Origin of the sequence: Microbacterium sp. Gd 4-13 (genome assembly GCF_003095395.1) — a bacterium.
Classification (GTDB): domain Bacteria; phylum Actinomycetota; class Actinomycetes; order Actinomycetales; family Microbacteriaceae; genus Microbacterium.
The window spans coordinates 681705-737637 of the sequence record NZ_QEIJ01000001.1 but is presented as its reverse complement, the minus strand read 5'-3'; the positions used below and the strand labels follow the sequence as shown (position 1 = coordinate 737637).

The 55933-nt window shown below is 67.6% G+C and carries 55 protein-coding genes, 3 tRNA genes and 1 other RNA gene (1 of these 59 running past the window's edge); 24 read left to right on the top strand and 35 right to left on the bottom strand.

Going from position 1 to position 55933, the window contains the following annotated elements:
* Positions 1 to 273 precede the first annotated feature (273 nt).
* A complete protein-coding gene (locus DEA06_RS03520; protein WP_116646529.1) occupies positions 274 to 1050 on the bottom strand; it encodes an ABC transporter permease in 777 nt (258 codons plus the stop codon).
* Complete coding sequence (locus DEA06_RS03515; protein ID WP_116646821.1) at positions 1047 to 1943, bottom strand: ATP-binding cassette domain-containing protein; 897 nt, start codon at positions 1941 to 1943, stop codon at positions 1047 to 1049. Before DEA06_RS03515 ends, DEA06_RS03520 begins: the two co-directional genes overlap by 4 nt.
* Before the next feature lie 129 nt (positions 1944 to 2072).
* Here DEA06_RS03515 and DEA06_RS03510 point away from each other — a divergent pair, with 129 nt between their 5' ends.
* From DEA06_RS03510 to DEA06_RS03500, 3 genes are all read left to right on the top strand, one after another.
* Entirely contained in the window at positions 2073 to 3380 is a 1308-nt protein-coding gene (locus tag DEA06_RS03510; RefSeq protein WP_240606789.1) for a histidine kinase, read from the top strand.
* The gene (locus tag DEA06_RS03505; RefSeq protein ID WP_240606788.1) at positions 3377 to 4042 is read left to right on the top strand and encodes a response regulator transcription factor; all 666 of its coding nucleotides are present in this window, start codon (positions 3377 to 3379) and stop codon (positions 4040 to 4042) included. Before DEA06_RS03510 ends, DEA06_RS03505 begins: the two co-directional genes overlap by 4 nt.
* 295 nt (positions 4043 to 4337) lie before the next feature.
* On the top strand, positions 4338 to 5102 hold the full coding sequence (locus DEA06_RS03500; RefSeq protein WP_116646527.1) for an SDR family oxidoreductase: 765 nt from the start codon (positions 4338 to 4340) through the stop codon (positions 5100 to 5102).
* A gap of 177 nt (positions 5103 to 5279) precedes the next feature.
* On the opposite strand, the gene DEA06_RS03495 is transcribed toward DEA06_RS03500, so the two are convergent.
* Positions 5280 to 5789 carry a hypothetical protein gene (locus tag DEA06_RS03495; RefSeq protein ID WP_133241696.1) on the bottom strand — a complete coding sequence of 170 codons (510 nt, stop codon included), beginning with the start codon at positions 5787 to 5789 and terminating at the stop codon, positions 5280 to 5282.
* A gap of 2 nt (positions 5790 to 5791) precedes the next feature.
* Here DEA06_RS03495 and DEA06_RS03490 point away from each other — a divergent pair, with 2 nt between their 5' ends.
* Positions 5792 to 6139 carry a hypothetical protein gene (locus DEA06_RS03490; RefSeq protein ID WP_116646525.1) on the top strand — a complete coding sequence of 116 codons (348 nt, stop codon included), beginning with the start codon at positions 5792 to 5794 and terminating at the stop codon, positions 6137 to 6139.
* A gap of 63 nt (positions 6140 to 6202) precedes the next feature.
* Here DEA06_RS03490 and gdhA read toward each other — a convergent pair whose 3' ends face one another.
* The 5 genes from gdhA to DEA06_RS03470 form a co-directional block, all read right to left on the bottom strand.
* A complete protein-coding gene (gene gdhA, locus DEA06_RS03485; RefSeq protein WP_116646524.1) occupies positions 6203 to 7561 on the bottom strand; it encodes an NADP-specific glutamate dehydrogenase in 1359 nt (452 codons plus the stop codon).
* A gap of 143 nt (positions 7562 to 7704) precedes the next feature.
* Positions 7705 to 7836: a hypothetical protein gene (locus tag DEA06_RS16885; RefSeq protein WP_276308329.1), complete on the bottom strand. Its 132-nt coding sequence runs from the start codon at positions 7834 to 7836 to the stop codon at positions 7705 to 7707.
* A 93-nt stretch (positions 7837 to 7929) separates the two neighbouring features.
* Positions 7930 to 10926, bottom strand: coding sequence for a bifunctional [glutamine synthetase] adenylyltransferase/[glutamine synthetase]-adenylyl-L-tyrosine phosphorylase (locus tag DEA06_RS03480; protein ID WP_116646523.1), 2997 nt, complete (start codon positions 10924 to 10926; stop codon positions 7930 to 7932).
* Between the two features lie 31 nt (positions 10927 to 10957).
* Positions 10958 to 12298 (bottom strand): type I glutamate--ammonia ligase, encoded by a 1341-nt coding sequence (gene glnA / locus DEA06_RS03475; RefSeq protein ID WP_116646522.1) that lies wholly within the window; start codon positions 12296 to 12298, stop codon positions 10958 to 10960.
* A gap of 25 nt (positions 12299 to 12323) precedes the next feature.
* Positions 12324 to 12533, bottom strand: a complete 210-nt coding sequence (locus tag DEA06_RS03470; protein ID WP_116646521.1) for an SPOR domain-containing protein — start codon at positions 12531 to 12533, stop codon at positions 12324 to 12326.
* Positions 12534 to 12635: 102 nt separating this feature from the next.
* On the opposite strand from DEA06_RS03470, the gene DEA06_RS03465 reads away from it, so the two are divergent.
* Complete coding sequence (locus DEA06_RS03465) at positions 12636 to 13427, top strand: polyphosphate--glucose phosphotransferase (RefSeq protein WP_116646520.1); 792 nt, start codon at positions 12636 to 12638, stop codon at positions 13425 to 13427.
* A gap of 698 nt (positions 13428 to 14125) precedes the next feature.
* On the opposite strand, the gene DEA06_RS03455 is transcribed toward DEA06_RS03465, so the two are convergent.
* The gene (locus DEA06_RS03455) at positions 14126 to 14482 is read right to left on the bottom strand and encodes a hypothetical protein (protein ID WP_133241695.1); all 357 of its coding nucleotides are present in this window, start codon (positions 14480 to 14482) and stop codon (positions 14126 to 14128) included.
* 614 nt (positions 14483 to 15096) lie between these two features.
* A complete protein-coding gene (locus tag DEA06_RS03450; RefSeq protein ID WP_133241694.1) occupies positions 15097 to 16257 on the bottom strand; it encodes a hypothetical protein in 1161 nt (386 codons plus the stop codon).
* Between the two features lie 379 nt (positions 16258 to 16636).
* Between DEA06_RS03450 and DEA06_RS03445 the strand changes: the two genes are divergently transcribed.
* A complete protein-coding gene (locus DEA06_RS03445) occupies positions 16637 to 17233 on the top strand; it encodes a hypothetical protein (protein WP_133241693.1) in 597 nt (198 codons plus the stop codon).
* 15 nt (positions 17234 to 17248) lie between these two features.
* Here the strand turns inward: DEA06_RS03445 and DEA06_RS03440 are convergent, their stop codons facing one another.
* The 4 genes from DEA06_RS03440 to DEA06_RS03425 form a co-directional block, all read right to left on the bottom strand.
* Positions 17249 to 17440 (bottom strand): hypothetical protein, encoded by a 192-nt coding sequence (locus tag DEA06_RS03440; protein ID WP_116646515.1) that lies wholly within the window; start codon positions 17438 to 17440, stop codon positions 17249 to 17251.
* A 289-nt stretch (positions 17441 to 17729) separates the two neighbouring features.
* Positions 17730 to 18112, bottom strand: an RNA gene (rnpB, locus tag DEA06_RS03435) — RNase P RNA component class A.
* 26 nt (positions 18113 to 18138) lie between these two features.
* Positions 18139 to 19863 (bottom strand): bifunctional 3'-5' exonuclease/DNA polymerase, encoded by a 1725-nt coding sequence (locus DEA06_RS03430; RefSeq protein ID WP_116646514.1) that lies wholly within the window; start codon positions 19861 to 19863, stop codon positions 18139 to 18141.
* Between the two features lie 12 nt (positions 19864 to 19875).
* Positions 19876 to 20607, bottom strand: a complete 732-nt coding sequence (locus DEA06_RS03425) for a C4-type zinc ribbon domain-containing protein (protein ID WP_116646513.1) — start codon at positions 20605 to 20607, stop codon at positions 19876 to 19878.
* Positions 20608 to 20682: 75 nt separating this feature from the next.
* Here DEA06_RS03425 and DEA06_RS03420 point away from each other — a divergent pair.
* Positions 20683 to 20758: transfer RNA gene (locus DEA06_RS03420), tRNA-Val, on the top strand.
* Positions 20759 to 21535: 777 nt separating this feature from the next.
* Positions 21536 to 22381, top strand: a complete 846-nt coding sequence (locus DEA06_RS03410) for an SDR family oxidoreductase (RefSeq protein ID WP_116646511.1) — start codon at positions 21536 to 21538, stop codon at positions 22379 to 22381.
* A 31-nt stretch (positions 22382 to 22412) separates the two neighbouring features.
* On the opposite strand, the gene DEA06_RS03405 is transcribed toward DEA06_RS03410, so the two are convergent.
* Together DEA06_RS03405 and DEA06_RS03400 are read right to left on the bottom strand one after the other, a co-directional pair.
* Positions 22413 to 23039 (bottom strand): response regulator transcription factor, encoded by a 627-nt coding sequence (locus DEA06_RS03405; protein WP_116646510.1) that lies wholly within the window; start codon positions 23037 to 23039, stop codon positions 22413 to 22415.
* Positions 23036 to 24220 carry a sensor histidine kinase gene (locus DEA06_RS03400; RefSeq protein ID WP_116646509.1) on the bottom strand — a complete coding sequence of 395 codons (1185 nt, stop codon included), beginning with the start codon at positions 24218 to 24220 and terminating at the stop codon, positions 23036 to 23038. The genes DEA06_RS03405 and DEA06_RS03400 overlap by 4 nt, the downstream gene beginning before the upstream one ends.
* Before the next feature lie 173 nt (positions 24221 to 24393).
* On the opposite strand from DEA06_RS03400, the gene DEA06_RS03395 reads away from it, so the two are divergent.
* The 8 genes from DEA06_RS03395 to DEA06_RS03360 all read left to right on the top strand — a co-directional run bounded on the left by DEA06_RS03395 (position 24394) and on the right by DEA06_RS03360 (position 33866).
* Complete coding sequence (locus DEA06_RS03395) at positions 24394 to 25461, top strand: ABC transporter permease (protein ID WP_116646508.1); 1068 nt, start codon at positions 24394 to 24396, stop codon at positions 25459 to 25461.
* The gene (locus tag DEA06_RS03390; protein WP_116646507.1) at positions 25458 to 26150 is read left to right on the top strand and encodes an ABC transporter ATP-binding protein; all 693 of its coding nucleotides are present in this window, start codon (positions 25458 to 25460) and stop codon (positions 26148 to 26150) included. Before DEA06_RS03395 ends, DEA06_RS03390 begins: the two co-directional genes overlap by 4 nt.
* Before the next feature lie 118 nt (positions 26151 to 26268).
* The gene (aceE, locus tag DEA06_RS03385) at positions 26269 to 28995 is read left to right on the top strand and encodes a pyruvate dehydrogenase (acetyl-transferring), homodimeric type (protein WP_116646506.1); all 2727 of its coding nucleotides are present in this window, start codon (positions 26269 to 26271) and stop codon (positions 28993 to 28995) included.
* A gap of 31 nt (positions 28996 to 29026) precedes the next feature.
* On the top strand, positions 29027 to 30226 hold the full coding sequence (locus DEA06_RS03380) for a helix-turn-helix domain-containing protein (protein WP_116646505.1): 1200 nt from the start codon (positions 29027 to 29029) through the stop codon (positions 30224 to 30226).
* A gap of 111 nt (positions 30227 to 30337) precedes the next feature.
* Entirely contained in the window at positions 30338 to 31258 is a 921-nt protein-coding gene (locus tag DEA06_RS03375) for an ACP S-malonyltransferase (protein ID WP_116646819.1), read from the top strand.
* Positions 31255 to 32256, top strand: a complete 1002-nt coding sequence (locus DEA06_RS03370; RefSeq protein WP_116646504.1) for a beta-ketoacyl-ACP synthase III — start codon at positions 31255 to 31257, stop codon at positions 32254 to 32256. The genes DEA06_RS03375 and DEA06_RS03370 overlap by 4 nt, the downstream gene beginning before the upstream one ends.
* 67 nt (positions 32257 to 32323) lie before the next feature.
* Complete coding sequence (locus tag DEA06_RS03365) at positions 32324 to 32572, top strand: acyl carrier protein (RefSeq protein ID WP_116646503.1); 249 nt, start codon at positions 32324 to 32326, stop codon at positions 32570 to 32572.
* Between the two features lie 55 nt (positions 32573 to 32627).
* Positions 32628 to 33866: a beta-ketoacyl-[acyl-carrier-protein] synthase family protein gene (locus DEA06_RS03360; RefSeq protein ID WP_116646502.1), complete on the top strand. Its 1239-nt coding sequence runs from the start codon at positions 32628 to 32630 to the stop codon at positions 33864 to 33866.
* A 139-nt stretch (positions 33867 to 34005) separates the two neighbouring features.
* Here the strand turns inward: DEA06_RS03360 and DEA06_RS03355 are convergent, their stop codons facing one another.
* Together DEA06_RS03355 and DEA06_RS03350 are read right to left on the bottom strand one after the other, a co-directional pair.
* The gene (locus DEA06_RS03355; protein ID WP_116646501.1) at positions 34006 to 34509 is read right to left on the bottom strand and encodes a DUF3145 domain-containing protein; all 504 of its coding nucleotides are present in this window, start codon (positions 34507 to 34509) and stop codon (positions 34006 to 34008) included.
* Between the two features lie 168 nt (positions 34510 to 34677).
* Positions 34678 to 35451 (bottom strand): hypothetical protein, encoded by a 774-nt coding sequence (locus tag DEA06_RS03350; protein ID WP_116646818.1) that lies wholly within the window; start codon positions 35449 to 35451, stop codon positions 34678 to 34680.
* A gap of 168 nt (positions 35452 to 35619) precedes the next feature.
* Between DEA06_RS03350 and DEA06_RS03345 the strand changes: the two genes are divergently transcribed.
* Positions 35620 to 37626 (top strand): DUF262 domain-containing protein, encoded by a 2007-nt coding sequence (locus DEA06_RS03345; RefSeq protein ID WP_116646500.1) that lies wholly within the window; start codon positions 35620 to 35622, stop codon positions 37624 to 37626.
* A gap of 35 nt (positions 37627 to 37661) precedes the next feature.
* On the opposite strand, the gene DEA06_RS16465 is transcribed toward DEA06_RS03345, so the two are convergent.
* Positions 37662 to 38033, bottom strand: a complete 372-nt coding sequence (locus DEA06_RS16465; RefSeq protein ID WP_165817910.1) for a hypothetical protein — start codon at positions 38031 to 38033, stop codon at positions 37662 to 37664.
* 48 nt (positions 38034 to 38081) lie between these two features.
* On the opposite strand from DEA06_RS16465, the gene DEA06_RS16460 reads away from it, so the two are divergent.
* A complete protein-coding gene (locus tag DEA06_RS16460) occupies positions 38082 to 39023 on the top strand; it encodes a linear amide C-N hydrolase (RefSeq protein WP_165817909.1) in 942 nt (313 codons plus the stop codon).
* A 316-nt stretch (positions 39024 to 39339) separates the two neighbouring features.
* On the opposite strand, the gene DEA06_RS16455 is transcribed toward DEA06_RS16460, so the two are convergent.
* From DEA06_RS16455 to DEA06_RS03325, 4 genes are all read right to left on the bottom strand, one after another.
* Positions 39340 to 39495: a hypothetical protein gene (locus DEA06_RS16455; RefSeq protein ID WP_165817908.1), complete on the bottom strand. Its 156-nt coding sequence runs from the start codon at positions 39493 to 39495 to the stop codon at positions 39340 to 39342.
* Between the two features lie 140 nt (positions 39496 to 39635).
* A complete protein-coding gene (locus DEA06_RS03335; RefSeq protein ID WP_240606787.1) occupies positions 39636 to 40130 on the bottom strand; it encodes a Fic family protein in 495 nt (164 codons plus the stop codon).
* 162 nt (positions 40131 to 40292) lie between these two features.
* A complete protein-coding gene (locus DEA06_RS03330; protein ID WP_240606786.1) occupies positions 40293 to 40451 on the bottom strand; it encodes a hypothetical protein in 159 nt (52 codons plus the stop codon).
* Positions 40452 to 41040: 589 nt separating this feature from the next.
* On the bottom strand, positions 41041 to 41805 hold the full coding sequence (locus tag DEA06_RS03325) for a hypothetical protein (protein ID WP_116646496.1): 765 nt from the start codon (positions 41803 to 41805) through the stop codon (positions 41041 to 41043).
* Between the two features lie 107 nt (positions 41806 to 41912).
* On the opposite strand from DEA06_RS03325, the gene DEA06_RS03320 reads away from it, so the two are divergent.
* Entirely contained in the window at positions 41913 to 42401 is a 489-nt protein-coding gene (locus DEA06_RS03320; protein ID WP_116646495.1) for a DUF4279 domain-containing protein, read from the top strand.
* A 207-nt stretch (positions 42402 to 42608) separates the two neighbouring features.
* Here the strand turns inward: DEA06_RS03320 and DEA06_RS03315 are convergent.
* Positions 42609 to 42682: transfer RNA gene (locus DEA06_RS03315), tRNA-Ile, on the bottom strand.
* Positions 42683 to 42710: 28 nt separating this feature from the next.
* Positions 42711 to 43700: a DMT family transporter gene (locus tag DEA06_RS03310; protein WP_116646494.1), complete on the bottom strand. Its 990-nt coding sequence runs from the start codon at positions 43698 to 43700 to the stop codon at positions 42711 to 42713.
* A gap of 42 nt (positions 43701 to 43742) precedes the next feature.
* Between DEA06_RS03310 and def the strand changes: the two genes are divergently transcribed.
* Together def and DEA06_RS03300 are read left to right on the top strand one after the other, a co-directional pair.
* On the top strand, positions 43743 to 44309 hold the full coding sequence (gene def / locus DEA06_RS03305; protein ID WP_116646493.1) for a peptide deformylase: 567 nt from the start codon (positions 43743 to 43745) through the stop codon (positions 44307 to 44309).
* A 63-nt stretch (positions 44310 to 44372) separates the two neighbouring features.
* Positions 44373 to 44448 (top strand) — tRNA-Asn (locus DEA06_RS03300).
* An 81-nt stretch (positions 44449 to 44529) separates the two neighbouring features.
* Here the strand turns inward: DEA06_RS03300 and DEA06_RS03295 are convergent.
* The 6 genes from DEA06_RS03295 to dusB are packed head-to-tail and all read right to left on the bottom strand — an operon-like array spanning position 44530 to position 50993.
* Positions 44530 to 45417, bottom strand: a complete 888-nt coding sequence (locus DEA06_RS03295) for an LLM class flavin-dependent oxidoreductase (RefSeq protein WP_116646492.1) — start codon at positions 45415 to 45417, stop codon at positions 44530 to 44532.
* 51 nt (positions 45418 to 45468) lie between these two features.
* Positions 45469 to 45819 (bottom strand): DUF6804 family protein, encoded by a 351-nt coding sequence (locus tag DEA06_RS03290; RefSeq protein ID WP_116646491.1) that lies wholly within the window; start codon positions 45817 to 45819, stop codon positions 45469 to 45471.
* A complete protein-coding gene (locus DEA06_RS03285) occupies positions 45819 to 46592 on the bottom strand; it encodes an ATP-binding cassette domain-containing protein (RefSeq protein ID WP_116646490.1) in 774 nt (257 codons plus the stop codon). The genes DEA06_RS03290 and DEA06_RS03285 overlap by 1 nt, the downstream gene beginning before the upstream one ends.
* Before the next feature lie 33 nt (positions 46593 to 46625).
* The gene (dnaG, locus tag DEA06_RS03280; RefSeq protein WP_116646817.1) at positions 46626 to 48497 is read right to left on the bottom strand and encodes a DNA primase; all 1872 of its coding nucleotides are present in this window, start codon (positions 48495 to 48497) and stop codon (positions 46626 to 46628) included.
* Positions 48497 to 49837, bottom strand: coding sequence for a deoxyguanosinetriphosphate triphosphohydrolase (locus DEA06_RS03275; RefSeq protein WP_116646489.1), 1341 nt, complete (start codon positions 49835 to 49837; stop codon positions 48497 to 48499). The genes dnaG and DEA06_RS03275 overlap by 1 nt, the downstream gene beginning before the upstream one ends.
* The gene (gene dusB / locus DEA06_RS03270) at positions 49827 to 50993 is read right to left on the bottom strand and encodes a tRNA dihydrouridine synthase DusB (protein WP_116646488.1); all 1167 of its coding nucleotides are present in this window, start codon (positions 50991 to 50993) and stop codon (positions 49827 to 49829) included. The genes DEA06_RS03275 and dusB overlap by 11 nt, the downstream gene beginning before the upstream one ends.
* A 59-nt stretch (positions 50994 to 51052) precedes the next feature.
* Here dusB and DEA06_RS03265 point away from each other — a divergent pair, with 59 nt between their 5' ends.
* Positions 51053 to 51553 carry a glutathione peroxidase gene (locus DEA06_RS03265; protein WP_116646487.1) on the top strand — a complete coding sequence of 167 codons (501 nt, stop codon included), beginning with the start codon at positions 51053 to 51055 and terminating at the stop codon, positions 51551 to 51553.
* Here the strand turns inward: DEA06_RS03265 and DEA06_RS03260 are convergent.
* Positions 51542 to 52237 carry a DsbA family oxidoreductase gene (locus tag DEA06_RS03260; protein ID WP_116646486.1) on the bottom strand — a complete coding sequence of 232 codons (696 nt, stop codon included), beginning with the start codon at positions 52235 to 52237 and terminating at the stop codon, positions 51542 to 51544. The genes DEA06_RS03265 and DEA06_RS03260 overlap by 12 nt on opposite strands.
* Positions 52238 to 52355: 118 nt before the next feature.
* Here DEA06_RS03260 and DEA06_RS03255 point away from each other — a divergent pair, with 118 nt between their 5' ends.
* On the top strand, positions 52356 to 53432 hold the full coding sequence (locus tag DEA06_RS03255; protein WP_116646485.1) for a PIG-L family deacetylase: 1077 nt from the start codon (positions 52356 to 52358) through the stop codon (positions 53430 to 53432).
* Between the two features lie 13 nt (positions 53433 to 53445).
* Here DEA06_RS03255 and DEA06_RS03250 read toward each other — a convergent pair whose 3' ends face one another.
* Complete coding sequence (locus DEA06_RS03250) at positions 53446 to 54252, bottom strand: isoprenyl transferase (RefSeq protein ID WP_116646484.1); 807 nt, start codon at positions 54250 to 54252, stop codon at positions 53446 to 53448.
* Complete coding sequence (recO, locus tag DEA06_RS03245) at positions 54249 to 54992, bottom strand: DNA repair protein RecO (protein ID WP_116646483.1); 744 nt, start codon at positions 54990 to 54992, stop codon at positions 54249 to 54251. Before recO ends, DEA06_RS03250 begins: the two co-directional genes overlap by 4 nt.
* A 67-nt stretch (positions 54993 to 55059) precedes the next feature.
* Here recO and DEA06_RS03240 point away from each other — a divergent pair, with 67 nt between their 5' ends.
* A complete protein-coding gene (locus DEA06_RS03240) occupies positions 55060 to 55770 on the top strand; it encodes a TRIC cation channel family protein (protein ID WP_116646482.1) in 711 nt (236 codons plus the stop codon).
* Positions 55771 to 55856: 86 nt separating this feature from the next.
* Here DEA06_RS03240 and leuA read toward each other — a convergent pair whose 3' ends face one another.
* A protein-coding gene (leuA, locus tag DEA06_RS03235) for a 2-isopropylmalate synthase (RefSeq protein ID WP_116646816.1) crosses the window boundary here: on the bottom strand, positions 55857 to 55933 show its 3' end. The gene runs 1684 nt beyond the window's last position; only the last 77 of its 1761 coding nucleotides appear in the window; its start codon lies off the right edge, out of view; it ends in the stop codon at positions 55857 to 55859.

Below are 55933 nucleotides of genomic sequence, written 5' to 3'. Positions count from 1 at the left end.
CGATGATCGCCTAGCGTGGACGAGGCGCACGTGGAAGGTCAGATGTTCGGAGTCTCCGAGCAGCAGCAGCAGTCGCCTGCTCGCGGCTAGGTGTCCATTGAGTGTCCAGAAGCTACCCGAAGTGTCCACGAATAAGACCCCGATCAATACCCCGCTTCCCCGGAATCACGGGGTTGTCCGCACCTTCGCCCAACACGAGCTGTACTTCGGGGTCTCACGTGGGGGAAAGCTACCCGAGACCGTTCCACGGGCGCTCTCCCCCGGCGGCCCGCCTCAGGGCTCGCGTCGAGCCGTGCGCCACAGCCCGAAGGCGAGCGGGATTCCGACCCAGATCAGCACCGACACCAGCAGCTTCGGCCAGTCGTCGGCGGCCATCTCGCCCGTCATGAGGGTTGTGAAGGTCACGCTCGTGTCGAGCCATTGCGCGGGTTCACCGAGCGACTCGACCGTGAGGGTGAGCACCGTCCACACCGTGGGCAACCCGAGGTACGCCACGATCGCGATCGGCGTGCTCAAGAACGCGAGCCCGAACGCGACCCCCTGAATGACGAGCAGCACGAGCGCGAGCGCTGTTCCGGCTACCACTCCCCCGTCGAGCGCCCACGATCCGTCGCCGCCGAGCCACACGATGCCGATGAGGTTCGCGAGCGCGCTCGCCCCGAGCGTCACGACCATCATCGCGACGCCGAGTGAGCTGGCCGAGGCGATCTTCGCCGCGTTGACGCGCGTGCGACGCGGCTCGAGCACGAAGGTCGTCAGAGCCGTGCGCGCCGACCACTCGCTCGTGGCCGCCATCACGCCGATCAGCGGAAGCAGCAACAACTGCCCGGTGGAGGCCGCCCCCGTGAGGTTCGTCCACGTGACGAACTCCGACTCGGCGGTGAACAGGTTGAGCGCGATGAACCCGGCGCTGATCACGGCGATCGACACGAGCAGCCAGAGTCCGGCGCGGGTGTCGAGTTGCTTGCGCAGCTCGACGGCGCAGAGCCTCAGAAAGGGGATCCGCTGAGAAGAGCGGATGCGGGGGACGGCAGGGGTGAGCGTGGTCATGCGGACACATCCTCTCGCCCGTGCTGGGCGGTCATGGAGAAGAACAGTTCTTCGAGCCCGGCGTTCGCCGAGGGACGAAGGTCGGTCACAGCGATCGCGGCGGCGAGGGCGAGCCGCCCGACCTCCTCGACGGTTGCCGAGGTCGTCAGCCCCGTCGGCGTCGTCGTCACCTCGAACCCGGCTGTGGTGAGGGCGCGGCCGAGTTCGGCGTTGTCGAGGCTCTCCACCTGCGTGCCCTTCGTCGCGAGAAGGTCGGCGGCGCTCCCCTGGGCGAGGATGCGACCCTGCCCGATGATAACGAGGTCGTCTGCGACGGCCTCGATCTCGAGCAGCAGGTGCGACGACAGCAGTACGGTGCCGCCGCGGGCGGCGAAGGAGGTGAGGAGTTCCCGCATCCATCGGATCCCGGCGGGGTCGAGTCCGTTCGAGGGCTCGTCGAGGATCAGCACGTCCGGGTCGCCGAGCAGGGCGCTGGCGATACCGAGTCGCTGACGCATCCCGAGGGAGTAGCCGCGCACGCGCGAGGCGCCTTCGCGGGTGGTGAGCCCCACGACTTCGAGGAGTTCATCTGCTCTGCTCGCGGGCAGGCCCATGAGGTGAGCCGAGATGGCCAGGGTCTCGCGACCGGTGCGACCCGGATGCTGGGCGCTCGCGTCGAGCAGCATTCCGACATCGCGCCCGGGGTTGTCGAGCGCGTGGAAGGGCACGCCCAACACCGTGCTGGATCCCGACGTCGGAGCGGCGAGACCACACAGCATCCGCATGGTCGTCGACTTACCTGCACCGTTGGGGCCGAGGAAGCCGGTGATCCGGCCGGGGAGGGCCGTGAACGACACGTCATCGACAACCGCCTTCGCGCCGTATTTCTTGGTGAGGTTCTCTGCGGTGATCATGTGTTCCAGCGTCGCGCGGTCACGCTCCCCGCACATCGGAGCGCGGTCTCGGTCGCCTCCTCCTTTGGTCGGAGGCGACCGAGCCGAAGGGGTGAGCGGATGTCGCGACCCGCGTCTTAGGCTCGAAACGTGACCGTCCGCCCGAGCCTCCCCGTGCGCGCTGTCCGGAAAGACGCGGTGCGTCTGCCCGCCGCATCCCCCGCCCCACCGCTTCGACCGTGGTCACGCATCTGGCGCTATCTCGTCGCTCTCGGTGTCGGCCTCCTCTTCTGGACCTTCACGGTGGCCGAGTACATCGGCCCGAACCCCGACAGCCTCCCCGCCGACGAGAACGCCGCGATCGGTGCGTTTGCGATCCTCGATCTCGTCCTCGGTTTGATCGCCACGGCGCTCCTGCCGCTGCGCCGACGCTTTCCGCTGCTCGTCGCCGTGCTGACCGCCTGCCTCTCGGCCGTCTCGGTCTTCTCGGTGGGCCCCGCCATGCTCGCGATCGTGTCGACGAGCACCCGGCGGCGGTGGCGGCCCGTGGTCGTCGTCGGGCTCGTCTGGATTGTCTGCACCCTCTTCTACGAGTTCGTGCTGCGCCCGAGCGTGCCGGGTGTCGCGAGCGAGGTCATCTCTCGGTGGGCGTCGGGCGGCGTCGCCGTTGCCGTGTACGCGATCTGCGTGTCGACAGGGTTCTACATCGGCGCGCGCCGTGACCTGCTGGCCTCACTGCGCGAACGAGCGAGGACCGCCGAGCGCGAACAGGCCCTGCGCGAAGACTCGGCCCGCGAGGCCGAGCGCACCCGCATTGCCCGAGAGATGCACGACGTGCTCGCGCACCACATCTCGCTCGTGAGCCTCCACGCCGGAGCCCTCACCTACCGCACCGACCTCACCCGCGACGAAACGGCGGAGGCCGCGGCGGTCATCCAGAACAACGCGCAACTCGCGCTCACCGAACTGCGCCAGATTCTGGGAGTGCTCCGCGATGTCGACGGTGGGACGGAGGCCCGCGGGGCGTCGGAGAACGCCTTTGCCGAGGACGAGGGGCGCGCGGAACCGCCGCAGCCCACGCTCGCGGCGCTGCCCGCCCTCGTCGCCGACGGACGCGACGCCGGGATGCAGGTGACGACGGATGCGGATGGCCTCGCACTCGACGACCTCTCCGAGGCGGTCTCGCGCACCGCTTACCGCATCATCCAGGAGGCCCTGACCAATGCCCGCAAACACGCGCCCGGTGCGCCCGTGACGGTGCGCCTAGAGCGTCGGGATGACGAGCTCTGGGTCACCGCGCGCAATTCGGTGGGCTACGCATCCGCGGGTTTGACCGCGGGCAGCGGCATGGGGCTCACCGGGTTGCAGGAGCGTGCCGAACTTGCTGGCGGAACCCTCGCTCACGGCATCGACAGCGACGGCAGCTTCGTCGTGACGGCGAGGTTGCCATGGGCGTGACGGAGCGAAGCATCCGCCTGGCGATCGTCGACGACGACGCCCTCGTTCGCGCAGGACTCCGGATGATTCTCGGCGGCGATGCGGCGATCACCATCGTCGGCGAATCGGCCGACGGGCGCGAGGCGCTCGACATGATCGCAACCGCTGCCCCGCACGTCGTACTCATGGACATCCGCATGCCGCGGCTGGACGGCCTCCAAACCACCAAGGCGCTCACGGCGCGCGCCGACCCGGCGCGGGTCATCGTGCTGACCACGTTCGACACCGACGATCTCGTCCTCGACGCCCTGCGCCACGGTGCGGTCGGCTTTCTCCTCAAAGACACCTCGCCCACCGAGCTTGTCGACGGCGTGCACCGGGTGGCCAACGGAGAGTCGATCCTTTCGCCGAGCGTCACCGCGCAGCTCATCGCCGCGGTCAGCAGCGGCTCCGACGACCGGCGCACCCACGCTGTTGCGCTCTTGGGGCGGCTCACCGAGCGCGAACGCGACGTCGCCGTCGCCGTCGGTCGCGGCCTTTCCAACGCCGAGATCGCGGCGTCGCTGTACATGGGGGTCGCGACCGTCAAAACGCACATCGGGCGCCTGTTCGCCAAGCTCGAGGCCACCAACCGCGTGCAGATCGCTCGCATCGTGCACGATGCGGGGCTCACCGACGAGTGAGCAGAGTCGACGCGTTACTCCCGAGCCCTTAGAGGCGCACGATGCTGTCGATGTCTTCGAGAAACTCCTACACCGACTTGTCAGACACCGTTGCGCGGGTCGCTGCGAGCGCCGAAACGTCCGGGGTCTCATCTCTTACGTCCGTAGGTCGCATAGAAGCATCATCAATTCCGGCGTTGGAGCCAGTGTGAGGACGTTTCAACGGCCCACAACCCGCGGAAACACGGTGGACGTGGCGCCCGCGTCCTAGTACTGTGCATCCTGGTCACAAGCCGGCGAAACGTAGGCTTGCCGAATGATGCAATCGACCGGACCCCGACCCGTCACGATCGTCACCGGCGGTAGCCGCGGTATCGGCGCAGCCATCGCAGAGCGACTTGCCGCTGACGGCCATGACCTCGCCCTGACCTACAGGGTCGCCCGTGATGAAGCCGGGGCCGTCGCGGCAGCGTGCCGAGCCCTGGGCGCGCGGGTGCTGCTCATCCGGGCTGACCTTGCAGACCTCGACGACGCCGCCGGCGTGGTCCCGGCAACACTCGCCGAGTACGACCGACTGACCGGCCTCGTGAACAACGCCGGGATCACCATGCGGATCGGCGACTACATCGGCATCGACCTCGCCGAAGTGGAGCGGATGCTGCGCATCAATGTCCTCGCGCCCATCGCCGTAACCCGTGCAGCGCTCGAAGCGATGTCGACGGAAAGGGGCGGCGAAGGCGGCACGATCGTCAACATCTCCTCCGGCGCTGCGACCAGCGGCGCGCCGAACACCTACGTGCCGTATGCGATGAGCAAAGCCGCGATCAACGCGATGACCATCGGCTTGGCGAAAGAGTTCGGCCCGCAGGGCGTGCGCGTGAACACGGTCTCACCCGGCACAACGTACACGACCATCCACGCGGATGGCGGGCGCCCTAACGCTCCCGAAGAGCGCGCCCCCGGCATCCCGCTGCGCCGCGCTGCGCATCCCCACGAGGTCGCCGACGCCGTCGCCTACTTCTTCGGTCCGGGCGCCGCATTCACGTCCGGCGCAGACCTCCGAGTTACCGGAGGCAACTGAGCGCACACGGCTCGGACTCCACGAGGCTCACCTCCGCGATACCACCCGGAGTCCGCGTGCGGCGTGGCGACCGGCGACGCCGGAGCCTATGAGGCCGTCCCCCATTCGGGGGGACAAGCGGAATCGACTAGGGCGTCGACCGCGACGATGCACACCGCGACGTCGTGGAGGGTCGGGCTAGATGACGTCGAGCCCGTCCCAATCATCGTTCTGCCAGTCCCGGTTGCTGTCACGAGTACGCGCTGTGACGACGGGGGTGGAGCCCCCCGGATGCTGCAGCATCTCGACGCTGGAGGCCATCGACGCGACCAGGTCAGGATCGAGGATTTCAGGATGAGCCGAGTACTCCGTTCCGGCGATCACCTGACTCGAGGGGCCGATGAGGATGATAGATCGGCCGGAGGTTCCGTCGTCAGACAGGGTCGGGATCTCTACAGTGGCCGCCTGCCCCACGGATGCGAGCACCTGCGCATATTCCAAGAGAGCACGTGCGATCTCCGAGCCGGTGAGGAACGAGTCGCCCGCGTAGTGGATCCTGTGCATCATCCACATGTACTCCCCCATCGCGCGTACACCCGCCCCCTTTCCATTGGACGCCGCGTGCGTTAGGGCCTCACGGACACGCGTGTTGTAGCCTTCGATAGCGCGCGGATCGTTGCGATCCCACGCTTGTTCGAGAAGGAACACACATGGGACACCTCATCTACGGCACTGCGCCCGCCATACGCATCGACGATCGGGGTCTCGAGCACCTGCGCGCCGTCATGCTCACGAAGCTCCGACGCAACGAGAGCTTCGGCTTCAACTGGGACAACGAGCCCGACGTACACGGCGACGACGCTCTCGCCAAGCCCGGTCTCCACGGCACGGTGTGGATTTCATCGAGCTCGTCGTTGTACTTCAGTTTCGATGAGCGCAGCGATCTGCCGTTGAACCGCAAGTGGCTGAGCCAACTCGCCGACCTCGCCAACGGAACCGGGGGTCTTCGTCTGATCCCCGAGCCCTCTGCGAGTAAAGGGTCGAACGCCGACAGCTGATGGTGGGGTTCAGACGCCCCCCGTTCCGAACTCGATGATCGGGCCGCGTGTGTACCGCACGCGTCAGATGACGCCCTGCGCGAGCATCGCGTGCGCGACCCGCTCGAAGCCGGCGGAGTTCGCGCCGATCACATAATCACCGGGGTGACCGTACCGCTCGGCCGCGTCGAAGGCCGCGTCGTGGACGCTTGCCATGATGGAACGGAGCCGACGCTCGCTGTCGTCGAAGCTCCACCTCTGGCGCGCCGCGTTCTGGCTCATCTCGAGTGCGGATGTGGCGACTCCGCCGGCGTTGGCTGCTTTGCCAGGACCGAAGAGAACTCCCGCGCCCTGGAAGGCGGCGATGGCCTCGGGAGTAGAGGGCATGTTCGCGCCCTCCGATACGGCACAGACACCGTTGGCGATGAGTGTCTGCGCATCGTCGAGGTCGAGCTCGTTCTGCGTCGCGGCCGGGATGGCGATGTCGACCGCGACCTCCCACGGGCGGGCCCCCTCGACGAACCGAGCGGACGGACGCCGCGCCGCGTACTCGTGGATCCGCGCGCGTTCGACCTCCTTCACGTGCCGTAAGAGCGCGACATCGATTCCGTCGTGGTCCACGACGTACCCGGACGAGTCGGATGCGGTGACAGGCGTCGCACCCAGCTGCCAGGCCTTTTCGATCGCGTAGATCGCGACGTTGCCCGAGCCGGAGACTCCGACCCTGAGACCGTCGAGCGATCTGCCGTGGACGGCCAACATCTGCTGAGCGAAGAAGACGGCGCCATAGCCGGTCGCCTCGGTGCGCACCTCCGCACCGCCCCACTGGACGCCTTTACCCGTGAACATCCCCGACTCGTGGCGGTTCGTGATCTTGCGGTACTGCCCGAAGAGATAGCCGATCTCGCGGGCGCCCACACCGATGTCGCCCGCCGGAACGTCGGTGTGCTCGCCGAGGTGGCGGTAGAGCTCAGTCATGAACGACTGGCAGAACCGCATGGCCTCCGCGTCGGAGCGTCCGTGCGGGTCGAAGTCGCTGCCGCCTTTGGCCCCGCCGATGCCCTGCCCGGTGAGCGCATTCTTGAAGATCTGCTCGAATCCGAGGAACTTGATGATCGACAGATTCACCGATGGGTGGAAGCGCAGACCGCCCTTGTAGGGGCCGAGAACCGAAGAGAACTGCACACGGAAGCCCCGGTTCACCTGCAAGCGGCCGGCATCGTCGACCCACGGTACGCGGAAGAGGATCTGACGCTCGGGTTCGACCAACCGTTCGAGGATGCCGCCCTCGACGAACTGGGGGTATCGCTCCAGCACGGGAGCGATGGACTCGAGCACCTCTCGGACGGCCTGAAGAAACTCGGGTTCGTGCGGATTGCGCTTCTCGACGCTCGAATACACGTCGCGAACGGTGTCGGGCAGAGCGGACGGGGTCACGGTCATGGTGGAGCTTTCTGGCCGGATGATGTGAGCCGCCGCGCTCGGGTTGTGCGGCTGCCGGACTTCACCCTATCCAGACGAGCGGCCCCGTCCGACAATATGACGCCGGCGGGGCTCCCACCGCATCCCCCGCCATCGCCGCTCCGTCAGTTCTCGACGGCGTCCTCTGCGTCGTCCATCGCTGCGGCGCCTTCTTCGGGCGATTCCGAGCCAGCGCCGGTGGCATCGTCGTCTTGCGACAGGGAGTCGGTGCTGTTCGGGTTGCTCTTGTCAGTCATGGCGTCCTCCTGTGATCGTGGTGTTCCACCAGCCAACTCCGCCAAGGGGCATGGGGCGAGGGGCTGGCGCGGATGCGTGAGACGTGCGACGGCTCAGCCGTAGAAGAGGCGCTCGAACACGCGTCGCGCGCGACGTGACGTGCCCATCCACTGCTCCTCGATCACGGAGGCAGAGCGCGGCGGGTACTCGAGGATGCGCCCGATCCCGTCGAGCTTCGCCCGGTCGGTGGGCAGGGCGTCGCTGGTCTGGCCCGACAGCAGCGTGTTCGCTGAGCGGAGCCGGCTCGCGAGCAACCACGTCTCGCGCAGGCGCTCGGCGTCGGCATCTTCGATGAACCCGGCTTCTCGGGCGGCCTCGAGAGCGCGCAGGGTCGACGTGGTGCGCATGCCCGGGAGTTCGTGCGCGTGCTGCAACTGCAGCACCTGCACGAGCCACTCGACGTCGCTGAGAGAGCCTGGCCCGAGCTTCAGATGGCGAGACGGATCGGCGCCCTGCGGAAGCCGCTCGCTCTCGACGCGGGCCTTGATCCGCTTGATCTCGCGCAGCCCGTTCGGATCGATCGCGGGCGGGTAACGCACCCCGTCGACCATCTCGAAGAACGCCGTGAGCAGCTTCACGCTTCCCGCGATCCCGCGAGCGCGCAGCAGCGCCTGGGCCTCCCACGAGAGCGACCAGCGGCGGTAGTACTCGGCATACGCCTCGAGGGAGCGCGCGATCGGGCCGTTGCGTCCTTCGGGGCGGAGGTCGGCATCGAGGTCGAGTGGCAGGCGGTGATCCTCCGACTGCTGCCGGATGGCGGCGACGAGCTTCACCGAGAGGTCGTGAGCGCGTTGGGCGGGAACACCGTTCGCCCGGTAGACGTACATGACGTCGGCGTCGGAGCCGAAGCCGAGTTCGGAGCCACCGAAGCGTCCCATCGCGATGACCGCGAAATCGAGTGCCCCGTCTTCGGGCGGCACCACCTCGTGCCACACCGCACGGAGGGTTGCCTGAATGGATACTTCCGTGATCGTCGTGAGCGCGCTGGCGAGCTCCTCGATCGTGACGACGCCGAGCACGCCTGCCATCGCCGTGCGCAGCATCTCGCGGCGCCGAAGAGCCCTCACCGACCGCATGGCGTCGTCGACGCTGGCGTGCCGTGCCTGGATCGCCCGGGCCTCCTCCTGCAGCGAGATGCCGCTGCGCGGTCGTAAGAGCTCCTCGTCGTCGAGCCACGCGGCCGATTCCGGGATCCACTCCATCAGTTCACCGATGTACCGCGAGCCGGATAGCACACGAGTGAGGCTTTCGGCTGCGGCCGAAGAATCGCGCAGCATCCGCAGGAACCACGGGGTGTTGCCCAGACGTTCGCTGATGCGTCGGAAGGCAAGCAGACCGTAGTCGGGGTCGACCCCGTCGGCGAACCAGCGGATCATGACCGGCATCAAGTGACGTTGGATGGATGCTTTGCGACTCAACCCCGTCGTGAGCGCGGCGATGTGCCGCAGCGCGCCGGCGGGGTCGCGGAAGCCGATCGCGCTCAGTCGGTCGTGTGCCTGAGCGGTCGAGAGGGTGCGCTCCGCCTCGGGCAGGGCCGCAACGGCCGAGAGCAGCGGGCGATAGAACAGGCGCACATGGATGTCGCGCACCTCGCGCTTGGTCGCTTCCCACAGGTCGAGCACCCCCTGGCCGGTCTCGGCGAGCTTGGAGGAACGCGCGAGGGCCCTTTGCTCGTCGGGTTTGATCGGCATGAGGTGGGTGCGCCGCAGCGCCCGCAACTGCAGGCGGTGCTCGAGAAGCCGCAGCACGCGGTAGTCGCGTTCGAACGCGGTGGCGTCGGTGCGCCCGATGTATCCCTCCGCGACGAGTGCGTCGAGGGCGGCGAGCGTGCCGCGCTGGCGGATCCGTTCATCGCTCAGGCCGTGTACGAGCTGCAGCAGCTGCACCGTGAACTCGATGTCGCGGAGGCCGCCCGGTCCTAGCTTGATCTGGCGGGCGACTTCATCGGCGGGTATATGGTCGGTGACCCGCTCCCGCATCTTCTGCACGCCTTCGACGAAGTTCTCTCGAGCGCCACTCGTCCAGACCTTCGGCTGCACCGCCGCGACGTAGCGTTCGCCGAGGTCGGTGTCGCCGGCGACGGCGCGTGCCTTCAGCAGGGCTTGGAACTCCCAGCTCTTGGCCCAGCGGTCGTAGTAGGTCAGGTGGGAGTCCAGCGTGCGCACGAGAGCACCCTGCTTGCCCTCGGGGCGCAGGTTCGGGTCGACCTCCCAGAGGCCGGGTTCGATCTCGGCGCCCGAGATCCCCCGCATGGTCTGCACCGCCAGACGCGTCGCGATGTCGATCGCGCGCGATTCGCTCACGACGTCTTCGTCGGAGGTGCCGCCGACGAAGATGACATCGACGTCGCTGACGTAGTTGAGCTCTTGGGCCCCGGCCTTTCCCATCGCGATGATCGCGAAGCAGGTCGCCGCGACCTGGGCATGCGGAAAGGCGGCCGTGCCCGCCGAAGAATCCGAGACCCGGGTGCGGGCGACGGCGAGCGAGGCCTCGAGGGCAGCGCCGGCAGCATCCGCCAGGCGCGCAGAGACGGAGTCGACGACCTCGGTGGGGTCGTCTTGTGCCAGGTCGTAGGCAGCGATACGGGCCAGGATGCTGCGATAGCGCACGCGCAGCGCGACCCACGCCGCCTCTCCCCCGCTCTCCGCGAAACCGTCGCGGGCTCCGACCGACTCGAGCATCGCCGCGCGCATCGCCTCGTCGGCAGGCAGGCTCTCGCCCGCTCCGCGGAGGTGCACGAGCTCCTCCGGGTGGCGCAGATAGAACTCGCCGAAACCGAGCGAGGCGCCGGCGAGGTTCCAGATTGCGCGCCAGGCCGCAGCATCCGCCGCCGCCGTCCGCACGGCGTCGGCGTTACGGCGGGCGATCCGTACGAGACCCGAGAGGGCCTCATCGGGGTCGGCGGAGCGGGAAGCGGCTGCGGTCAGTTCCTCACGGTCGACCGAGAGAAGACCGGCGAGTTCGTCGAGCAGCGCGTCGGCCTCGGTGAGGCGCGCGAAACCGCGACGTGCGAGACCCGTGAGAGGGGACGACCGATCACTCGACGTCATCGGCCGACCCCTCTCAGGCGCGTCTCTCGGGTCAAAGCATTTCGAGGTTGCTCTGCAGCTCGAACGGCGTCACTTGGGCGCGGTACTGCTGCCACTCGCGACGCTTGTTGAGCAGCACGTAGTTGAAGACGGTCTCACCGAGCGTCTCGGCGACGAGCTCCGACTCCTCCATGTAGGAGAGGGCGTCGTCGAGACTCTGCGGCAGCGGGGCGTATCCGAGGGCGCGGCGCTCGGAGTCGGTCAGCGACCACACGTTGTCCTCGGCCTCGGCGGGGAGTTCGTACTCCTCTTCGATGCCCTTGAGGCCCGCGGCCAGCATCAGCGCGTAGGCGAGGTAGGGGTTCGCCGCCGAGTCGAGCGCGCGGTACTCGATGCGCGACGACTGGCCCTTGTTGGGCTTGTACATCGGCACGCGCACGAGCGCGGAGCGGTTGTTGTGGCCCCAGCAGATGAAGCTGGGGGCCTCGTCGCCGCCCCACAGGCGCTTGTACGAGTTGACGAACTGGTTCGTCACGGCCGAGATCTCGTTCGCGTGGCGCAGGAGGCCGGCGATGAACTGTCGACCGACCTTCGAGATCTGGTACTGCGCGCCCTCCTCGTAGAAGGCGTTCATGTCGCCCTCGAAGAGCGACATGTGCGTGTGCATGCCGCTGCCGGGCTGTCCGCTGATCGGCTTCGGCATGAAGGTCGCGTAGACGCCCTGCTCGATCGCGACCTCTTTGATCACCGTGCGGAAGGTCATGATGTTGTCGGCCATCGTCAGCGCGTCGGCGTAACGGAGGTCGATCTCGTTCTGGCCGGGCCCGCCCTCGTGGTGGCTGAACTCGACGGAGATGCCGAGGTCTTCCAGCATCCGCACCGACCGGCGACGGAAGTCGTGGGCGGTGCCTCCGGGCACGTTATCGAAGTATCCGGCGGAGTCGACGGGCTCGGGCTGCCCGTTGGCGCCGAGGGTGGACGACTTCAGGAGGTAGAACTCGATCTCGGGGTGCGTGTAGAACGTGAACCCGGCGTCGGCCGCCTTCGCGAGCGTGCGCTTCAGTACGTGCCGCGGGTCGGCCACGGCGGGCTGACCGTCGGGGGTCGTGATGTCGCAGAACATGCGCGCGGTCGGGTCGACTTCACCGCGCCACGGCAGCGTCTGGAAGGTGGTCGGATCGGGGTGTGCGAGCAGGTCCGACTCGTAGGAGCGGGTCAGTCCCTCGATCGCCGAGCCGTCGAAACCGAGTCCCTCGGCGAAGGCGCCCTCCACCTCGGCGGGCGCGATGGCGACCGACTTGAGGGTCCCCATGACGTCGGTGAACCACAGGCGCACGAACTTGACGCCGCGCTCCTCGATCGTGCGCAGTACGAAGTCACGCTGCTTGTCCATGGTGTCCCCTCGGGTTACGGATCGACTACTTCTGGGCGCCGTCGGCGCCCCAATTCTTCTCGCGGGCCTCGTCTTCGTCCCACTCGCGCGAACGCTCGCGCAGCAGGGCGGGAGCATTCGCCGCCTCTTCGGCGGTGTCGAACGGGCCGGCGCGATCGACCATCGGAGACGCGAAGCCGCGCTCGACCTGGCCCGTCGTCAGGTTGTACCAGTACTTCTCGCTGTCATCGGTCACGGAAGACTCCTCGTTTCACACGGCGCGCGGGCTGCTTCGAGGTTCCGAAGGGCCACTGTCGATCCTACTGATCGCGCACCTCCCGCTGGATAGGGTGGGGGCATGGCATCGAACGCGTCGAAAGCAGTCGGAGTGGACATCGGCGGGACCGGCATCAAAGCCGGGATCGTCGACCTCGAAAAGGGCGAGCTGCTCAGCGACCGCATCAAGGTGCCCACCCCCGCCGGCGCCGAGCCGAAGGACGTGCTCGACGCGGTGACGCAGGTGCTCGACAAGCTCGGGGTCGCCGATGACACCGACCTCGCGCTCGGGGTCGCGTTTCCCGCGATCGTGAAGAGCGGTCGCACGCTCTCCGCCGCCAACGTGTCGAAGTCGTGGATCGGCTTCGAAGCCGAGAAGTTCTTCGAAGACGGCCTCGGCCGCGGCATCCACTTCGCCAACGATGCCGACGTCGCCGGTATCGCCGAGGTGCGCTACGGCGCCGCCAAGGGCGTCGAGGGTCTGGTCATCCTCACGACCCTCGGAACCGGCATCGGCTCGGCGATGATCTACGACGGCGTGCTGATCCCCAACAGCGAGCTCGGACACCTTCAGCGCGCGGAGCACAAGCGCGACGCCGAGGGCTACGCCGCCTACTCGGCCATGGAGCGCGAGGAGCTGTCGTGGGAGAAGTGGGCGAAGCGACTGCAGTGGTACTACGACTACGTCGAGTTCCTGTTCAGCCCCGACCTGTTCGTTGTCGGTGGGGGCGTCTCGAAGCACTCCGACGAGTTCCTCGGCCTGCTGAAGCTCAACACCCCGATCGTGCCTGCCGTGCACCGCAATAACGCCGGCATCATCGGTGCCGCGTCGCTGGCCGTGCCCGTTCCGGAGGCGCTGCCCGCCGTCAAGTAGGGGTCGGCGGATGCCCGGATGCTTCGACAGGCTCAGCCACCGGGCAGGGCTCAGCGGCCGGTCCCTGAGCTTGTCGAAGGGGACGACCGGCGAGGTGCGAATGGGCCGGCCTGTACGCCGGGTATTGAACGAGCTACTGCGATGGGTGGCAGGCGGTCGCTGACGTTCGTTGTCCGGCCTGGTCAGTGGGCAATTTCGATGCCGTCCGCCGTTGGAAAGTAGTGTGGACAGCAGGCAGTTTTGCGGACTGCCTGCGGACTCGAAGCTATGGTCTAGCGGTGATCTCACCTCAGTACACAACCGCCGAGGCCGCGACGATCGCGCGCCGGCATATCGTCACAATCCGCCGGGAACTCTCATCAGGACAGCTGCACGGCACGCAGCGAACGCGCGGCGAGACTTGGCTCGTCGACGAGGTGTGTCTGCAGGCATATGTCGCGGGCGAGCGGTGCCCGCACCGTGGGAAGCTACGCGCGCTGTAGCCTGTGGGCGTGCGAGTCAGAGCCCGCGTCTATCGGTCACGCGGATGGTGGGTGGCGGAGGTCCCCGCCCTGCCTGCATTGCACACGCAGGCGCGTGCGCTCGCAGACATTCCCTCCGCAGTCGTTGATGCTGGCAGTGCGCTCGGCGTCCGGATAAATGCGGTGCGCATCGTGAGCGGCCGCCGACGACCCTAGACGTGCCAACGTGACGGACTGCTAACGCAGTTCTGGATGTTCGCGTGTGAGCGATGCGATCTGCTGGCCGAGCTTACCCACGCCAGCGGCGTCGCCGCGGTCGTATGCCACCGCGAAGGAATATCGCAATTCCGCAAGTTCGCGCGCTGGTGTGCCCGCGGGGTGCATCCGAATGAGGTCGCCGTGCTGGCGCGCCGCGGCAATCTCCGCCGTGTCGTGGTCGGGGTGCACGGCCAGGAACTCGGCGATCTTGCGCTCGACTGTCTCACTCGCTGCTGAGTCGCCGGCGGCGCGCGCGTTGGTGAGTTCGTGGTCGAGCGTGGCAAGCTCGCGGGTCGGACTGTTCGGCATTGATGCGAGATGGTCAGGCGTCGTCATGGCGCGCAGTCTAAGGCTGCCCCGTGACGTTTAGACGCCGGGTAGCTGGCCGTCTTCACCCGGGGTTTACTCCCAGCATGCCGACACTGCGTGGGCATAGGTGTGGGCACGCGTGCCCAGACATGTGGGTACGCGTGCTGCATGTGGGTACGCGTAGGGCGAGGCCCTCAGCGGCACTCAGACGCGAAAGAAATGCACGGAAACACGCCGTCGCCGGTCACCTGTAGAACGCCTTCGAGCAGCTTCTATGCCCACACGTGCCCACACGGGAGATCGAACCGGGGAGAGAGATGTTAGTGCGGTGCGCGGGTGATCTCCGACGAGCGACGGGAAAAATGCCCGATCATCTCCACCCGCCGCCTCGGCTATGCCGGCCGTGACGAGCTGCACGGAGGAGTTCGCGTCGAGGACGTGGCAGCATTGTTCGCCAGTCGCGGGCTTCAGGGATCGGCGCGGACCCCCTCACCCCACCCCCGCCGGGGGGTCAGGGGTGAGGGGGCCAAACGCAATGCGCCGCGTCCGCCATCCCGCGTATCGGCGGCACAGGCCACGTTCGGTGCGCTCCGTCCGCTTAGCTCGGCGCGCAGCGAATATTGCCTTCCTGGCGGGTCGCTTTACCGAACCGCGGGTGTCGGTATGGCGTTCCCGTCCAGGGCCTCGCGGGCCTCGGCTATCGGCCCATCCCACGCGGCCATCATCGACGTTGCCTCGATATACCGATGGCTGGCTCGACTGATTAGCTTCCCGGGAGCGCGAAGGTCACGCGACACCTTCGCCCACGACTCTGCTGCTCGTCCCATTGCGACGACGCCTGTCTCGCTGCTTTTGGCGGCCTCGACTAGACCTTCGATAGTGTTCAGATATCGGATTGCTTCGTCGTGGTCTACCTCGGACGGGTCGTCGACCATGCGGCGGATGATGAACCGGACCATGGCGTCGGTGAGAATGGTCGCCTCATAGAATGCCTCAATTTGATTATCGAGATCTGCAGTGGGCTCGGCGAGGTTGGCGGCAAGGTTTCGGCTAACCAGAATCCGTCCGGCAAAACCCCTCCCGGCTTCGTCGGAGGCCTTTATGGCAGCAGTGCCTTCGACGACGAACTCGTTTATCTCGAGGATAGATACTTGCGCGTTCCCAAGGTGCTCAGCTACATCTTTGATTCCGGTCTCGCCGTCAGCAAGGATCTCAAGCATTGCGGGTTCGTCTGGTTCGCCAGGATCTTCCGGCGCGGCCGAAGTGCGAGCGGCAAGCAACAGGGCCTCAGACTCAACGGGCGGCGCATCACTCCACACCCTCGTGGCGGAGGTTGCGGTACCCCCGCCGCTCAGCGCCGACCTGATGCTGCTGATCAATGACTCTCGAAGGTCGAATAAGCCCGACTCTGTCCTACGAAACTGAATAGTCCTGACCGTGTTGACGTCAAAGGGCAAGCGCCCATGCTCGCCGACCTGGATCGTCATCATTGCCCGGCTGTGTCGTAGTCCGAGCTCATACATCACGTTGGGATTAGCTCCGCTCAAGTCGGCGATCACCAAGTCTGCGTCGCGCAGCAGTACGAAAACCTGATCCGTAATTTCCCCCGGGGCAGAAATCTTGTCGGCTCGGATAGCTTCGAAGCCGAAAGTGTCGCATGCAGGTTGAAATACTTCCTCCCACATTTGTGAACTCTGCTCGTAGCGACCACGACTCTCGGAGCCTATCGCCTCAAGTTTGTCTCCTATCGGACAGATAATGAAGGCGGTCTTCCCGGAGCCGAGCGTTGATTCTTCGGTCATGCGTGTCCCCCTGTTTGCATCGTTGCCCCACCAACTTAGTGTCGGGGGCGCGCTTTGGGCGAGGGAATGACTCGGAGACGGGCCGAACCCAGCATGCGACGCCGTCCGTGGGGTGTCGTGCGGCTATCAGCGTGCACCTTTTCGCAGTGCTCGCGGCATCTACTCGGACCGCTGGTTTTCAGCAACAGATCGTCCGATCTTCTCACCCGAGCGCCCCGCCGACGGTGCCACTGCGTGGTGCTCGTTACGTGGGAGACACGAGCTTGTTTCCGCTCCCCGCGGGTGCCCGGCGGGAACGATCCCGCAAGGAGCGATGAGGTGGAAGGGCTGTGTTCGGCTCAGAGCATGAGCCGAGGAGAAGGAGAGATAGTCGTGGCTCTTGACGACGAGTGATGGGCGTGGCCGCGTCAGCCGGAGATTGAGCGGCTGGCGCCCAGTTTCGCGGGTCGCGCGAGACTCGCTCGTCTTCGAGGACCGGCTGCCTGTGTGTGAGCGTGACAAGCGCACCCACTGGGACTTTCTCTCCGCCGAGCCGCGTGGTGAGGCCGTCGTCGCCGCGCTGTGGAAACCAATTTCCACCTTTGACTCTCACCCGGCGCTGGCTGCTCACCCGCTAGGCAGTGTGCTCCCCACCACCATTCAAGCCTGGGTCAAAGGTCTGAGCATCAATGACGAGGACCGAGGCAGAACGGCGCTGGCGCCCGCGACCGTAGGCCTCGTGTACAACGTCACTGCAACCGTGTTCCGCGCCGCCGTGCGCGACCGAGAACCGGCCAAAACACCGTTCCGGGTTCGCCTGCCCCAAGTCGAAGAGGCGCGCTTGGAACCGCTGACGACCGACCAGGTCGATGTTCTCGCATACGGTCTGCCGCCCGAGCTACGCGCGGTAGCAATCCTCGCCGCAGGCACGGGCATGCGTGAGACGGAAGTGCTCCGCCTCACGCGCGATCGGCTGCCTGCTCGGCAAGAACCCTAAGGTGACGGTTGACCGTCAGCTAGTGACCAAGGCTGGTGGCGTCACGGCGTTTGGCCCTACGAAAACGAAGGCATCGAACCGGGTCATCCCGCCCCCCGCGTCGTGATCGCAGCGCTGAACGAACACATAGCGCTGTATGGCGTCGAGGACGGCGCGCTGCTGTTCACGTTGCATGGTCGGCCGCTCACCCGCCAGCGGCTCGGCCATGCGTGGCGACCCGCAGCGAAGGCCGCCGGTTTAACCGATGCGACCGGCACAGGCATGCACTCGCTTCGGCACTAATACGCAAGCCTGCTGATTCGCTGTGGCGAGTCGGTCGAGACGGTACAGGGGCGCCTCGGGCATAAGTCCGGGACCGAAACTCTCGACGCCTACGGCCACATGCGGGCAGACTCCGACGACCGCACGCGGGACGCGGCCGACGCGGTTCTCGGCGCCCGTGCGGACTCCTTGCGGACCGGCCAACGCAACAAATACCAGGTCAGGAGGATCTAAGCGAATGGGCCGGCCTGTACGCCGGGTTCTGTCCGGGGGCGTGAGCCCCGTGGACGGTCATCTCTCTACGCGACACGTTGCCGTGCCGCTCTAGCGGCCTACCCGGGAACTCGGCGAGCCGCGTCAACATCCCCTGTATGGCCTTGCTCCGGACGAGGTTTACCGTGCGGGTCGTGTCACCACGACCCCGGTGGTCTCTTACACCACCCTTTCACCCTTACCCCATCGCCCCTTCGACAAGCTCAGGGACCGACGAGGCGGTCTGCTCTCTGTGGCACTGTCTCGCGGATTGCTCCGGGTGGGTGTTACCCACCGTCCTGCCCTGTGGAGCCCGGACGTTCCTCGGCACGGGCGAACCCGTGACGCGACCGTCCAGCCGACCCATTCGCGTGGTCGAGTCTAGGCGGCGTTCACGCCTTCTCTGCGCTGTCGGCGATGTGCACGTCGAGTCGGAAGTCGACGGGGAAGCCTCCGAAGAGCAGGCGACCGGCGGATGCTGCGGCCTCGACGATCGCGTCGGCCGCCGCATCCGCGTGCTCGGCCGGTGCGTGCACGACGACCTCGTCGTGCAGGTAGAACGCCAGATGCGCCTGCCGGGCGAAGACCGGACCTGAAGCGCGTGCGGCCCGCTCGGGCTCGACGACGGGCATCGCCGCGAGACGATTCCTCAGCTCGGCCATCCACGCGAGCGCCCATTCCGCGGCGGTGCCCTGCACGACGAAGTTGCGGGTGAACCGACCGCGGTCTCGGCCGACCCGACGGGCGAGGTCGGTGTCGGCAGCCGATGCCGCGTCGTCGGTCGCATCCGACTGCAGGTCGCGCCAGGCGCGCGACGGCGGCGGCGACGTGCGCCCGAGCCAGCTGGAGACGACGCCACCGTCTTCTCCCGTGCGTGCCGCGTCGTCGACGAGCTTCATCGCGCGGGGATACGTCCTGCGCAGCTGCGGAACGAGACGGCCGCTCTCGCCGGAGGTCGCGCCGTACATCGCGCCGAGGAGAGCGAGCTTCGCCTTTTCGCGACCCTCCAGCTTGCCGCGCTCGGCGATCGCTCCGTAGAGGTCGGCCCCCCGCGCGGCATCTGCCAGCGCGGTGTCGCTCGACATCGCCGCCAGCACCCGCGGCTCGAGTTGCGCGACGTCGGCGACGATGAGCTTCCACCCCGGGTCGGCCCGGACGGCCGCGCGCAGCTGACGCGGAATCTGCAACGCGCCACCGCCCGACGACGCCCAGCGCCCGGTGACGACCCCGGCGGGCACGTACACCGGCCGGAAGCGATCGTCGTCCACCCACTCTGCGAGCCAGCTCCACCCGTTCGCGGTGAGAAGGCGCATCATGCGCTTGTATTCGATGAGAGGAACGACGACGGGGTGCTCGTGCCGACGCAACTCCCACCGCGAGGTCGACTCGACGTTGACGCCGACCCGGTGGAGTGCGCGCAGCAGCTTCGGCTGGGAGTCCAGGCTCGCCTGCGGATCGCCGAGTGCGTTGCGCACCTCCGCCGCCTTGGCGACGATGGCTGCGGGCAGGCCGCCGTGGGCGGGTCGCTCCCCCAGCATCCCGGTCAGGATCCGGTCGTGCTCCGCGGCATTCCACGGTAGGCCCGCCGCTCGAAGCTCGGAGGCGATCAGCGCACCCGCCGACTCCGCGGCGGTCAGCAGGCGAAGGCGCCCCGGATCGGACGCCGTGTCGAGGGCGTCGCGCTGCCGGGCGAACTCGGCGAGGGCGCTGCCGAGATCCGCCGGCAACGCGTCGGCGCCCGAGGGCAGATCGAACAGTGCGGGCGCAGCATCCGTTCCGTCGACTCCTGCGGCGTCCCAGGCGCGCGCCGACCGCACCGGGTGGCCGGCGGCGACGAGTTCGGAGTCGCGCAAGATGGCGTGACAGAGGCGCAGGTCGTGGCAGCGCGCGATCCTCACCCCTGCGGCGAGCAACGACGGGTACCACGCGGGGGTGTCGCTCCAGACCCACCGCACCGAGCCGAGCGACTCCTCGCGCGCGATCCGGGTCGTGAGATCAGTGGAGCGCACGCGCTCCGTGGCGATCGTCGCGCCCATCGCATCGAGCGACGCCCAGAGCGTGTCGCCGTCGTTGCGCCCGAGAACGATCCAGTGGGGGCGCGGGTCAGCGCGCGTCACCGGAGTGGGGGCTCACAGCCCGGATTCTTCGGTGCGCACCAGGATCGCGCCGCATTCGGGGCAGTTCACCACGAGGTTGTCGGCCGCCTGGCGGATCTTGTTCATGTCGGTGCCCGAGAGCACCATGCGGCAGGCCTCGCACGTTCCGCGGTGCAGGTGCCCCGCGGCGTTGCCACGCGTTGCGAGCCGGTCGTAGAGGGCGACGAGCGCGGGGTCGATGCCACCGGCGACAGCACCGCGGTCGCGCTGAGCGGTTTCGAGTTCGCGTGTCGCGTCGGCGACAACCTGCTTGGCCTCCGCGCTCAGGCGCGAGCCTTCCTCGTTCGTCGCGGCGACAACGGCTTCCTGCTCGGCGACCGACGCTTCGGCCGCTTCGAGCTTCTCCATCACGACGAGCTCGGCGTCTTCGAGGTCGGACTTGCGCCGAGCGAGCGCGGCGATCTCGCTTTCGAGACCCTGCGCTTCTTTCGAGTTGGTGGATGCGGCGAGCCGCCCGGCGTCGCGAGCACTGCGCGCATCGACGACCGATACGTCACTCTCGATGCGCGACAGTTCGAGCTTGAGATCGTCTCGCACACCGGCCCGCGAGGAGAGCTCCTGCGAAAGCACGGAGCGCTGCTTGAGCAGCTCCTGCACGCGCGCGGCCTGCGGCGGGTTCTTCCGCGTGTTCTCAGCCCGTCGAATGCGGGCGTCGAGCTCGGCGAGGTCGAGCAGTCGGCGCTGGTCTGAGGGGTCGGCGTTCACGTGTCCAACCTACCCGCCGGTCTGCGTCGCGGGCGTTCACGGCTCGAGGGCCGCGCCCGTTTAGACTGGTCTCGAGGGCCTTTAGCTCAGCTGGTAGAGCGCCACGTTTACACCGTGGATGTCGTCGGTTCGATCCCGGCAGGGCCCACCATCGTTCGTCGTCCGATCGGATCGACCCGGCGCTGCGTCAGGCCGAGGCTCTCGTCGCCCACGCTTCTCGCACGGCCTCAGTGCTCGTGCACGGCTCGATCGGATCGGCAACGTCGGCCAACGTCTGCAGTTCGCGCGCGACCGCGTTCTTGCTCATCCCCAGCGCCGCGGCGATGTGCCGAACCGGGTGCACGGGGTGGATCTCGAGAAGGGCACGTATCGCCTGTGTCTGAACGGTGCGCAAGACCCGTTGCCGTGCGGCTGCGTCGGAGGCGGCGCGTGCGACGGCACGTCTGATCTGCTGAGCGTCGGCACCCACCGCGAACCCCGCGCTGAGCGGACCGGGAGATTCGCCGTCCCGGTGCGCTACGGATGCTTCGCCGCAGGGATCATCGACACCAGGGCCCGGCCGCGCACGGGCGGCCTGTGCCTCAACGCCCGCGCCGCGGGCGGACGGTGGGGCGCCTCGGTACGGTGTCGGCATCCGCGTCCAATCGAGCGTGGAGTCGGCAGAGGGCACAACGACACGTGGTCATCAGGAGGGCCGCGGTCGTGCGGCGCCGTCCAGCCCAGTGCACTGTCTCGGCGTCTGAGCTGTTGCCACTCTAGGTCACCGTGTCCCCCACATGGGGGACACGCCGCGACCCGGGAGCGATCGGTTACCTCATCTCGCCAACGGGGAACACCCCGGGGCGACGCCGGCGCTGCCGCCGTAACGTGGGCGACTCGGGCATGCCCGCTCCGGCATCGCCCCGCATAGGCCGAAGGAGAACGTCTCATGAGTCAGCCCGCGCAGCAACAGAACGTCCCCGGCACGGAGGCGCAGCTCGAGCCGCTCGCCGACCACGGTGAGCAGAGCTACGTCGGATCGGGCCGCCTGCACGGGAAGATCGCGCTCGTGACGGGTGCGGACAGTGGGATCGGCAAGGCGGTGGCGATCGCCTACGCGCGCGAGGGTGCAGACGTCGCGATCGCGTACCTCTCCGAGCACGAAGACGCGCGAGACACCGCCCGCTGGGTCGAAGAGGCGGGGCGGCGCGCGATCCTCCTGCCCGGAGATCTCTCCGATCCGGCGACATGCCGGCGGGTCGTGAGCGAGACGGCCGAGCAGCTGGGCGGGCTCGACATCCTCATCAGCAACGCGGCGTTCCAGATGTACCGCGACGACATCACCGATATCCCCGACGAGGAGTGGGACTTCACCCTGGCCACGAATCTCAGCGCCTATTTCCACCTCGCCAAGGCCGCCGTCCCCTTGCTGAAGCCGGGGTCGGCGATCATCGCCACCTCGTCGATCCAGTCGGACTCCCCCACTCCGCAGCTCCTCCCCTACGCGATGACGAAGGCGGGAATCGCGAGCATGACCGCTTCGCTGGCGCAGATGCTGGGCGAGCGCGGCATCCGGGTCAACGCCGTGGCACCCGGTCCGATCTGGACGCCACTCATCCCCTCGACGATGCCTGCGGACGTGGTCGAATCCTTCGGCGAAGACACCCCACTCGGTCGCCCGGGTCAGCCCGCCGAGCTCGCCCCCGCCTATGTACTGCTCGGGTCGGACGAGGGCAGCTACATCTCGGGTGCCGTGCTGCCGGTCACCGGAGGCAAGCCGATCCTCGGCGCGTGACGCGGGTCGGCTCCGGCGTAGTCTCCGGATATCACCGGAGGATGCCGCGTTGCCGAGCTGCAGAGATCGCCGCTGTTCGCGACGCCACGCCGAGCTTGGTGAAGATGTGGGCCAGGTGCGACTTGACGGTCGTCTCGCTCACGAAGAGCGTCGAGGCCACCTCGGTGTTCGAGAGGCCGGAAGCGACCAGCTCCAGCACCTCGATCTCCCGCGAACTCAAGCTCGCCTGGGGCGCGCGCATCCGGTCGAGCAGGCGCGAGGCGATCACGGGCGCCAGCGCGCTCTCCCCCGCCGCTGCGGCCCGCACGGCGCCGATGAGCTCGTGGGGCGGGGCATCCTTCAGCAAATACCCGCTTGCTCCCGCCTCCACGGCGCCGAGGATGTCGGCGTCCGAGTCGTAGTTGGTCACGACGAGCACGTACGGTGCGGCGTCGAGGGCACGGATGCGGCGCGTCGCCTCAGCGCCCGAGCCCTGTGAACCCGACCCGAACTGCAGATCCATCAGCACGACATCGGGGTTCATGCTCTCCGCCAGGGCGACGGCGTCGTCGGGCGTGGCGGCCTCGCCGACGATCACGAGATCATCCTCGAGGTCGAACAGAGCAGCCATTCCCGCCCGCACGATCGGGTGGTCATCGGCGATCACGAGCCGAATCATGCGGCTCCCTCCAGAACGAGATCGACAGCGAGGGTCGTGCCTCGGTCAGGCGCGGAATCTATCGACAGGGTGCCGCCGAGCTGGTCGATGCGTTCGCGGGTCGCGCGCAGTCCGAACGAGTCCGAGCGACTCCGCGATGCGTTCGCCGCTTCTTCGGCGTCGAAGCCCGTGCCGTCGTCTTCGATCGTGAAGCGCAACCGCTCCCGATCGGCGGTGAGGGTGATGGTGGCGTGGTGGGCCTCCGCATGCTGGATCGCATTCGCGACGGCGCCCTGCGCCACCCGTAGGAGGGCTGTCTGTACGTGCATCGGCAACGACACGCTGTCGGCCACCCGCACGTCGACCGTCAGTCCTTCGACAGACCACTGCGTGCGGGCGAGGCGACGCAGTGCCCCGCCCAGACCTCTGTCTTCGAGGTCGGGCGGAGTGAGTTCACGGATGAAACGGCGGGCCTCGGCGAGATTGTCGGCGGCCGTCTCCCGCGCGAGACGAATGTGTTCGACGCCGGGTCGCGACGCATCGGCGCGCTCTGCGGCATGGAGAAGCATCTGGATGCTGGACAGGCCCTGCGCGACCGTGTCATGGATCTCACGGGCGAGCCGGGCTCGTTCGGCGAGAACGCCCGACTCGTGCTCGGTGGCGGCGAGCTGGTCGCGCGTGGCGAGAAGCTCGCGCATGAGCGCGTCGCGCTGCTCAGCCTCCCGGGCCAGAGCCTGATAGCCCAGCCCGATCAACAGTGCGACGGCAGCGCCCACGAGAGGCCCCACGACCCCGCCGACGCTCCACCCGCCGTGGAGACCGAGGGCGCAGATCGCGACCACCGTCGCGATGACGATGGCGGTGGAGCCCCACCACCGGCCGAGGAGATGCAGGTAGAGGAAGAACAGCGGAAAGACCAGATACGACGCCTCCGGGGTCAGCCAGAGAAGCGCAATCCACTCGACGGAGAGAAGGCCCAGCCAGATCGCGCCGCCCGTTCGGCGACGAGGTGCCCGGCGAGCGATCATCGCGCCGAGCGCGTACGTCGTGAGAAGCAGGAGAGCGATGCCGATGATCGCGGCCTCGGCGTCGGCGCGCGTCAGCACCGCTCGCGCCATCACGAGCACGGTCAGTGCCCCGAAGACGACATGCAATCCGACGCGCAACCCCACGAAGACCGGGGTCAGCGCGGTGTGGGGCATGGTCGAAATCCTACGCAGCGGGGTGTTGCCCGCATCCTTCGAAAGGACGATCCGGAAGACGGCATTTCGGCCCGGCGAGGCTGTGCCCGCGGGCGATGTCGCCGGGGCCCCGAGTAGCGAGAGTGGACTGCGTCGCCGCACCCTCACGCCGTGTACGGCAGGAAAGGACCCCCATGTTCGTCGCTCTTCGCGACCTCCGTTTCGCTCGCGGACGGTTCATTCTCATAGGTTCGGTGGTCGCTCTGATCACCGTGCTCGTCGGATTCCTCAGCGGCCTCACGGGAGGCCTCGCCACCCAGAACATCTCCGCGGTTCTGGCGCTTCCGGGCGACCGGATTGTCTTCGCGGCGCCGTCGGGTGACGCGCAACCGACGTTCGCCGACTCCGCGATCAGCTCCGGCACCGTCGACGAGTGGTCGGCAACGGCCGGTGTCGACAGGGTCGAGCCGATCGGTGTGAGCCAGACCCGTGCCGAGTCCGGCGACGCGCGCACCGCTGTCGCCGTGTTCGGTGTGCAGGCGGGTATCGATGGCGCCCAGGTCGGGGGCGACGGCTCCGTCGTGGTCTCGGAGACGGTCGCCGAGGCGCTCGATGTGTCCGCGGGCGACGCCCTCTCGATCGCGGGAACGTCGTACACCGTGGGGTCCGTCGTCGCCGACCTCTGGTACAGCCACACCCCGCTCGTGCAGATGACGCTCCACGATTGGCAGGCACTCTCGGCTGCCACCGGCAACCCCGGTGCGTACGCCACGGTGGTGGCCGTCACCGGCGATCCCGACTGGGCAGCGGCTGATGCGGCCACTGCAACCGTCTCGACGACGACGCTGCAATCGTTGACCGCCCTGGCGTCGTTCCGCTCGGAGATCGGCTCCCTGCTGCTGATGGTCGCACTGCTGTTCGGCATCTCCGGGCTCGTGATCGGGGCGTTCTTCACCGTGTGGACGATGCAGCGCAAGGGCGATATCGCCGTTCTCAAAGCCCTCGGCGCGGGCACGCCGTCGCTCATCCGCGACGCCCTCGGGCAGGCGCTCGTGGTGCTCGTGATCGGGATCGGTGTCGGACTCGCTCTCGTCGCCTTCCTGGGCGGCCTGGCGGGTTCTGCCCTGCCGTTCTTGCTCAGCCCACTCACCACCATCGTGCCGGGCGTGATCATGATCGCCCTCGGTCTCACCGGGGCGGCGTTCGCCCTGCGATCCGTCACCTCCGCCGACCCCCTCACAGCACTCGGGAGCAACCGATGATCCGACTCGACGACGTCACCCTGACCTTCCCCGACGGAGACTCCCGCATCACCGCGGTCGATCACGTCACACTCTCGGCACGCCCCGGCACCGTGACCGCGATCACCGGACCGAGCGGCTCGGGCAAGTCCAGCCTTCTGGCCATCGCGGCGACGCTGATCCGCCCCGATTCGGGTCTCGTCCTCATCGACGACGTCGATGCGACAGCACTCAGCGCCAGCGAGGCCACGGCTCTGCGGCGCGAGAAGATCGGCATCGTCTTCCAGCAGTCCAACCTGATCCCCTCGCTCACGGCGCGCGAGCAGCTCGTCGTAATGGACGAACTCCGCGGTCGCGGCCGGAAGAACCGCAGCGCGGCGCGCACGAAGGCCGACGCTCTGCTCGAGGCCGTGGGGCTTCTCTCTCACGTCGACAAGCGTCCCCACCAGATGTCGGGAGGTCAGCGCCAGCGGGTCAACATCGCGCGCGCCCTGATGAACGATCCGCGCGTGCTGCTGGTCGACGAACCGACCAGCGCCCTCGACCAGGAGCGTGGCGCCGAGATCATCGAGCTCATCCTCAAGCTCAGCGGGGAGACGAGCACCTCGACGCTTCTCGTGACCCACGATCTCGTGCATCTGCCCCGCATGCACGACGTGAAGAACATCGTCGACGGACGACTCGTCGAGGCGGCACACCTGTCGCGATGATCCGGATGCTTCACGACTCGCTAGGCTGGTCGATGGTGCGTTGTGCGGATCGAACAAAGCGATCCGCGTTGCCATGGTGAGTGTCTGGCATGATCTGCCAGCCGAAGAAAGGTCTTCTGTGACTGTTCACGACCAGGATCCGTACTCGCAGGGGCCGCAGGACAGCGATCCCGAAGAGACCTCGGAATGGCAGGAATCGCTCCAGCAGCTGGTGGAGGCCAAGGGCCCCCAGCGTGCGCGCGAGATCATGCTGAGTCTCCTCAAGGAGTCGAAGGACCTGCACCTCGGGGTGCCGATGGTTCCGACGACCGACTACATCAACACGATCGCGGCCGAGAACGAGCCGGAGTTCCCCGGCGATGAAGAGGTCGAACGCCGCTACCGCGCGTGGATCCGCTGGAACGCGGCTGTCACCGTGCACCGGGCGCAGCGCCCCGGCATCGGCGTCGGCGGTCACATCTCGACCTACGCCTCGTCGGCCGCCCTCTACGAAGTGGGGTTCAACCACTTCTTCCGCGGCCAGGACCACCCGTCCGGCGGCGACCAGATCTTCGTGCAGGGCCACGCCTCCCCCGGCACCTACGCCCGCGCCTACCTCGAAGGTCGTGTGACCGAGGCGCAGCTCGACGGATTCCGCCAGGAGAAGTCCGCGGCGCCCAACGGCCTCCCGTCATACCCGCACCCGCGTCTGATGCCGGAGTTCTGGCAGTTCCCGACCGTGTCGATGGGACTCGGCCCGATCAACGCCATCTACCAGGCGATGTCGAACAAGTACCTCACCAACCGCGGGATCAAGGACGTCTCCGACTCGCACGTGTGGGCGTTCCTCGGTGACGGCGAGATGGACGAGGTCGAGAGCCGTGGCCAGCTCCAGGTCGCCGCGAACGAAGGACTCGACAACCTGACGTTCGTCATCAACGCGAACCTGCAGCGCCTTGACGGCCCGGTCCGCGGAAACGGCAAGATCATCCAGGAGCTCGAGAGCTTCTTCCGCGGCGCAGGCTGGAATGTCATCAAGGTCGTCTGGGGTCGTGAATGGGACGACCTGCTCAAGCGCGACACCGACGGTGCGCTGCTGAACCTGATGAACATCACGCCCGACGGCGACTATCAGACCTACAAGGCCGAGAGCGGCGCCTACGTGCGCGAGCACTTCTTCGGCCGCGACGAGCGCGCCGCTGCCCTGGTGAAGGACTACAGCGACGACCAGATCTGGAACCTCAAGCGCGGCGGCCACGACTACCGCAAGGTCTACGCCGCGTTCAAGGCGGCACAGGAGCACAAGGGTCAGCCGACCGTCATCATCGCGAAGACCATCAAGGGCTACGGCCTCGGTCCGCACTTCGAGGGTCGCAACGCGACCCACCAGATGAAGAAGATGACCCTCGACGACCTGAAGTCGTTCCGCGACGTGATGCACATCCCGATCAGCGATGCGCAGCTCGAGGAGAACCCCTACCTTCCCCCGTACTACAACCCGGGGCCGAAGGACGAGGCGATCCAGTACATGCTCGAGCGCCGCAACGCGCTGGGCGGCTTCCTCCCCGAGCGCCGCACGCACCACGTGGGCCTCGAGCTCCCCGGTGATGCGGCCTACGCGCTGCCCAAGAAGGGCTCCGGAACGCAGGAGATCGCCACGACGATGGCGTTCGTCCGACTGCTGAAGGACCTCCTCCGCGTCAAGGACTTCGGCCACCGCATCGTGCCGATCATCCCCGACGAGGCGCGCACGTTCGGTATGGACGCCTACTTCCCGACGGCGAAGATCTACAACCCGAACGGTCAGCACTACACCTCGGTCGACCGTGAACTGCTGCTCGCTTACAAGGAGAGCCCGCAGGGCCAGATCATCCACGTCGGCATCAACGAGGCGGGCGCCGTCGCGGCGTTCACCGCAGCGGGTACCTCGTACTCGACCCACGGCGAGCCGCTCATCCCGGTCTACGTCTTCTACTCGATGTTCGGCTTCCAGCGCACGGGCGACGCCCAGTGGGCAGCCGGCGACCAGATGGCCCGAGGCTTCATCATCGGCGCCACGGCCGGACGCACGACCCTGACCGGCGAGGGCCTGCAGCACGCCGACGGTCACTCGCACCTGCTGGCCTCGACCAACCCGGCGACGGTGTCGTACGACCCCGCGTACGGGTACGAGATCGCGCACATCGTGCGCTCGGGCATCGATCGCATGTACGGCGGACAGCACCCCGACCCGAACGTCATGTACTACATGACCGTCTACAACGAGCCGATCGTGCACCCCGCCGAGCCGGCCGATGTCGACGTCGATGGCATCATCCGCGGCATCCACCGCATCTCCACCGGCGACGGGGACGGCGCACGCGCCCAGATCCTCGCCTCGGGCGTGGGCGTGCCGTGGGCACTCGAAGCCCAGCAGCTGCTGAAGGACGACTGGGGCGTGGGGGCCGACGTGTGGTCGGTCACCTCATGGACCGAGTTGCGCCGCGACGGTCTGGCCGCTGATGAGCACAACTTCCTCCACCCCGACGAGGAGCCGCGACAGGCGTACATCACCGAGAAGCTGGCGGGAACGCCGGGTCCGGTCGTCGCCGTGAGCGACTTCATGCACGCGGTGCAGGACCAGATCCGTCCGTGGGTCCAGCACAACTTCTCGACCCTGGGTGCCGACGGGTTCGGTTTCTCCGATACCCGCGCGGCCGCGCGTCGCTTCTTCAAGATCGACGGCCCGTCGATCGTGGTTCGCACGCTGCAGGCGCTCGCACAGGAGGGCACTGTCGACCGTGGTCTCGTCGCGCAGGCGATCGAGAAGTACAAGCTGCACGATGTGACCGCCGGCACGAGCGGCAACGCGGGCGGCGAGAGCTGATCCACCCGTGACGCGCGGCGGAGTCGCCCCGATGGACAAGACCGAGACCCTCGCCTGGTTGAAGCGGATCTCGGGCGACCTGGCGACCGCGACTCTGAACAGGCTCGAGGAATCGCTGCCCTGGTACGCGGAGATGCCGCCTGCGCGACGATCGGCCGTCGGCCTCGTCGCGCAGGCGGGCATCACCTCGTTCATCACCTGGTACGAAGACCCCACCTCCACGCCGTGGGTCGCGGCCGACATCTTCGCGGCGGCTCCTCGTGAGCTGCTGCGAAGCGTCAGCCTGCAGCAGACGCTGCAGCTCATCCGGGTCACGGTCGAGGTGACCGAGGAACGGGTGAGGGGCAAGGGCGGTCAGCTTCGCGAAGGGATCCTGCTCTACTCGCGCGATGTGGCCTTCGCCGCCGCCGATGTCTACGCCCGTGCCGCCGAGGCGCGCGGGCTCTGGGACGCCCGGCTCGAGGCGTTGGTCGTCGACTCGATCCTCACGGGCGAGACCGACGAGGAGCTGCCCAGCCGCATCGCAGCCCTCGGGTGGCACGGTCACGGCGAGGTCGCTGTGCTGGTGGGCACGACTCCCCCGCAGCTCGATGTCGACCAGGTGCGACGCACAGCGCGCAAGCTGGGCGTCGACGTTCTCATCGGCGTGCAGGGATCTCGTCTCGTTCTGGTCGTGGGGCGCGCCCAGCTCGCGGGCCGCGTAGACGAGACCACCGTCGAGTTGCCCTTCGACGAGATCGCCCGCCGCCTCGAACCGGGGTTCGGTGACGGCCACCTCGTGTTGGGGCCTACGGTGCCCGCCCTCGTCGAAGCCAGTCAGAGCGCACGCGCCGCGCTGGCCGGATTCGCTGTGGCCCGCGCATGGCGACACGCACCCCGACCGGTCGAGGCCGACGACCTGCTGCCCGAGCGCGCGCTGGCCGGCGACGCGGTCGCCAAGCACACCCTGGTCGAGCGCATCTACCGTCCACTCCACACGCACAGCCCCGACCTCGTGGCAACGCTCTGGAGCTACCTCGACAACGGTCGATCGCTGGAAGCCACCGCGCGCGAACTCTTCGTGCATCCCAATACGGTGCGCTATCGACTGAAGCGCGTCTCGGAGGTCATCGGGTGGGATGCGACGGGACCCCGCGAGGCACTCATTCTGCAGACAGCGCTCATCCTCGGTTCCATCGGCACAGACGCGACACGCCGCCGCCCGTCGACGCTTCGACGCCACGCCCCCTGACCGCAGCGAGTCGACACGGCGCGCGCCTTATCGACACTCGACAACGGATCGTGGCATTGTTGTCCCGCTTCCGACAGATGTCTCCCCACGAATATTGACAGGATGGATCCCGTGATCATCGCCGTCTTCCCCGGGCAGGGTTCTCAGACCCCCGGCTTCCTCGCCCCGTGGCTCGAACTCGACGGAGTGCGCGAGCGTCTCGAGGCGTTCTCCGAGCACTCCGAGGTCGATCTGATCGCCGCCGGCACCGAGTGGGATGCCGACCGCATCCGCGACACCCGCGTCGCCCAGCCGCTGATCGTCGCGGCGAGCCTCATCTCCTGGGAGGCCCTGCAGTCGCGCGTCGGACGGCCGGCGGCCGGATTCGCTGGTCACTCGGTGGGCGAGATCGCCGCACTCGTGGCCGCTGACGTCATCACCGCTGACGAGGGCATGCGGCTCGTGGGCCTGCGCGGACGCGCGATGGCGGATGCTGCGGCCCTGACCGAGACCGGAATGAGCGCCGTGCTCGGAGGCGACGAAGCGGCCGTGCTGACCCGGCTGTCCGAGCTCGACCTCACCCCGGCGAACTACAACGGCGCCGGTCAGATCGTGGCCGCCGGCACCCCGGCGGCTCTCGCAGAGCTCGCGGCCTCCCCTGTCGCCGGCACGCGGGTGATCCCCCTCGCCGTCGCCGGCGCGTTCCACACCCGCTTCATGGAGCCCGCCGTCGACGTGCTGCGCGCAGCCGCGAGCGACGTCGAGCCGTCCGACCCCTCCGCGCTCCTGTGGACGAACTCCGACGGCTCCGTCGTCTCGTCGGGACGCGCAGCCCTGGACCTGCTCGTCGCCCAGGTCGCCTCGCCCGTGCGGTGGGACCGCACCATGGCGTCCTTCGCCGAGAACGGCTCGACCGGCCTGATCGAGTTCGCCCCGGCGGGCACGCTCACCGGTCTCGCCAAGAGAGGCCTGCGCGGCACCCCCGCCGTCGCGGTGAAGACCCCCGATGATCTGGTCGCTGCGGCGGCCCTCCTGGAAGAAGTCCCCGCGTGACCGCCGTACTCCGCCAGCCCCAGGGCGTGGCCCACACCCGCATCTACGCCTACGGTGCCGCCCGCGGTGAGCTCGTCGTTCCGAACGACGACCTCGTGGGCCCCATCGACTCCAGCGACGAGTGGATCCGTCAGCGCACGGGGATCATCACGCGCGTCCGCGCCGAGGCGACGACGACCGCGATAGACCTCGCCGCGATCGCCGGTGCCGAGGCCATCGAACGTTCGGGCGTCGCCGCATCCGACATCGATGCGGTGATCGTCGCCACGATCAGCAACCCGAAGCAGACCCCGTCGGTCTCGGCGATCGTCGCCGACCGCGTGGGCGCCAACCCGGCCGCCGCCTACGACGTGAACGCCGCCTGCGCGGGCTTCGCCTACGCGGTGGCACAGGCAGACGCCCTCATCCGGGGCGGGATCGCCCATTACGCGCTCGTCGTCGGCACCGAGAAGCTGAGCGACGTGGTCGATCCGACCGACCGCAGCATCTCGTTCCTCCTCGGAGACGGCGCAGGCGCGGCCGTGATCGGCCCCAGCGACACGCCCGGGATCGGACCGACCGTCTGGGGTTCCGACGGGTCGAAAGCCGACGCCGTCGGCATGAACCACACGCTCACCGAATTCCGCGATGGCGTCGCCCCCTGGCCCACTCTTCGTCAGGAGGGTCCGACCGTCTTCCGCTGGGCCGTCTGGGAGATGGTGAAGGTTGCGCGCGAGGCCCTCGAGCGAACCGGGATCGAAGCATCCGATCTGGCCGCCTTCGTGCCCCACCAGGCCAACATGCGCATCATCGACGAGTTCGCCAAGCAGCTCGGTCTGCCCGAGTCGGTCGTCATCGGGCGCGACATCGAGACGACGGGCAACACTTCTGCCGCCTCGATCCCGCTCGCGACGCACCGTTTGCTCGAAGAGCACCCCGAAGTCAGCGGCGGACTCGCCCTGCAGATCGGGTTCGGAGCCGGGCTCGTCTTCGGCGCGCAGGTCGTGGTGCTCCCGTAGGGGCGGCACCGCGAACTCTAGACTGATCAAGGCCCGTCGGGCCCACACCCTCAGAACAGGAGACACCATGGCATTCACCAACGACGAGGTCCTCGCCGGGCTGGCAGAGCTCATCACCGACGAGACCGGTATTTCCGCCGACGAGGTGGCTCTCGAGAAGTCGTTCACCGACGACCTCGACATCGACTCCATCTCGATGATGACGATCGTCGTCAACGCCGAGGAGAAGTTCGGCGTCACCATCCCCGACGACGAGGTCAAGAACCTCAAGACCGTCGGCGACGCCGTCACCTACATCACGTCGGCCCAGGCGTAGTACCTGCGGTGGGGGCCACCGCGCCCCCACCACATACCTCGAGGATCTTCAATACATGAGCACGACACGCATCGTCGTCACCGGCATCGGTGCCACCTCGCCCATCGGCGGAACGGCACCGGAGAGCTGGTCCGCCCTGCTGGACGGCGTATCCGGCACCCGGACGCTGGAGCACGACTGGGTCGAGAAGTACGACCTCCCGGTCACCTTCGCCGCCGAGGCGATGGTGCGCCCCGAGACCGTGCTCGCCCGTCCCCTTGCGAAGCGCCTCGACCCGTCTTCGCAGCTCGCCATGGTGGCCGCCATGGAGGCGTGGGAAGACGCCGGCAGCCCCGAGGTCGACCCCGAACGGCTCGGCGTGGACTTCGCCACCGGTATCGGTGGTGTCTGGACTCTGCTCGACGCCTGGGACACGCTTCGCGAGAAGGGACCGCGGCGGGTCATGCCGATGACGGTGCCGATGCTCATGCCGAACGCGGCCGCCGGCAACCTCTCCCTCCACTTCGGTGCGCGCGCCTTCGCCCGCACCGTCGCCTCGGCCTGCGCGTCGAGTACCGAATCGATCGTGAACGCCGTCGAGCACCTGCAGGATGGGCTCGCCGACATCGTCATCGCCGGCGGCACCGAGTCTGCCGTGCACCCGATCACCATCGCGTCCTTCGCGTCGATGCAGGCGCTTTCGCGTCGCAACGACTCGCCCGAGACCGCTTCGCGCCCGGCAAGCATCGACCGCGACGGCTTCGTCATGGGCGAGGGTGCGGGCGTGCTGATCCTCGAGACCGAGGAGCACGCGAAGGCGCGCGGGGCCAAGATCTACGCCACCGTCGTCGGTGGCGGTGTGACCGCGGATTCGTACCACATCACCGCCAACGACCCCGAGGGCACGGGCGCGGCGCGCGCCGTGCGCATGGCGTTGAAGGCAGCCGATGCGTCTCCCGACGACGTCACGCACATCAATGCCCACGCGACGTCCACCCCGGTCGGAGACCCGAACGAATACACCGCGTTGCGCACCGTCTTCGGTGAGCGCGTCGATGAGATCCCGGTCTCGGCGACGAAGGCCTCGACCGGCCACCTTCTCGGCGGCACCGGTGCACTCGAGGCCATCTTCACGATCCTCGCGATCCGCGACCGTCAGGCGCCCCCCACCATCAACCTCACCGAGCAAGACCCGGCGGTGCCGTTCCGGCTTTCCGGATCGACGATCCCACTCGGCGACGGCCCGCAGCTCGCGATCAGCAACTCCTTCGGGTTCGGCGGCCACAACGCCGTCGTCGCGTTCGCTTCTGTGTAACCGCCGCTGCACGCGAAGATGCCCCCGGCCGGAGCCGGGGGCATCTTCCGTATCAGGCGGGTAATTCGCGTTCGCGGCACCGGGACGCCCCACCGGCCGCCGTTACCGACGCCTCACCCGCCTGAGATCTCGCGGCCTCTCAGCCGACTTTGTGCAGCCAGACGACGGGAACCTCGTCGGACGCGTGACGGAACGGCTCGAGCTCTTCGTCCCAGGCTGCGCCCAGCGCCACGTGCAGTTCGCGCTGCAACTCGAACGCGTCGCCGCCCGCGAGCTCCATGGCGTAACGGAGGCGGTCTTCTCCGATGACGACGTTTCCCGAAGCATCCGTCTGCGCGTAGTGGATGCCGAGGCCGGGCGTGTGCATCCAACGGCCGCCGTCGCTGCGCGGCGTCGGGTCTTCGCTCACCTCGAAGCGGAGGTGCTCCCATCCGCGGATAGCGCTCGCAAGAGCTGCACCCGAACCGACGGGCCCTTCCCAGAAGAACTCCGTACGGCGAGCACCCGACAGCACGGGCTGCTCGGACCACTCGAAATTGACGGCACGCCCGAGGGCGCGACCGACAGCCCACTCCAGGTGTGGGCATAGTGCACGTGGCGCGGAGTGGATGTAGATCACTCCGCGCGAAGACGCAGTTGCCATGGTTTCTCCTTCGTCAGGTACGTCTTCCCCTACGACCTGACCGGAACCCGGCATATTCGGTTGTTCTGTCGCAATTATCTCCGGTGAGCCGCGGAATCACAAGCGTGTGATTCCGGACGAAGAAATGGCCCCGATCGAATCCGACCGGGGCCATTCTCAGAGGAGTGTTTACGCCTCGCTCATGACCGTCTGCTCTGCCTGGCCGCGGGCCGCGAGAGCAGCGGCGCGGGCGGCGAGCCGGCGGGTCTGCTCGGCCTGACCGGCGTCGAGCTGATCCTGCGGCACCTCGTAGCTGTCGACGTGGTTCACACCGTTGTACTTCTCGATGTAGGCGTCGAGCTCGGGGCCCGACGTCCACGACGTGATGAGGCAGTAGCGCGGGTCGTTGCCCGGGTGCGTGGCGGCGTGCCAGAGGCGCTGCGTGTCGACGATGAGCTGCGCACCCGCCGGAAGCGCGATGCGCGTCTCCTTGCTGGGGTCGGTGCGGTTCTCGCGCAGGACGAAGTAGCTGTCCTTGTCGTCGGTGAGGTTGAAGAAACCGCGCACGACCCACCCGGTGCCGTCGGGGTTGAGGCGGTTGTTGTCGTCCTGGTGGAGGTTGTAGAGGCAGTCGGCATACGTGTTCGGCTGCAGCTCGATGATGCGGCAGCGGCCGACGTTCGCACCGGGCTCCATCGCGCGCTCGGTGAGCGTCGGGGCGAGCGCGGTCTGCGAGTCGATCCAGATGCCGTCCTTGTCGGTGCGGGGATTCTTCCCGCTCCAGAATCCGGCGCACTCGATCTCTCCGTCGCGCGAGGCGAGCGGGGCGAAGCGGGTGTCACCCGACGACTTCCAATCGACGTACTCGATGTCGAGCCATTCCTTGGGGTCGATCTCTTTGTTGTAGCGGTCCAGAACCACGTAGCCGGTCTCTTCGAGAGCGGCCGATTTGATGTAACCCATGAGGTGAGTCATGCCTTCCGTAGGGGGCCAGTACGTTTTTCCTGGCCCTGGTAAGGCAAGCCTACATCGGCACCCCGGTCGATCCCGGGAGCTCGGTTAGACTCGCCAGGGCTCGCGCCGCACCCGGTTCGACGCTCCCCCGATGCCGAACGGAGACCGGTACCGAGAATGGTCAGCGCCACGAATGTCGATGCGACCGCCGTCAACACCATCGGATGGCTGTCGTCGCCCGAGACGAGCATCGTCGTTCCCGTCTATCAGCGGCAGTACCGCTGGGACATCGGCGGCTGCGAGCAGTTGCTCGCCGACATCCGCGCCGTCGCCGACACCGACGATCGGCGCATGCACTTCATCGGCTCCATCCTGTCTGCCGTCAATACGGAGGACACCACCGGCGAGCTCGTGCTCATCGACGGCCAGCAGCGCATCACGACGCTGATGCTGCTGGTCGCGGCGCTTCACCACACCGTGCGAGGAACGCATCCGGAGATGGCGGCCGAACTCGAGCGCGTGATCGTGCGCGCGGCCGATCCGTCGCGCACGAAGCTGCGTCCGCATCGCGCGTGGGCAGACGCCTTCCGCGCCGTGATGATGGACGCGCATGCCGACGACGCCGCACGCGACACGCGCTTCGACGACAACTACGCGTTCTTCCGCAGCCAGGTGAGCCTCGCCGAAGCGCCCAGCATCTGGCGCGGGCTGCAGAAGCTCGAGCACGTCTCGATCACTCTGGGCGCGGGCGCCAACGCCCAGCAGATCTTCGAGAGCCTCAACTCCACCGGCGAGCCTCTGCGCGACCACGAGCTGATCCACAACTACGTGCTCATGGGCTTGTCGCACGACGAGCAGACCGAGATCGAAGACGGGTTCTGGCTTCCCATCGAGCAGAACACCGGTGACACGATCGCATCGTTCTGGCGGCACTACCTCGTCATGCGCACCGGGCGCGAAGTGTCGACGGTCGGTGAGCGCGGTGTGTACGACGCGTTCCGGGCCGAGTTCCCGCGACTCGACCTGGCGCAACTCCGGGCGGATGCGGCGCAGTGGAAGGCCTATTCGGAGATCTACCGCGTGCTGCTCGAGCCCGCCCACGAGCCGGACCCCGAGATAGCGCGCCAGATCGGCTACCTCAACACCTTCGGCCGTGGCATGTACCCGCTGATCATGCGGGCCTACGGCGACTACCTGACGGATGCTGTGCACAAGCCGACGCTGCTGCGCACTCTCGGGTTCGTGCAAGCCCTCCTCCTGCGCCGCAGCGTCGTCGGATTGGCCAACGACCGGCTCGTCGCGCGCCTGTGCCGAGCCCGCGCCGACGGGCAGGACGAGCTCGAGAAGGCCATCTCGCGCATCACCCCGTCGGACGAGCGCGTGCGCGTAGGCCTCAAGTACAGCGAGCTCCCCCATCCGACATACGTTCTCCGGCGTCTCGCGGCGACGGACTCCCCCGACGTCGAGCTCGAGTGGATCTTCCCGCCCGCGCCCGCCGACACGTGGAGCGGCGACGGCACGCGCGAATGGTCGGAGTACACCGAGGACGAGCAGAACAGCCACCGGGCGCTGGCGAAGACGCTCGGCAACCTCACGCTCCTCGAGGAAGGACTCGCGGAGCGCGCGGTCGACCGCACCTACCCCGATAAGCGTGACGGGATCTACCCGCGCAGCGCGGTCGACATCTCCGCCGAGCTCGCGTCGGTGCCGGCGTGGAACACGGCCGCCATCTCCGCGCGATCGGCCTCACTCGGCGAACGGTTCCTCGAGATCTGGGCGAAGCCGCCGGTCGTTGACATCGACGACGACGGGTTGACCCCTATCCTCGACGCGAAGCGCAGGCGCGGGTGGCCGCGCGGCTGGCAGCGGGAATGGGACTACGTCGAATACTGCGGCGAGCACTGGGAGGTTTACGACGTCAAGTACCTCTTCAACCGCGTGTTCAAGCGGCTGTGGGCCGACTCGCGCGAGTCTGTTGTGGCGTTCAGCGGCCGCCGGGGCGGCCCCGTCTACGGGGCCCAGTCGTGGAACGGACAGTGGGACGCACTCGATCACGACCACTTCCTCTACATGGGATGGGACTCGCGCTACATGCTCACCGCGGTGCAAGGCGTGCTCGACGAAGCCGGACTCGCGTCGGAGGTCTTCGTGAAGTACTCCTACATCGGCGACGCGATGCCCTGACCCCGCAGCATCCGGCGAAGACGGGAGACCGCTCGTCAGGGGCGCAGCAGGTCGACGAGCCCGCCGATCACCAGCGCGATGGCGAGCACAATCAGCAGGGTGCCGATCAGCACGCGTCCGATGGCGCGCGCGCCCGAGCGAGAGCGGGTTCGCATCCCGAGCAGGACGGCCGCACCCGACGAGCCCAAGATCAGTGCGCCCGCGCCGATGAGCACGATCATGACGCCCGCGCCGACCTCGGGGGTATGGAGGTACCCGAGCACGAGGGCTCCGACATACACGATGGCGGCCGTGACGACGCCCGCGAGAACTCTCGCTCCGATGTCGCGCCAGAACTTCTCCTCTCGAACCCACTCGCCCGGCCATGCCCACGGCGAAACCGGGTGTTCGTCGCTGTTCTGGGCCATATCTGCACGATAGCGGTCCGCTCTCTCCGTGAACGCTATGGTGCAGTGGTGTGTACGCGAATCCTCTGGAACGACAACCCGATCGCCAAGACCGTCAGCCGCTGCATGGACTGGTCGGTGAGCGACGAGCCCGAGCTCTGGTTCGTGCCGCGCGGCACCGAGCGCGGGGGCACGGGCGACACCGACGCGCACGCGTGGCGCTCGCGGTACTCGAGTGTCGTCACCAGCATGTGGAGCATGGGCACCGTCGACGGCCTCAATGAAAAGGGCCTGGGCGCGCACGCGCTCTACCTCGACCCTGAGGACGTGTCGTTTCCCGACCCCGACGGCCGCCCCTCCGTGCCGAACGCGCTCTGGGTGCAGTACCTGCTCGACAACTACGCGACAGTGGCCGAGGCCGTCGCCGACATCAACAGCATCCGGATCACCTCGCCCACCTTTCGCGGTATCGAGCTCGGCATCCACATCGCTCTGGAGGACGCGACCGGCGACTCCGCGATCATCGAGCCGCTCGATGGCACGCTGGTCGTGCACCACGGCCCCGAGTACACCGTCATGGCGAACTCCCCCACCCTCGACAAGCAGCTCGAGAACCTGGCGCGTTACCGCCCCTTCGGGGGTGAGCTGCCACCGCCCGGAGACATCACGTCGTCGGATCGCTTCGTCCGCTCGTCGTATTTCCTCCACTACCTCCCCGAGCCGGCCAATCTCGAAGAAGCCGTCGCCGGGGTCTTCCAGCTCATCGCCAACGTGTCGGTGCCGTACGGCGCGCCCTACTCGACCGGCGACGTCTATCCGACGTGGTGGCGTTCCGGTGCCGATCTGACGAACCGGGTCTACTACTTCGGGTCGACCCGGAGCCCGAACATCTTCTGGATCACCCTCGACGACCTCGCCGACGGCTCGCAGGTGCGCCGCATCGACCCACGGCAGCTCACGCTCGTCGGCGACCAGACCGAGAACCTGCAGCCCGGGGTGCTCCCCTACTAGCTCCCTCCGGCGCCGCAATGACGGCGATGGCCTCGGACCGGCTCAGCCACGTCGTTTCTCGAGCCAGGTGCGCACGTATGGCCAGTGGGATGCTGCGGGGACGATCGCGTGCAGGTGCGAGAGCTGTGGCACTTCGGTGAGATCGACATGCGCACCCGCGGTGAGGGAGGTTGCGCGACATCTGCTCGAGGTCGCCCGGCCCGGCGCTTGTCCGCTGGCGTCGAGGTAGAGCGTGTAGACACCTTCGACGTGGCAGAGACGACGAAGGACGACCGCATGTAGGCATTGGGTGGCGGATGCTGCGCCGCCGGTGCCGCTAGGCGTCTTCGGTTCGCCGCTGGGGCATTGCCGCCCCGCGATTCTTGGCCACGCGGGGCCGGAGGATGTAGACGAACACCATCACGCCGATCACCGACACGAGCACGCCGAGGTCGATGAAGAGGATCAGCAGCAGCGTGGAGGAGTCGAGCACTCACCGACAATATGCCACGCGCAACGCGCGAACAGCATCGCCGCCTCTGCACCCCGACGGCGCGCGTGTCGCACTTTTCTGCATTGCGGGGGCTTGCGTGGCTTCCCGAAGGCGGAGGGCCTGATCGCACCGATCTCCGGTTAGGTTTTGTACGGCCGTATCGCCAAACGCTTGATCTCGTCGGCTGACCAGTCCCCGCGCGTCTGCGCATCGGGCACCGTCACCACTTTGTCGAACATGCGGATCAACGGTCTGAGGTCTTGTTGGTCGGACCCAGCGCGTGCGGCGAGATGGTTCTCCTCACCGTGGACGGGGCGCCAGTCGAGTTGCCATCCAGCGGCCAATGCGACGCGATTCCAGTAGATGCGCTGCATTCGTCCGTTTCCCTCCCGGAAGGGGTGGACATCGTTGATCTTCTCGTAGTGATAAGCGAGTTGCTCGACGAACTCCTCGCGGCATAGGCCACCAAGGTGGTCGGCCTCAGCCAGCTCGCCGAAACAGTTGCTCGCCGCTCGCTCGATGAACCCGACGGGGAGGAAGAACTCGGCACCCGGCACGTTCTTCCGAACGTCGATCGTCCTCACCTGCCCCGCCCAATCGTAGACATCTTGGAACAGGTGAAGATGGATCCGCATCAGCTCCTGCAGATTGTTCGTCGCCGGAACCTGCTCATCGAGCAGTTGAAGTGCTCGGACGAAGGAGAGGTCGGCTTCAGCGGCGCTGAGATCCTCGGCCGAGGTCAGCCCGAGACGGTTCCGCGGGACGTTCGTTCCCGGGATCAGAAGGGATCGACAACCTCAGGAGAGGCCATATCGGGTGCGCACCCGATCGACGAGCTCGGTCGAGTCGATCGTCCCGGCAACGTACGCGTTGGCGTCGGTGAGGGTCGCTTTGCTGATGCGCAGCCCTTCGATCTCGGCGCTGTGGATTGCCGCCTCGACGTTCTTCGCTCGCACTGCGGTCGTCTCCAACTCCGCTCCCGTCCGTTCCATCCAATCTACGAGCCACGGCGGACGCTCGGCGGAGGCCGCGGGCGCTTACCCTGTGATCATCGGCGTCTCGGGAACCAGCCCAGGAGCCGCTTCGTCTTCCATGACGGGTTCGAAAGCCATTGCGCGACCTCCGCTTATCGGGGCGTAGCCACCGGTATCGCCCACTACTCCCCGAGCTCGCTCGGGGCGTAGTCGGTCAACTGCATCGAACCCGGCATCATGTCAGGTGCCGTGTGGTCTGCATTCGTCGGGCTCGTCATTCTTACCCGGGCGCTCACGCTCCGTCGCCGGAAGGGCCCGCGTCGATCGCCCTCCTCGCGAGGATGTGGTGGTCAGGTATGCGAAGGGGATCGCGGTGAACATCGCTACCGCGACCCCGAGCAGCGGGTCTGCCGAGAGCAGGCCCGCGACGAAACCGAGTGCAACTGCGCCGAGTGCACCCGTTGACGCACGCGATAGTCGTTCAATCGACATACGAAGACGGTATTCCGCGGTCGATCTGCCCGCCTCCCCCGCAAGAGGGAGAAGCACCTCGCTATCGCCGCCGAGGTGGCTACGCGAACATCTGGCGCAGCATATCGAGGTCGCCAGCGTCGAGTGCCTTTGCGATCACGTCGGCGTCGGCCGGGTGCGGGAACAGGTGCGCAAGGTCGTCAGCAAAGATCCTGCGCATGGCGTCGAGATCGTCAGCGTGGGCCGCAGCGCTCATCGCTTCAACCGCGAGCTGGTACGGAATCTGCTGGTACCCCGCGGGCGCGCCGGCGGGGTTGAAGTACGGAATCCACGGGATGGAGCTGTCAGGGTGAAGCAACAGCACCTCGCCGGGTTGAATCGTACGCGTGTGGTTGAGCATCGTAAGCGTCAGCGCGTTCGCGATGCAGAATCGATCGCCGATCGCGTAGATCGCATCACCGGGCGCCACGGTGTACGTCACAATCTGACCCTCTTCGTCCGTGCCCGCGATGCCTGCGGCGAGGTCGCGCGCGCCTCGATCCACCAGGTTCCCGCTCAGGCTCGCGCTCATCCCGCCGACGTGCAGCCAGGCCGGGTCGTCGCACCCGGGAGGGGAGCCCTTCGGGATCGCGGTGCCGTTCCCTACGTACACGTAGCCGTCGCCGAGTTCATCAATCATCTCCGCGCCAAGGGTGTCCTCCGTCTCGTCGGGCGCTGGCTCGACAGTCGGCTCCTCCGGTGGCTGGAAGATGGCCCACGACGACATCTCTGCGTACGCGCCAAAGATGGCTGGCGCAGCGAGGGCGACGAGGCCGCCCACGACGAGCACGGCGACGCCCGCGGTGAACTTGGCAGCGACGTTCATGTGATCGAAGCTAACGGGACTCCTTACCGCGCGCTACGGCTGAGTTCACAAGCAGCCCTTACAGACGCCCGCTGCTCGATCCACCCGCGCAACTGAATAGATCGGCAATGCGCGAGCTGTTCGCGATCAATACAGCGCCTGCAGCGCCCGTTACGGAGTGCTCTAGGCTCAGCCGCATGATCCGGTCGGGTAGAGCGAGTTTCGTCGTCACGTCAACGGAGACGGACCCTGAGACGATCTCGAGATTGCTGGGGCTTGACCCGACTGAAGTCAGGCCAAAAGGTGTCACCCTCCGGTCAGGTCGAGTCCGCGAGCATCACACATGGTCCGTAGATGCGGACACGATGAACAACACGGAAGAAGACCAAACCGGCACCGGATCACTGAAGGAAATACTCCGAATTACCCGCACCGCCGCTGGCAGGGTCGCCGAACTCCCGGACGACTGCGAAGCGCGACTGTGGTGGCACGGGTCTTCCGACTCCGCCCAGGGCGGCTTTGTTCTCCCGGCTGAGGTCGCCGGACGGATCGCCGCTCTCGGCGTAAACCTCTATGCCACGGTGTATCTCGACGAAGGTCTGATCACGGAGGAGTAGTGCGCTCATTGCCCCAGCGGTGCTCCGCTGGGAATTGAAAGGTGCCCTCCATCAGAGGACTCACTGCATGCGCGAGAACACGTGGCCGCCGGCACCTCATGCGTACCTCGCGGGGGAAACGTCCAGAAGCGGCCCCCTAAATGAATCCGGGACGCCACTGCTGCAACTTCTACGCGCGGTCCTCCCGCATGTTTCCCCGGTTCTTTGTAGGGCGGGTGGGACTTGAACCCACGATCGTCGGGTTATGAGCCCGCTGCCTTGACCAGCTTGGCCACCGCCCCCTGCGTCGACGAGTTTATCGTCACGCGGTCACACCAGCGGCGGGTGCTCCCGGCCACTCCCGCGGGCTATGCCGAGCTCCTGGCTGTCGCTGATGATCTGCGGGTGGTAGCGCGTCAGCAGGAACACGCCGACAATCGCGATCGCGCCCGCGATGCCGAAGCCGACGAGCGCCCACGGCGGAGCGGTCGACGCCTCGCCGAGCACCACGAGGCCGATCACGACGGCCACGATCGGGTCGATCACGGTGAGACCCGCGATCACGAGGTCGGGCGGACCGACAGAGTACGACGTCTGCACGAAGTACGAACCGACGCCCGCGGCGATCAGGAGCCCGACGACGCACAGCACCGTCAACCAGTCGAAGTTGCCGTCCTGCGCCCGGCTGATGACGACCTTCGCGAGCGTGGCGACGAATCCGTAGACCACGCCACCGGCGGAGATGTAGAACAACGCGCGCAGCTTTCGGCGACGCGCGAGCCACGTGCCACCGAAGATGGCGAGGACCACCAGAAGGATGACGAGGATGATCGAGAGCTCTCGCGCCGTGATCGCGTGCTCGGTCGCGAAGAATGCCGCGATCGTCACGAAGGAGAAGATGCCGCCGATACACAGCACGATCGCGAAGATCGACCGTCGAGTCGGCTTGTGTCCCGAAACCCGTGCGTTGAGCAGAGTCGTGATGACGAGCGCGATCGCGCCGATGGGCTGCACGAGAATCAGCGGCGCGACCGACAGCGCACCGAGCTGACAGATGATCGCAAGCCCCAGCATGAGCGTGCCGATGACCCACGACGGGCGACCGAGCAGCGCCAGCAGCTGCCGACCGCTGAGCCCCGCGCCGGTCTGACCGGTGACACGTTCGACCTTCATCACGCCGCGGTGCTGGTACTGCGCACCGAAAGACATGAAAACCGCACCCGCCAACGCGAGAGGGATCCCGAGGAGAATCCCGGGGTCGCGGAAGATACCGACGAGTTCATCCGTGACGTCGTTCAGCAAAACTTCGGCGCCAATCACCCTCCGACACTAACCGCCGGAATCGCTCGATAGGCTCAAGGCGTGGCCGTTCTTCCTATCCGCATCATGGGAGACCCCGTTCTCCACGCCCCCGCCAGCCGCGTCGCCGAGATCTCGGATGAGATCCGCACGCTCGTCGACGACATGTTCGAGACGATGGATGCTGCGCCCGGGGTCGGACTCGCCGCCCCCCAGGTGGGCGTCGGTCTGCGCATCTTCACGTACAGCTACACGGACGACGACGGCGCACCGTGGCGTGGCGTGATTCTCAACCCCGAGTTGTGGATGAGGCCGCTCGAGCCCGGCGCTCCCGACGATGAGGAGGAGTCGGAGGGGTGCCTGTCGTTCCCGGGTGAGCGCTTCCCGCTTCGCCGGTCGGACGAGGTGCTCATCACGGGCACCGACCTCGACGGCCAGTCGGTCAGCATCCAGGTCGACGGGTGGCGAGCCCGCATCCTTCAGCACGAGTTCGATCACCTCGACGGGATCCTCTACGTCGACCGGCTCGACGACTCCGATTGGAAGACCGCGCAGAAGATCGCGAAGAAGCGCGGATGGGGGCGTCCGGGCAAGTCATGGACACCCGGAATCGACGATCTGGACGCCTGAGTTTCCGACCACCCCTTTCGCTTTGCTAGTATCGAGGGGTTGCCCTGCGAACGGGCGATGTGATCCTCGGTAGCTCAATTGGCAGAGCAATCGGCTGTTAACCGATAGGTTCTTGGTTCGAGTCCAAGCCGGGGAGCCAACTCAGTGAAGGCCCGAAGCGCGCGCTTCGGGCCTTCGTCGTGTGCGGGTGTCGGCGAACACGAGGTCGGCCCCGCTCGGGTCACGGCGCCGCGACGAGCCGTGAAGCGACCTCGTGGAGAACGTCTTCGTCTCCGGCGTAGATGCCGTCGGCGCGCGGCCAGTGCGAGATCACGTCGGTGAAGCCGAGCGCCTCGGCACGCTCGACCATCTCTTCGAAGCGCGCGACGCTCTCGAACGAGAAGAAGCCGCCCGAGTCGAGGGAGAGATAGCGGTCGATCGATCCCGAGCTGCGTCCGACGTTCTCCAGCGCGTCATCGAGGCGACGCGAGAGCATCTCGACCGACTGCCACCACTCCTCGCCGGTGCGCCCTTCCCACCCCGTGGTGACCCATCCCTGAGCTCGTTCGGCGACGAGCGCGAGTCCTTTCGGGCCGTTGGCTGCGAGAACGAACGGCACCCGGGGGCGCTGCACAGGCTCCCCCACCATGCGGGCGCCGCGCGCCGTGAACCACCGACCGTCGACGTCGAAACCGCCGGAGCCCGCAGGCTCGTGGCGGAGGAGCTCGTCGAGGACGGCGACGAACTCGACATAGCGCTCGTGTCGCTCGCGGGGCGAGTACTCGGGCTGGCCGAGCACGAACGCGTCGAAGCCGGTGCCTCCCGAACCGACTCCCAGAACGAAGCGGCCGCCGGAGATGTCGTCGAGGGTCGCGACCTCTTTCGCGAACGGGACCGGGTGGCGGAAGTTCGGCGAGGCGACGAAGGTTCCCAGCCGGATCCTCTGCGTCACCACGGCTGCCGCGGTGAGCGTCGGCACGGTCGCGTGCCAGACCTGGTCGGCCAGAGTGCGCCACGAAAGGTGGTCATAGGTCCACGCGTGATCGAAGCCCAGCGCTTCCGCTGACCCCCATTTCTTCCGAGCCGTCGTCCAGGGTTCCTGCGGGAGGATCACGATGCCATGGCGCATGGTTCCGAGTGTAGGTTCGGCGTCGCGCCCTGACGAGAGATCAGCCGGATGCTACGCAGCGGGCGTGCGGCGGAATCTGATCAGCGCACCGGCCACGAGACAGACGGCGGCGCCGACGATGTGCGCACCGACGAGCCACTCACCGGTGATGTTTATCGGGTATACCGGATTCCAGATGAGCGCGATGGCGAGCATGACGGGTGCCCACCACCACTGACCCGCCTGAATGGCGAACCAGCCGATGATGACCGCCAGGATCGCTACGACGAACCTGACGGCGAGGTAATACTCCTGTCCGACCAAGGCGATACCCGCGACGAGCACGATGGCGGCCAGGATTCCCGGCGCGAGAGCGTTCCGCTGATATTCCGCGGCGGCCTTCGGAGTCTGGGGCGCCCCCATCAGCGGACGACCGAACGGTGGTCGTTCGCCTCGTCTGGCGTCCAGACCATCGTGCCGGCGTCGGCCCCGTAGGCGACGGTGTGGCCGGCTCGCAGCACCAGCACGTCGGAATCGAGTTCGCGCGCAGCATCCGGGTCGTTCGTCACCACGAGGGCGGACAGGCCGTAAGACGCGCGCCGACGGCGTACCGCCTCGAGAACGGTCTCCCTCACTTCGATGTCGAGGTTCGCGTACAGGTCATCGGCGACGACCAGACGCGGATCGAGAACGAGAGCCCTGGCCATCGCGACACGCTGACGCATACCCGCACTGAGCTCGTAGGGGTACTTCGGGGCGGCTCCGAGAGGCAGCTGCATCTCGTCGAGCAGCGTCGCGACACGCACCGCGAGAGCACGCGGATTGACGCGCCGATCGCGGCTGGTGATCGGCTCGGCGATCACCTCCGACACGGTCAGACGCGCGGGGAGGTCGGATCCGCCGCCTTGCGGAAGGTAGCCGGTCACATACGTCAGGGTGCGCAGCGCCCTCCCGGGCCGCTTCACGGAGATGCCCTCCACGACAGCCTCACCCCCGGCGACCGAGATCGAGCCGCCCGCGCGTCCTGCCAGGACCGCGGCAAGGCTCGATTTGCCGGCACCGGTGGGGCCCATGATCGTCAGCGTCTCACCGTGGGCGAGTGTGAACGATAGGCCGTCGATCACGCGCGCGTCACCCCGGATGAGCGACAGATCGTCAACCCGAATCGAGACGTCGGGTGTTTTCGCGCGAGACATGGGTTTCATCCTGCCTGCCCGGGGGCGCGAACGCTACTGCGCACCGACCAGGCGCTGGCGCTCGATGTCTACTTCCCGCAGACGCAGGCGAAGCGTTCGTCCGTCGGCCGAGTCTGCGGGAACGCGCTGGATCGCCCCCAGCAGCTCGGTCTTCTCGCGGTCGAGAACCCGTCGCAGGAGGTTCACCGCCAGATCGTTCGCCGACGCGATCGCGTGTGCCTCGTCGCGTGCGGGAAAATCCGACGTCAGCAGCTCGGCGGCGAGCGTGCGATAGGGCTCACGCACTGCGCTCACCGCATCGGCGGCCCACCCCGGCTTCGACGCGTCGTTCGACGACGCGAGCACCGACCGCACGGCCTCGAGCCCGGGATGCGTGAAGGGGGCCGCGAGAGCACGGGAGAGCAGGGATGCGTCGACGTGATGTCCATACTGCAGGAACGCCATGAGCGCGTCGCGCTCGATCGCCACGTCGCGCGATCGCGGCAGGGTGGCGACGGTGACGCGCAGCTCGGGAACCGGGGCTTCGGCGGGCGCGGACGGTGACGGTGTGCGGTCGTCACCGCGCGATGACGCCCCGTCGGCACGCGCACTCCGCGCGGCGCGGTCGACGGCCGCCGACACCTCGGAGAGGTCGAGTCCGAGTCGTCGAGCTAGCACGCGGGTATAGCCGGGACGCAGCGACGGGTCTCGGATCTCGGCCACGATGGGGGCGGCGGTGCGCAGGCCCGCGGCGCGTCCTTCGACAGTCGCGAGGTCGTAACCCGAGAGTCGCTGGTCGATCACGAACTCGAACATGGGCACCTTGTTGTCCATGAGGGCCCGCACGGCCCCGTCGCCGCGCTTGAGACGCAGATCGCAGGGGTCGAGCCCCTCCGGGGCGACGGCGACGTACGTCTGGGCCGAGAAGCGCTTCTCGTCGCCGAACGCGCGCAGAGCGGCCTTCTGACCCGCCGCATCGGGATCGAACGTGAACACGACCTCCCCCGACGCGGAATCGTCTCCCATGACGCGCCGCAGCACGGTGATGTGGTCGGCCGCGAACGCGGTTCCGCATGTCGCGATCGCCCCCGTCACACCCGCGAGGTGACAGGCCATGACGTCGGTGTAGCCCTCGACGACGACCACACGATGCCCGCGAGAGATGTCGCGCTTGGCGAGGTCGAGACCGTAGAGCACCTGCGACTTGCGGTAGATCGGCGTCTCGGGGGTGTTGAGGTACTTGGGGCCCTGGTCGTCGTCGTAGAGCTTGCGCGCTCCGAAACCGATGACCTGGCCCGTGACGTCGCGGATCGGCCACACCAGCCGGCCGCGGAATCGGTCGTAGACACCGCGCTGTCCTCGAGAGACGAGCCCGGCCTGCTCGAGTTCTTCTCTCGTGAACTTCTGCGCGACGAGATGGTCGAGCAGAGCAGACCAGCCCTTCGGCGCGTAACCCACGCCGAAATGCGCGGCGGCGCCGGCATCGAATCCACGCTCGCCGAGGAACCTTCTCGCGGTCTCGGCCTCGGGGTCGAGCAGGCGCGCGCGGAAGAACTCCGCCGCCGCCGCGTTCGCGGCGTACAGGCGTGAACGACCGCTGGTCTCCGGTGCCGCTCCCCCGTCTTCGTAGTGCAGCGTGTATCCGACGCGCCCGGCCAGCCGCTCGACGGCCTCGGTGAAAGACACGTGATCCATGGCGCGCAAGAACGAGTAGACGTCACCCGACTCGCCACAGCCGAAGCAGTGGTAGAAGCCGACCTGGGGCCGCACGTGGAAGCTCGGGCTGCGCTCGTCGTGGAACGGACAGAGCCCTTTCATCGAGCCGACGCCCGCCGACTTGAGCGCGACCCGCTCCCCCACGATGTCGGCGATGTTCGTTCTGGCTTTCACCTCATCGATGTCGGCCTGACGAATCCGCCCCGCCATCAGCGGTCCCCGGCGGTCGGTGCGGGCGCCCACGGCGCCCAGACGCCGAGAGACGCAGCATCCACCTCGCCCACGAGCCGCCCATGCCAGGCGATCGCCAGCTGGTCGGTGAGGCTCGCGACCTGATCGACCACGACGCGACGGCGCGCGGCGTCGTCGGCGGCCGACGCGAAATCGTCGGCGTGGATCGCGTCGAGCGAGTCGGGCTGTTCCCACAGCGCCGACGCCAGCCGCTTGAGCACGCCACGCTGCTCTTTGTAGAGCGCCTTGCGACCGTCGATCGAGACGACCGTCGCCCCGATGATGCCCTTGAGCACCGCCATCTCGGCCTCGACGACCCGAGGCACGACGACGTGAGCCCGGTAACGGGTGAGGGCTTCGAGCGGAAACGCCTCACGGGTGGCGGCCGTCGCAGCCCGCGCGAACCGGCCGATGAGGTCTGACGTGAGGTTCTTGAGCCGGGCGAGGTCGGGGCGGCTGCCGTCGAACGACGGCAACCACTCGGGCAGGCGCATGAGCCGGTACAGAGCGTCTTCGAGCTCCTCCCGGGGGAAGTCGAAACCGACCCACGTCTGGATCGCAGACAGGAGCCCGGAGTGCTCACCGGTGTCGGCGAGCAGGCGCGGATCGAGGTAGCGGTTGGTGATCGCGTCTTCGAAATCGTGCACCGAATAGGCGATGTCGTCGGAGAGGTCCATGACCTCGGCCTCGATGCACCGGACGCGCCCCGGCGCACCGTCGCGCATCCACCGGAAGACGGGCTCATCGTCGGGATACACGCCGTACTTCAACCGCCCGCCGGGATCGGGCAAAGGGTGCTCGGAGGTCCAGGGGTACTTGCACGTCGCGTCGAGGCTGGCTCGCGTGAGGTTCAGCCCGAAGCTGCGTCCGTCGTCGTCGATGACCTTCGGCTCGAGACGGGTGAGGATGCGGAGGGTCTGAGCGTTGCCCTCGAATCCTCCGATGTCTTCGGCCCAGTCATTGAGCGCTCGCTCACCGTTGTGCCCGAACGGCGGGTGACCGAGATCGTGGCTGAGGCAGGCGGTGTCGACCACGTCGGGTGAGAGCTGCAACGCGGTGGCGAGCTCGCGACCGACCTGGGCGACCTCGAGCGAGTGGGTCAGGCGGTTGCGCGCGAAGTCGGCGGGACTCGCGGGGCTGAGCACCTGGGTCTTGGCGGCGAGGCGGCGAAGCGCAGCCGAGTGCAGCACACGGGCGCGGTCACGCGCGAAATCGTCACGACGCGAACGGTGCTCTTCGACGTGGAAACGCGCGGCGTCGGGATCGTCGTAACCGGCGGGGCGGGCGGCGGCGACCACCGCGCCGCTCTCAGCCGCCACTGTTGTCGATCTCCGCGGCGGCGAGGGCGCTGGACGCCTCGAGGCCGATCTCACGAGAGGCGAGCCAGCCGTCGGGTAGAGCCGTGCGCTTGGGCGTGCCGGCGCGCCCGCGCTGGCCCTCCGCTCCGGCGCCGGGGTACGGCGCCGAGCGGTCCATCGTTTCGAGGAGGTCGTCGATCTCGGCAAGGCTCGACACCATGGCCAGCTGCGCGCGCAGGTCGCCGCCGACGGGATAGCCCTTGAAGTACCACGACGCGTGCTTGCGGATGTCCCGGCACCCGCGCAGCTCGTCCTCGTAGAAGTCGACCAGCAGCTCGGCGTGACGGCGGAAGGCGTCGGCGACGAAGCCGAGCGTCGCGTCGACGGGGGCGCCCATCGCCGCATCCGGACCGCCCAACTCGCGAGCGAGATCTCCGAACAACCACGGTCGTCCCAAGCATCCGCGGCCCACGACGACCCCGTCGCACCCGGTCTGCTCCATCATGCGCCGCGCGTCGGCGGCAGACCAGATGTCGCCGTTGCCGAGGACCGGGATGCTGGTGACGGCTTCTTTGAGCGCGGTGATCGCCGACCAGTCGGCGTGACCCGAGTAGAACTCCGACGCCGTGCGGGCATGGAGCGCCACGGCCGCCACACCTGCGTCTTCGGCGATGCGTCCGGCATCGAGGAATGTCAGGTGGTCTTTGTCGATGCCCTTGCGCATCTTGACGGTGAGAGGGATGTCACCCGCGGCCTTGACCGCGCGCGAGACGATGTCGTGGAAGAGCCCGAGTTTCCACGGCAGGGCCGCTCCGCCGCCCTTGCGCGTGACCTTGGGCACCGGGCAGCCGAAGTTCAGATCGATGTGGTCTGCGCGGTCTTCTTCCACCAGCAGACGAACGGCGCTCTCGGTCGTGGCCGGGTCGACGCCGAACAGCTGGATGGAACGCAGCGTCTCGGACTCATGGTGCTGGATCAGACGCATCGTCACGGCGTTGCGTTCGACGAGCGCACGGGTCGTGATCATCTCGCTGACATACAGCCCGGCGCCGTATTCACGGCAGAGGCGACGGAAAGCGGTGTTCGTGATCCCGGCCATCGGAGCCAGCACGACGGGGGCGTCGAGCTCGATGGGACCGATGCGCAGCGAGCGCGTCGGAGCGAGGGTCGAAGTCATTGTTCCATTCTCCCAGACGTTGACCCACGAGAGCTGCTCACGGTTCTAGCCTGGGGACCATGACCGCTGATTCCACAGATCTCCGCGACATCCCGTTCCAAACGGCGGATGGTGAGCCGACGAGCCTTGCAGCGTACGGACAAGACGTGCTCCTCATCGTGAACGTGGCATCGAAGTGCGGCCTGGCCCCGCAGTACGAGCAGCTCGAGGAGCTGCAGCGCACGTACGGCGACCGCGGCTTCACCGTGCTGGGCTTTCCCTGCAACCAGTTCATGGGGCAGGAGCCGGGGTCGATGGACGAGATCCTCGACTACTGCGCGACCACCTGGGGAGTCAGCTTCCCCGTGCTCGACAAGGTGAAGGTGAACGGGCCGGGAGCGGCTCCCCTCTACAAGGCGCTGAAGAAGGCCGAAGACCTCGAGGGCAAGCGCGGGCCCATCCTGTGGAACTTCGAGAAGTTCGTGCTCACCCCGACCGGTGACGTGCACCGCTTCCGACCGACCACCAAACCCGACGACCCGGCGATCGTGGCCGTCATCGAGCGCGCTCTAGGCGACTGACTCCTCGGCTTCGGCGGTGCTGGCCTGTCGGCGCTCGTCCCACACCTGGCGCGCGATCTGGGCGAAGGCTTCTGCGGGTTGAGCGCCGCTGACCCCGTACTTGCCGTCGATCACGAAGAACGGCACGCCGGTGATGCCGTAGGCCTGCGCCTGCGCCTGGTCGGCGCGCACGTCGTCGAGATAGCGCTCTGAGACGAGCGCGTCGCGCGCGGCGTCGGGATCGAGCCCGGCGTCGGCGGCCAGCGCGACCAATACGTCGTCCCGCCCGAGGTGGCGACCCTCGGTGAAGTAGGCCGACATCAGACGCTCGGTGAGGTCGGGCTGCCTGCCCTCCGCCTTGGCGAAGTGCAGCAGCTGGTGAGCCTTGACCGTGTTCGTGTGCTTCAGCGTGTCGAACCGGTACTCCAGGCCAGCCGCGGCGGCGACACCGGTGACGCGGTCGAGCATCTCGCGCGCCTGCTCGGCGGGGATGCCCTTGTGATGCGCGAGGTAGTCGGTCTCGCCGCCGTCGAAGTCGACCGGTGTGTCGGGGGCGAGCTCGTAGGAGTGGAAGACCACCTCCACGACGGGAGCGTCGTCGTCGGTGGATGCTGCGGCAAGGCCGGATTCCAGGTTGCGCTTACCGATGTAGCACCACGGGCAGGCGATGTCGCTCCACACGTCGATCTTGATGGCGTCTGTCATGTCATGCGCAACACCTCGGCCACGGTGCGCATTCCATGACACGGGGGGATTACCGCGACGTGCAATGATGGGTCCGATAATTCGCAAGGGGGTTGCGGATCTCGGGGAAATGAGAATCATGCGTCATCGGGGTAAGAGCGGCCTGTCCGCACTCGGATTCATCGTCGTCGCCTCTGCGGTCGCATTCGGACTGGCAGGCTGCGTCGCCGTATCCGCGACCGAGGTCGCGCCGACCACGGAGCCCACAGTCTCGTCGGTGGCGAACGCGACTCCGACCCCCACACCGACGACGACCCCGACCGTCGTGCCGTCACCCACGGCCACCGCAGAGCCCGAGCCGCCCGCGCCGCCGCCGGTCGATCCGCTGCGTCCCGCGTGCGCGGGTGCCCGAGCGATGTCGGTCTGGGCTCACGAAGACGACGATCTGCTGTTCGCCGGCGCGCAGCTCCCGCAGGTGCTCGCGTCTGGCGGCTGCATCCGCACCGTCTTCCTCACGGACGGCGATGCCGGCCGCGGCGCAGAATACGCGAACGGCCGCGTGCAGGGCATCCACCGTGCCTACGACGTTCTCCGTGGAGCCTCGTCATCCTGGACGCAGACAGCGGTGACGCTGCCCTCCGGCGCCACGGTCTCGGTGCATCAGCCCGTCGATGACACCCGGGTCTCGCTCGTCTTCCTTCATCTGCCCGATGGCAACCTCAACGGTCAGGGGTACCCCGCGACGGGCGAGGTCAGCCTGGCCAAGCTGGCCGCTGACAAGATCGCCGCTCTCGCCCCCTCCACGGGCGGGGCGCCCCTGTCGTGGAACGCGATCGTCGCGGGCCTCGGCGACCTGATCAGCGCTTATCAGCCGGCCTCCTTCTTCACGCACGTGCCCGGCAGCGCCAACGCGTTGGCCAAGGGCGACCATGCAGACCACGCCATCACGGGCATTCTCGCGCGCAAGGCGTGGTTCAGCGGCGACCGCGGCGGCTCGACGATCATGTACGCGATGGGGTACCAGTCGGCCCAACGACCGGCCAACCTGTCGGGCGAGGTGCTCCGGCACAAGATCGCCGTGTTCCGCACCTACGCCGCCGACGACCCCGTGATCCGCGGCTGCACCGATGACGCGTCGTGCCTGGCGGTGCCACGCTTCGGCAGCTGGCTCGGGCGCGAATACCTCTTCACCGAAGCGGAACTCGGGATCGGGTGAGCCCGAGCACCCACTACTCTTCGTCGGGTGTGTCGACGGCGCCGCCGAACCGGCGGTCCCGTCCGAGATAGTGCCCGATCGCATCCCAGAGGTGCGTACGACGGAAGTCGGGCCAGAGGGTGTCGAGGAAGACGAATTCGGCATAGGCCGACTCCCACAGCAGGAAGTTCGACGTCCGCTGCTCGCCGCTGGAGCGGACGAAGAGATCGACGTCGGGCATGTCAGGCTGGTAGAGGTGACGGCGGATCAGTTTCTCCGTGACGGCCGAGGGTTTCAGCCGTCCCGCCGAGATCTCCTCACCGATCCGTCTCATGGCGTCGACGAGTTCGACCCGGCCGCCGTAATTCACGCACATCGTCAGGGTGAGCACGTCGTTGCCCGCGGTCAGCTGTTCGGCGTACTGCAACTCCTTGATGACCGAGCCCCAGAGGCGCGGTTTGCGCCCGGCCCACCGCACTCGCACGCCCCACTCGTTGAGCTGGTCGCGACGCCGGTGCAGCACGTCGCGGTTGAACCCCATGAGGAAGCGCACCTCGTCGGGCGAGCGCGACCAGTTCTCCGTCGAGAACGCATAGACAGAAAGGTGCTTCACACCGGCCTGCACGGCACCGGCGACGACATCGAGAAGCGCCGCTTCACCTGCGCGGTGACCCTCGACGCGGGTCAGGCCCTGACGGTTCGCCCAGCGGCCGTTGCCGTCCATGACGATGGCCACATGCTCCGGCACCGATCCGCGCGGAAAGGCGGGCGGGTACTCACCGGTCCAATCCAGAGGGCGGAAGGGCACAGCATCCTTGTGGGTGAAGGGCTTCGGGCTCATCGGGTGATCTGCGCTCTTCCCGTTTCGACGTGGGCGAGCGAGCGGATGCCGCGCTCGAGGTGCCACTGCGCATAGGCGGCGACGAGGCCGGATGCTGCGGCAGAGGCATGCTGCGGTGCGCCGTCGACGGCGTCCCACTCCCCCGCCATCAACGAGCGGAGAAGGGATGTCGTCTCGGGCGCGACCTTCGGCGAACCGACGGGTGCGCAGTTCGCGCACACCATGCCGCCGAGCTGCGCGACGAACGACCGGTGGTCGCCGGCGGTTCCGCAGCGCGCGCATTCGCCGAGCCCGGGCGCCCAGCCCGACAGCGCCATGACACGCAGGAGGTAGGAGTCGAGCACGCTGCGGGGGGTGTGGTCGCCCTTGGCGAGGGCGCGGAGACCCCCCACGAGCAGAAGATACTGCTGCGGGGTCGCCTCGGACTCGTTGAGCCGGTCGGCGGTCTCGACCATGGCGTTGGCGGAGGTGTAGCGCTCGTACTCCACGACGATGTCGGCGCCGTACGATCCGAGCGACTCCGCCTGCTGCACCACGTCGAGGGTGCGCCCGCGGTAGAGCTGCACATCGGCGACCATGAACGGTTCGAGGCGCGCGCCGAACTTCGACGAGGTACGCCGCACGCCCTTCGCGACCGCACGGATCTTGCCGTTGCGGCGGCTCAGCAGGGTGAGGATGCGATCCGCCTCCCCCAGCTTGTGGGTACGCAGGATCACGACTTCGTCGCGATAAGTGGGCACGATCCATTATCTGTCGCCCCGACGACGTCAGGCCGGCACCGCCCCGCCGACGCGGGACAATGGTGGGGTGGATCAGCCCGAGTTCGTCATCCCCCTGTGGGCCGACCTCACCGCGGTCGGGCTCGGAGGCGTGCAGGGGGCGCTGTTCGCCTCGGGTTTCCGAGGCCAACGGCGGCTCGATCTCCTCGGCGTCGCCATCATCGGCATCCTGATCGGCATGGGCGGCGGACTCATCCGCGACCTGCTCCTCGGTGTGCCTCCCGCCACCCTTCAGAGCAACTGGTATCTGCTCGTCGCGACCGGCGCCGCGCTCGTGGGGATGCTGCTGGCCGGGGTCTTCCAGCGGGTCAACCGGGTCATCGTCGTGCTCGACGCCTTCGTGATCGGCATGTTCGGCGCGTTCGGCACCAGCAAGGCGCTGGCGCTCGGCCTCCCGATGGTGCCCGCCGTCTTCGTGGGCGTTTGCGCCGCTGTCGGCGGAGGCGTGCTCCGCGACGCCCTCATGGGGCTCCCCATCGCGATCATGCACGTCGGCTCGCTCTACGCGGTGGCGGCGGCGGCGGGATGCTTCGTGCTCGCCACGGCCGCCGCATTCGGGCTGCCGCTGGTGGGCGCGGCGATCACGGGCATCGCCGTCACCGCCGTCATCCGCATCCTCGCCGTGGTGTACGACCTCTCGCTCCCCGAACAGCGCATGCTCTACCGCCGCAAGGTTGCCGCGGAGACCCGGGCTATCCCGGTCATCCGCCCCGACGCGCAGCATCCGCCCCTCCCGTAAAGACCGCGAGACCCCTTCCGACGCACGAGACCCCGGTCGAATGTCGGGGTCTCGCGCGCAGAACGAGGTCTCGCGGTCAAGAGGGGTCAGACGGCGGCGAGCTCGCCCGCGTTCTCGCGGGTGCGGATCGCGCGGTTGACGCCCGAGATGATGGCCTTGAGGC

Excerpts from the sequence above, each read along its gene's own strand:
- DEA06_RS03255 (WP_116646485.1), top strand. The coding sequence starts at position 52,356 with ATGCGTCATCGGGGTAAGAGCGGCCTGTCCGCACTCGGATTCATCGTC.
- DEA06_RS03480 (WP_116646523.1), bottom strand. The coding sequence starts at position 10,926 with ATGACGTCGAGTGATCGGTCGTCCCCTCTCACGGGTCTCGCACGTCGC.
- DEA06_RS03515 (WP_116646821.1), bottom strand. The coding sequence starts at position 1,943 with ATGATCACCGCAGAGAACCTCACCAAGAAATACGGCGCGAAGGCGGTT.
- DEA06_RS03355 (WP_116646501.1), bottom strand. The coding sequence starts at position 34,509 with ATGGCAACTGCGTCTTCGCGCGGAGTGATCTACATCCACTCCGCGCCA.
- DEA06_RS03350 (WP_116646818.1), bottom strand. The coding sequence starts at position 35,451 with ATGGGTTACATCAAATCGGCCGCTCTCGAAGAGACCGGCTACGTGGTT.
- DEA06_RS03360 (WP_116646502.1), top strand. The coding sequence starts at position 32,628 with ATGAGCACGACACGCATCGTCGTCACCGGCATCGGTGCCACCTCGCCC.
- DEA06_RS03285 (WP_116646490.1), bottom strand. The coding sequence starts at position 46,592 with ATGTCTCGCGCGAAAACACCCGACGTCTCGATTCGGGTTGACGATCTG.
- dusB (WP_116646488.1), bottom strand. The coding sequence starts at position 50,993 with ATGACTTCGACCCTCGCTCCGACGCGCTCGCTGCGCATCGGTCCCATC.
- dnaG (WP_116646817.1), bottom strand. The coding sequence starts at position 48,497 with ATGGCGGGGCGGATTCGTCAGGCCGACATCGATGAGGTGAAAGCCAGA.
- DEA06_RS03335 (WP_240606787.1), bottom strand. The coding sequence starts at position 40,130 with ATGCGGATCCATCTTCACCTGTTCCAAGATGTCTACGATTGGGCGGGG.
- DEA06_RS16465 (WP_165817910.1), bottom strand. The coding sequence starts at position 38,033 with ATGGCCCAGAACAGCGACGAACACCCGGTTTCGCCGTGGGCATGGCCG.
- DEA06_RS03410 (WP_116646511.1), top strand. The coding sequence starts at position 21,536 with ATGAGTCAGCCCGCGCAGCAACAGAACGTCCCCGGCACGGAGGCGCAG.
- DEA06_RS03250 (WP_116646484.1), bottom strand. The coding sequence starts at position 54,252 with ATGAGCCCGAAGCCCTTCACCCACAAGGATGCTGTGCCCTTCCGCCCT.
- DEA06_RS03395 (WP_116646508.1), top strand. The coding sequence starts at position 24,394 with ATGTTCGTCGCTCTTCGCGACCTCCGTTTCGCTCGCGGACGGTTCATT.
- DEA06_RS03500 (WP_116646527.1), top strand. The coding sequence starts at position 4,338 with ATGATGCAATCGACCGGACCCCGACCCGTCACGATCGTCACCGGCGGT.
- DEA06_RS03345 (WP_116646500.1), top strand. The coding sequence starts at position 35,620 with ATGGTCAGCGCCACGAATGTCGATGCGACCGCCGTCAACACCATCGGA.
- DEA06_RS03400 (WP_116646509.1), bottom strand. The coding sequence starts at position 24,220 with ATGCCCCACACCGCGCTGACCCCGGTCTTCGTGGGGTTGCGCGTCGGA.
- DEA06_RS03455 (WP_133241695.1), bottom strand. The coding sequence starts at position 14,482 with ATGACGACGCCTGACCATCTCGCATCAATGCCGAACAGTCCGACCCGC.
- DEA06_RS03380 (WP_116646505.1), top strand. The coding sequence starts at position 29,027 with ATGGACAAGACCGAGACCCTCGCCTGGTTGAAGCGGATCTCGGGCGAC.
- DEA06_RS03265 (WP_116646487.1), top strand. The coding sequence starts at position 51,053 with ATGACCGCTGATTCCACAGATCTCCGCGACATCCCGTTCCAAACGGCG.
- DEA06_RS03465 (WP_116646520.1), top strand. The coding sequence starts at position 12,636 with ATGGCATCGAACGCGTCGAAAGCAGTCGGAGTGGACATCGGCGGGACC.
- DEA06_RS03290 (WP_116646491.1), bottom strand. The coding sequence starts at position 45,819 with ATGGGGGCGCCCCAGACTCCGAAGGCCGCCGCGGAATATCAGCGGAAC.
- DEA06_RS03325 (WP_116646496.1), bottom strand. The coding sequence starts at position 41,805 with ATGAACGTCGCTGCCAAGTTCACCGCGGGCGTCGCCGTGCTCGTCGTG.
- DEA06_RS03365 (WP_116646503.1), top strand. The coding sequence starts at position 32,324 with ATGGCATTCACCAACGACGAGGTCCTCGCCGGGCTGGCAGAGCTCATC.
- DEA06_RS03390 (WP_116646507.1), top strand. The coding sequence starts at position 25,458 with ATGATCCGACTCGACGACGTCACCCTGACCTTCCCCGACGGAGACTCC.
- DEA06_RS16885 (WP_276308329.1), bottom strand. The coding sequence starts at position 7,836 with ATGACTGACAAGAGCAACCCGAACAGCACCGACTCCCTGTCGCAAGAC.
- DEA06_RS03295 (WP_116646492.1), bottom strand. The coding sequence starts at position 45,417 with ATGCGCCATGGCATCGTGATCCTCCCGCAGGAACCCTGGACGACGGCT.
- DEA06_RS03450 (WP_133241694.1), bottom strand. The coding sequence starts at position 16,257 with ATGACCGAAGAATCAACGCTCGGCTCCGGGAAGACCGCCTTCATTATC.
- glnA (WP_116646522.1), bottom strand. The coding sequence starts at position 12,298 with ATGGACAAGCAGCGTGACTTCGTACTGCGCACGATCGAGGAGCGCGGC.
- DEA06_RS03320 (WP_116646495.1), top strand. The coding sequence starts at position 41,913 with ATGCGCGAGCTGTTCGCGATCAATACAGCGCCTGCAGCGCCCGTTACG.
- gdhA (WP_116646524.1), bottom strand. The coding sequence starts at position 7,561 with ATGACCGTGACCCCGTCCGCTCTGCCCGACACCGTTCGCGACGTGTAT.
- DEA06_RS03490 (WP_116646525.1), top strand. The coding sequence starts at position 5,792 with ATGGGACACCTCATCTACGGCACTGCGCCCGCCATACGCATCGACGAT.
- DEA06_RS03260 (WP_116646486.1), bottom strand. The coding sequence starts at position 52,237 with ATGACAGACGCCATCAAGATCGACGTGTGGAGCGACATCGCCTGCCCG.
- DEA06_RS03440 (WP_116646515.1), bottom strand. The coding sequence starts at position 17,440 with ATGGCCGAGCCGCTGGCGGGTGAGCGGCCGACCATGCAACGTGAACAG.
- DEA06_RS03520 (WP_116646529.1), bottom strand. The coding sequence starts at position 1,050 with ATGACCACGCTCACCCCTGCCGTCCCCCGCATCCGCTCTTCTCAGCGG.
- DEA06_RS03405 (WP_116646510.1), bottom strand. The coding sequence starts at position 23,039 with ATGATTCGGCTCGTGATCGCCGATGACCACCCGATCGTGCGGGCGGGA.